Here is a 55,979-nt window from a genome sequence, read left to right as displayed (position 1 = left end):
CCGGGGCCACGACCGCCACCATGCCGACGCCCATGTTGAACGTCTGCTCCATCTCGGCCTGATCCACTCGGCCGCGCTGGGCGATCATCCGAAAGACCGGCGCCGGATTCCAGGTGCCTCGGTCGAGTTCGGCGACGAGCCCCTTGGGCATCACGCGTGCGAGATTGTTCGCCAATCCGCCCCCCGTGACGTGCGCGAACGTCCGCACATCGGTCTCGGCGATGAGCGCCAGGCAGTCTTTGGCATAGATCCGCGTGGGCTCGAGCAGTTCCTCGCCGAGGCTGCGGCCGAATTCCTCGATGTGCGCGCGCAGCGACATCCGGTCGATCTCCAGCAGCACCTTGCGGGCCAGGCTGTAGCCGTTGGAGTGCAAGCCCGAAGATCCCATGGCGATCACCACATCGCCAGGACGCACGCGGTCGGGGCCGAGCACGGCATCGGCTTCGACCACGCCGACGCCAGTGGCCGACAGGTCGTAGTCACCGTCGGCCATCAGGCCGGGGTGCTCAGCGGTTTCGCCGCCGAGCAACGCACAGCCGGCACGCACGCAGCCGTCCGCGATGCCCTTCACCAACTCCGCGACCCGCTCCGGCACCACCTTGCCGACGGCGATGTAGTCCTGCAGAAACAACGGCTCCGCCCCGCACACCACGAGATCGTCGACCACCATGGCCACCAGGTCCAGACCGACTGTGTCGTGCTTGTCCATTGCCTGGGCCACCGCAATTTTGGTGCCGACACCGTCCGTACTGGCCGCCAGCAGCGGCTCGCGATAACCACCCTTGAGTGCGAACAAACCGGCGAAGCCGCCAAGGCCGCCTTGAACTTCCGGTCTGCTAGCCCGTTTTGCCAACGGCGCGAAGAGTTCCACCGCCCGATCGCCGGCAGCTATATCCACCCCAGCTGCTGCATACGAGGCACCGGGGCGGGTCTTGTCGTTCATCGGATTCGGCGCTCCACACGTTCGGTCGCGGACAAGATGCGAACTCACGTTACCGGAGTCGCGAACGGTCTTGTCTCATGGCCGCGGCCGCAATAACATACGTACCGTATGTATGTTTCTATCGTCTGACAGGAGAACCGACATGGGGCACGCCACAGCGCTGGGACCGGCGCGCGAAGTCGAAGTATCCGGAGCACGCATCGCCTACCACGACGTCGGCGATGGACCTGTTGTCGTGTTCATCCACGGCCTGCTCGTCAACGCCGATCTGTGGCGCAAGGTGGTGCCGGAAATTGTTGCGGCCGGCTATCGCTGCATCGTGCCGGACCTGCCGCTCGGCGCGCACTCGACTCCCGTACCCGGGGCCGATCTGACACCACCCGGCGTGGCACGCCTCATCGCCGGCTTCCTCGAACGCCTCGACCTCGACGACGTCACCCTCGTCGCCAACGACACCGGTGGTGCGCTCACCCAGATCATGCTGGCGGAGAATCCAAGCCGAGTCGGACGCGTCATTCTCACGCCATGCGACGCCTACGAGAAGTTCTTCCCACCAGCGTTCGCCGGGCTGACCTTGCTGGCCAAGTTGCCGGGCTCCATCCGACCGATCACCGAGCTGATGCGGATTCGGGCGCTGCACCGGTTGCCGATTGCCTTCGGCTGGGTGGCCAAGCGCCCGATCGAGGCGCAGACCGTTGACTCCTACCTGCTGCCGAGCCGCAACAGTGCAGCCATTCGCAAGGACCTCCGCCGGTTCCTCAAGTCGGTCAACCGCCGCTACACCCTCGCCGCCGCCGAGAAGTTTTCCCAGCTCACCATGCCTGTGCTGGTCATCTGGAGCCGGGAAGAGAAGCTTTTCCCGGTCGAGTTGGGCGAGCGACTTGTTGCCGCGCTACCGAACGCCCGGATGGAACTCATCGATGATTCCTACACGTTCATCCCTGAGGACCAGCCGGATTTGCTCGCCGCGATGATCGTGGGCTTCACTCGCGAGCATGGTTCGGCGTAGTCAGGAAGACCGTTCCCGGGCAACCACCACACGGCTCATGCAGACTGGCCGCCGACTCTTCGGCGAACGCGGCTACCACGCCGTCTCGGCCGAAGAGATCGGTGCGGCCGCTGGGGTGACGCGCGGGGCACTGCATCACCACTTCGGCGACAAACGTGGCCTGTTCCAGCAGGTCCTCGAGGAACTGGAGATCGAAAACACGGCCGAGGTCCGGGCGGCGGTCGCGGCTGCGCCCGATGTGCTCTCCGGGTTGACGGCCGGGCTCGGCTCCTTCCTGGACATCTGCCAGCGGCCCGAGGTGGTGCAGATTGCCCTGACCGACGCACCCGCCGTGCTCGGCTGGCCCGCCTGGCGCGAGATGGAGGCCCGACATGGACTGGGCCTGATTACCGAAGCGCTGACTCAGGCGCGCGAGCAGGGATTGGTAGCCGAGGCCGCGATACCGGTTCTCGCCCAACTGTTCCTCAGCGCGATCACCGAGGCGGGGCTGATCATCGCCAACGCCGACGATCCAGCAGCCAAGCGCGGCGAGGTCGAACAGTCGTTACTGCTGATGATCAACGGCGTACTGATCACCGGGCAGTGACTCGTGACCGGTTGGCGCCGGTGTCAGCGGCACCACGAACGCCAGCGCGCCGGCGAGCAACACCGCGCCCGTGGGAATCCAGCGGTCCACCTGCGGCAGCGCGACCGCACCGAGCCACACCGACACTGCGGCCATCGCGGCCATCGCGGCGGCGATCACCAGCAGCGGCACCCACGCTGAGTCGTGACCCCAGTCGGTCAACGCGCGGACGGTGAAAACCACGGCGGCACCACCCGTACCGGCGATGAGTGCCGCGCCGACAAGCGGGCGCATCAGGCAGGCGAGAAGCGACACGACGGTGGCGGCGACGAGCACGGTTCCGGCCCCGGTTCCGAGCACCTGCCAACCGGAGTGCGACGACTGTCCCGAATACCACGGAATCCACAGCGCCGCACAAACAACGACCAGTGCAACAAGGCCGCCCGCCAGCAGCAAAGCGTCGCGGCGGGCGCGGACAAATTCGATACTCACGGGCTATGGCCGACTCAACGCACTGACGTTGTCACTCGCCGAGGCATCCAGCAGACCCTCGAGCAGGTTCTTGCCGATGGCTTCCTCGGCCGGTAGCGCGATCGGGTACGTCCCGTCGAAGCAAGCACGGCACAGTCGCGAGGCTGGCTGTTCGGTGGCGGCGACCATTCCATCGATGGAGATGTAGCCCAGCGAGTCGGCGCCGATCGAGCGGCGCACGCCCTCCACCATCTCGTCCATGCTGTCGGCCGCACCGCCGCTGGCACCGTTGGCGATGAGTTCCGCGCGGGAGGCAAAGTCGATGCCGTAGAAGCACGGCCACCGCACCGGGGGCGAGGCGATCCGCACATGGATCTCGAGAGCGCCCGCCTCGCGCAGCATGCGGATCAACGCGCGCTGAGTGTTGCCGCGCACGATCGAGTCGTCCACGACGATCAGCCGCTTGCCGCGGATGACTTCCTTGAGCGGATTGAGCTTCAGGCGAATACCGAGCTGACGAATCGTTTGCGACGGCTGAATGAAGGTCCGGCCGACGTAGGCGTTCTTCATCAAGCCCTGCCCGTAGGGGATGCCCGAGCCCTGGGCATAACCCACCGCTGCCGGCGTGCCCGACTCCGGCACGGGAATGACCAGATCGCCGTCCGCGGGATGCTCCTTGGCCAGCCGACGCCCGATTTCCACCCGGGTGGCGTGCACGGAACGGCCAGCGATCACACTGTCCGGGCGGGCGAGATACACGTACTCGAAGACGCAGCCCTTGGGTTCGGGTGCCGCAAACCGGCTCGACCGCACTCCGTCGGCGTCGATGGCCAGCAGCTCGCCCGGCTCGATGTCACGGACGAACGATGCGCCGACAATGTCGAGGGCGGCCGTCTCACTCGCGACGACCCACCCCCTTTCGAGACGACCCAGACACAGCGGACGAATGCCGTACGGGTCGCGGGCGGCATACAGGGTGTGCTCGTCCATGAACGTCAGGCAGAACGCGCCGCGCAGCGTCGGCAGCAGCGTCATTGCGGCCTGCTCGAGGGTGCTGTCCGCGGCGGCATGCGCGAGCAGGGCGGTCATGACGTCAGAGTCGGAAGTGGCCGCCCCTAGACGCCGATCATTGATGAGCCCGGCCTCCCGTGCCCGATAGGCCAGCTCTGCCGTGTTGACCAGGTTGCCGTTGTGACCGAGCGCCAATCCGGTGCCGACTGCGGTGGTCCGGAAAACCGGCTGCGCATTTTCCCAGGTGGTGGAGCCAGTGGTCGAGTACCGACAGTGCCCGATCGCGACATGTCCGGGCATGGCCGCAAGTGTTTGCTCGTCGAAAACCTGACTGACCAGGCCCAAATCCTTGAAAACCAGCACCTGCGAGCCGTCCGCCACCGCGATTCCCGCAGCTTCCTGACCGCGGTGCTGCAGCGCGTACAAGCCGTAATACGTCAGCTTCGCGACATCTTCTTCAGGCGCCCAGACTCCGAATACGCCGCATTCCTCGCGCGGAGCGTTCTCGAGCGGCTCGTCGACCCCTCCGGTGCCGGGTGCGAGTAGGTTCGGACTGCTTACCGACAAATCGGCACCGGCCACAGTTGCTCCCTTGGCTGCGGGGTCGGGGGGCATTCTTATTCTACGGACCGTCGCGCAGACCGCCGCACCTCACGTGGATCGATGTGGGCAATATCTCTTGTTGATCCCGCTCGCGGATCCGCCCGCCGACTCGGATACTGCCGACCCACGAAGCGGTCGACACTGCTAGCGTTTGTGCACCATGAGCGATGCATCAGCGACCGGCAACGCGGTACAGCGTGTGCTGCGCCAACCCCGGTTCTGGTTCGGTCCGGCTGTGGTGGTGACCGTACTCATGGGCCTACTTGCCGCCCTGTATCTCGGCAGCATCCTCAAGCCCCAGGAAAACCTGCACCACTTCCCGATTGCACTCGTGAACCAGGACGAGGGCGACACGGTTCCCGGCAACGGCAACGCCAAGACACAGCAGAACTTCGGCCAGCAGATCGAGACGGCGCTCAGTCAGGGCATCGACCCGAACAAGATCGACCTGCAACACGTCGGCATCGCGGAGGCGCAGGCCCGCCTGGCCAACGGCAAGGTCTACGGCGCGATCCTCATCCCCAGCGATTTCACGAAGCGGATGGTGATTCTGGCGCAGGCCAGTGTCGTGCCGGGCACCGTGGACAAGCCCGTCATCACTGTCCTGACCAATCCCCGGGCCGGCACGTTCGCGTCCGCCATCGTGACGACGATCGGTCAGCAGGCCGCTGAGAAGGTCAACGCCTCCGTCGGCGCGAAACTGACCGCGCAGGTCGAGGACGTGCTCAAGGCCGGACCGGCACCCACCCAGCTTTCCGGGGCCAGTCGCTTGACGCTGGCCCAGCCGGTGAACGTGATCGTCACCGCCTACAATCCACTCCCCGACGGCACCGGCAACGGACTGTCCGCTTTCTATTACACGATTCTGCTGTTGTTGGCCGGCTTCACCGGCGCGATGATCATCCACACCATGGTGGATTCCTACCTGGGCTTCGTACCCACGGAATACGGCCCGTTGTACGTGCACCAGCCGGCGGTCGGCATCTCGCGGTTCAATACCCTGCTGCTCAAGTGGGGCATCATGTTCGTGGTCGCGAACATAGTTTCGGGTGTCTACGTCGGCATCGGGCATTTGCTGGGCATGCCCATCACCAAGGGTCTGGCGCTGTTCATCTACGGCGCCTTCGCCGTCACGGCGGTCGGGATCACCGCGATGTCGGTGCTTGCGCTGCTCGGTTCCGCGGGCCTGCTGGTCAACCTGGTCGTGTTCATCGTTCTCGGGTTGCCGTCGTCGGGCGGCACGGTTCCGGTCGAAGCGACGCCACCGTTCTTCGGTTGGCTGGCCCGGTTCGAACCGATGCACCAGGTCTACCTCGGGGTCCGCGCGATTCTGTACTTCGACGCACGCGGCAACGCCGGCTTGATCGCGTCGAGTTGGGCGACATTGTGCGGGCTGTTGATCGGCGTCGTGCTCGGCATCCTCGCCACCAAGTTCTATGACCGCAGGGGTTTCGAGCGGCGGCCGGGCGGTTTTGTCCACGACCACCCCACCGAGGTGGAGATCTCAGCCGGCCAGCCGTAGCAGCGGCAATTGGCCAGCCACATCGCTCGCGCGTGATCCCGATGCGCTGACCGTCCCGTCGGCCACGGCCGCTGCGAAGTCGAGGTCACCGATGACAAGCAGCAGCCAGGTGCGCGGATCGGTTTCCACCACGTTCGGTGGCGTGCCGCGCGTATGGCGCGGACCGGCGATACATTGCACGGCCGCAAACGGCGGCACCCGCAGCTCGACGGACGATCCCGGTGCTTGCTGCGCCAACAACCGCGCGCTCAGCTTGACCGCGTCGCCGAGCGCGCGCCGAGCCGGCTCGGGTTGCGCTGGGTCGCGCAACCATCCTTCGATCGCCGCGACCGCGTTGCGCGCGGACAGCGGGTCCACCGTCCGGCTCAAGCCGTCGCAGCCCCGAACAGCCGCGGCAGCGTGGCCTCGAAGGTCTCGCGCAGTTCGGTCATCGGAATGGCGAACTGACCCTGAACTTCCACGGAGTCCGAGCCCTGGTCCACCACGCCGATGCGCACCCACGGCAGTTTTCGTGCCGTGCACATGTTGGTGAACCGGGTCTCTTCCGTGCGTGGAACAGCGACGAGAACCCGGCCGGCCGACTCGGAGAACAGCATCACGAACGGGTCGGCATTGTCTGGCAACAGAATCCGGCAACCGGTCTCCCCGGCCAACGCCGCCTCCACGACGGCCTGCGCCAAGCCGCCCTCGGACAGGTCGTGGGCCGCACTGATCAGACCGTCGCGCGACCCCGCCACGAGGATCTCGGCCAGTAACCGTTCCCGGGCGAAGTCCACCTTGGGCGGCACACCGCCGAGGTGACCGTGGGCCACCTGTGCCCATGCCGACCCACCGAATTCGTCGCGGGTTTCGCCCAACAGAATCAGCGTTTCGCCCGGTTCCAGGCCGATCCCGGTCGGAATGCGCCGGTCGACATCATCGATGACGCCGAGCACCCCGACGACCGGTGTAGGCAGGATCGCACTCTGGCCGGTCTGGTTGTAGAAGCTGACGTTGCCACCAGTGACCGGTACGCCCAGCGTCGCGCAACCGTCGGCCAACCCGCGCACGGCCTGCTGGAACTGCCACATCACCGCAGGGTCCTCGGGTGAGCCGAAGTTCAGGCAGTTCGTGACGGCCTTCGGGGTGGCGCCGGTGGTGGCGACGTTGCGGTACGCCTCGGCCAGCGCCAGCTGCGCGCCGGCGTACGGGTCGAGCTTGGTGTAGCGGCCCGACGCGTCGGTGGCCAGCGCGATGCCCCGGCCGGTCTCCTCGTCGATGCGAACGACGCCGGCATCAGCCTGCTCGGCCAGCACGGTGTTGCCGCGCACGTAGCGGTCGTACTGCTCGGTGATCCAGCGCCGACTGCACAGCTGCGGACTGGCGATCATCTGCAGCAGAGTTGCGCGCAGCTCGTCAGGGGTCTGCGGTCGCGCGAGTTTGTCCGGGCTGTCGGCGATGATGTCGTCCTGCTCGTCGGGCCGCTGCACCGGGCGGTGATACACCGGCCCCTCGTGCGCGACGGTCCTCGGCGGCACGTCGACCACCGTCTCGCCGTGCCAGGTGACCACGAGCCGATCGCCGTCGGTGACCTCACCGATCACGGTGGCGAGCACATCCCACTTACGGCACACGGCCATGAAGGCGTCGACGTTCTCCGGCGTGACGACGGCGCACATCCGCTCCTGCGACTCGCTGGAGAGCACTTCGGCCGGTGTCATCCCAGTGGCGCGCAGCGGCACCTTGTCCAACTCGATGCGCATCCCGCCATCGCCAGCGGCGGCGAGTTCGCTTGTGGCGCAGGAGAGTCCGGCCCCGCCGAGATCCTGGATACCGACCACGAGCTTGGCCGCATACAGCTCGAGGCAGCACTCGATGAGGACCTTCTCGGTGAACGGGTCGCCGACTTGCACGCTGGGCAGCTTCTTGCGGCCCGCACCGGATTCGTCCCCGTCGAAGGTTTCGCTGGCCAGCACGGAGACGCCACCGATGCCGTCCAGCCCGGTGCGCGCGCCGAACAAGATGATCTTGTTGCCGGCACCCGACGCGAACGCCAGATGCAGATCCTCGACCCGCATGGCCCCTGCACACAACGCATTCACCAGCGGATTGCCCTGATAGCTGGCGTCGAAGACGGTTTCACCACCGACGTTGGGCAGTCCCAAGCAGTTGCCGTAACCGCCCACACCGCGCACGACGCCATCGACCACGCGGCGGGTATCGGGATGATCGGCTGCGCCGAAGCGAAGCTGGTCCATGACCGCGATCGGGCGGGCGCCCATGGCCATAATGTCGCGCACAATGCCGCCCACGCCGGTGGCCGCGCCCTGATACGGCTCGACGTAGGACGGGTGGTTGTGGCTTTCCACCTTGAAGGTGACCGCCCATCCGTCACCAATGTCGACCACACCGGCGTTCTCGCCGATGCCGGCCAGCATGGAGGCCCGCATTTCGTCCGTGGTGGTCTCCCCGAAGTACCGCAGATGCACCTTGGAGGACTTGTACGAGCAGTGCTCGCTCCACATGACCGAATACATCGCCAGTTCGGCGTCGGTCGGGCGCCGCCCCAGGATCTCGCGGATCCGGGCGTACTCGTCATCCTTGAGTCCGAGCTCCTTGTACGGCTGCGCGGTATCGGGAGTGGCTGCGGCGTCGCTGACGGTGTCGACATGGCCGATCACGGGAGAGCCGGTCACAGGAGATCGGGGTCCTTTCAGTACGGCGAACTGGCGAATTCGCTGCGTCGAGTCTAGTCGGCGGCGATATCAGCGTTCGGTGAGCAAGTCGAGGGCAAGGTCGACGGGGTGCCCTGCGACCGACATGCGAGATGTATTGCGATCTGCCTCGTACCGCCCGTCGACCGAAGTGAACGCCCGCAAGGACGTCGGTGGGGAGAGTTCGATCATCCAGTACTGCGGTATCCCGGCCTCGGCGTATTCGGCGAACTTCATTACCCGATCGACCCGGCGAGTGCCGTCGGACAGGATCTCGACGGCCAGGCGCACATCGGCAGCCTCGAAGCGGGCCGGATTGGTCTGCGCTAGCTCGGAGTCGACAACGACCACGTCCGGCACCCGCACGCTCAGCGGTGTGCGGGTGAGAACGACGTCCACCTCGCCCAGCGCACACAATTGGCGCGGCAACACCGAGTCCAATTGGCTCGCAAGTTTCAATATTGCGCGCTGATGCAGCGCATGCCCCCGCGGCGACACGTTCAAGACCCCCTCGACCACTTCGACCTTGAATCGCTCGTACGCGGGCAGCGCGGTCCACTCGTCAAAGGTGAACAAATGGTCGGTCAATGCTGGCGCGGTCACGATCCCCTCCCCTCACGGCGTGGTTCGAAGTGTCACACGGGGCACCGACAATTATCCGCCTGCGGGCGCCAGGAAGGCAGTCAAAGCCGCCGCATAGTCGCCAACATCTTTGGCGCCCATGAGTTCTCGCGCAGAATGCATGGCCAGCTGCGGTGCCCCGACGTCCACGGTAGATAGGCCGGTCCGCGCCGCGGTCAGCGGTCCGATCGTCGAACCGCAGGGCAGATCGGCACGATGGACGTAGCGCTGCAATGCAACGCCGGCCAGCTCGCAGGCAAGCGCGAAAGCTCCGGCACCCGCCGCGTCGGTGGCGTAGCGCAGGTTCTGGTTCACCTTCAGCACCGGGCCACCGTTCACCCGAATCCGGTGGGCGGGTTCGTGCCGCTCGGGGTAGTTCGGATGCGTCGCATGAGCCATGTCTCCCGACGCACAGACCGACCCGGCCATGCGCCGTAGAAAGTCGTCGCGGCCACCGTCGGAGGCCAGCGTGATCCGCTCCAGCACCGTCAGCAGGAACTCCGACTGGGCGCCACGATCCGAGGTACTACCAACCTCCTCGTGGTCGAACAGCGCCAAAACCGGAACCGCCGTCTCGGATTCCAGCGCACCGAGCAAGGCCTGCACGCCGGCGTAGCAGGTGGCCTGGTTGTCCAGCCGGGGCGCGCTGACCAAGTCGCCGTCCGCGCCGGCGATCCCGGACGGCACGACATCGTGCGTCATCAACTCCCAACCGAGCACTGCCGCCGGATCGATGCCCGACTCGTCGGCGAGGAACTCGATGAAGGAGCGCGGCCGCTCCCCCACGCCCCACACCGCATTCAGGTGACGCTGTGGGTCGAGCTGTACCCCTTTGCGGTCCTCGGACAGATGAATTGCCAACTGCGGCACCCGCAGGATCGGCCGGTTGATGCGGACAAGCCGCTGCTCCGCCACGTTTCCGGCGCGCACGCTCACCCGACCGGAGATACCGAGGTCGCGGTCGAGCCAGGAATTCAGCCACGCACCGCCGTACGGCTCCAGACCGACCAGTTGCCATCCGGCGCTGGTGAGATCGGGATGCTGCTTGACCCGCAGATTCGGACTGTCGGTATGACCGCCGACGATCCGAAAGGCTGCGTCGGGATTGGCTTCATTCGACCACGCCACGACCGAACCGCCACGGACCACGAAGTAGCGACCCGGCGCACTCGGCCAGGTGCCGGTTTCAGCCAGACGGCGGAAGCCCGCCGCGCCCAGTTCTCCGGCGACGGTCGCGCACACGTGGAACGGCGACGGCGAGGCATCGATGAATGCGCAGAGCCCTTCCGCGGTGGCCGGCACGGCGGCTATCCGGCGTTGACCAGGCTGTCGAGCACCGACAGGAACATGCCGAGGCCGTCGTCGCTGGGTCCGGTCAGCGGCTCGGTGGCGTGTTCGGGGTGCGGCATGAGTCCGACCACGCGCCCGTTGGCCGACGAGACGCCCGCTATTGCGCGCTTGGAGCCGTTCGGGTTGTCCCCGGCATAGCGGAACACCACCCGCCCCTCGCCCTCGAGCTCGTCAAGCACCCGCTCGGAGGCTTGGTAGCGGCCCTCCCCCGACTTCAGCGGAATAAGGATTTCGGCTCCCGGTTCGTAACGGGTGGTCCAGGCGGTGTCGGTCGCCTCGACGCGCAGCCACTGGTCTCGACAGATGAAGTGCAGGCCCTCGTTGCGGGTCAGCGCACCGGGAAGGAGACCGGCCTCGCAGAGCACCTGGAAGCCGTTGCAAATACCCAAGACGGGCAGGCCCTTGCCGGCCGCGTCGATCACTTCACCCATCACGGGCGCGAATCGCGCGATGGCACCGCAGCGCAGGTAGTCGCCGTAGGAGAATCCGCCGGGCACGATCACCGCGTCGACGCCCTTCAGGTCGGCGTCACCGTGCCACAGGCTCACCGCCTCGGCACCGGCGATCTTGACCGCGCGGGCCGCGTCGATGTCGTCGAGCGTGCCGGGGAAGGTGATGACTCCAATTCGCGCAGCGCTCACAACCGGGTGACCTTCCACTCCTCGATCACCGTGTTGGCGAGCAGCGATTCGGCGATCTTGGCAAGCTCGGCGTCATCGACGCTGTCGTCGACTTCGAGCTCGAACCGCTTGCCCTGCCGCACGTCCGACACTCCGTGAAAGCCGAGCCTCGGCAGCGCACCCGCAATCGCCTGGCCCTGCGGATCGAGGATCTCGGCCTTGGGCATGACATCGACCACGACTCGGGCCACTGGATGTGCTCCTTGCTGAAGGCTGGTTTGCTGCGACGACCCCGAAGTTTACCGGCCGGCGCACCCCGCGCCGAAACCATGGATAGGTAGCGGGCTACTCGACGAACAGATCCGTAGCCATGGTCTCGGCGGCCGCATAGTGTTGCCCTATGTTGCGCGTCGCACACTTTCGCCACTCGTGCCTGCTCGTAGAGCTCAACGACACCAAGATCCTGTTCGATCCGGGCAACTTCTCCCACGGCTTCGAGGGCCTCACGGACCTGGACGCGATAGTCATCACGCACCAGCATCCCGACCACGCCGACACCCAGCGCCTGCCCGCACTGGTGGAGGCAAATCCCGGCGCGACGCTGCTTGCCGACCCGCAGACCAGCGCGCAACTCGGCGAGCAGTGGACCGCCGTGTATGCCGGCAACATCATGCAGGTCGGTGGCATTCAGCTGACCGGCGCCGGGGGCCGGCACGCCGTCATCCATCCCGATATTCCGGTCATCGACAACACGGTTTATCTCGTCGGCACTCCGGACCAGCCCGCGCAGCTGATGCACCCGGGTGATTCGCTGTTCGTGCCGTCGGTGCCGGTGGACATTCTCGCGCTGCCCGCGGCCGCGCCGTGGATGAAGATCAGCGAGACGGTCGATTATCTGCGGGCAGTGCAGCCACGCTTTGCTTTTCCGATTCATCAGGAAGTGATTTCCGACGCTGGGCGCGGGATCTACTACAGCCGCCTGGCCGAGATGGCCGCCGAGGGAACCGAGTTCAGGGTGCTGCCGGAGGAAGAATCGCTGCAGCTGCGGTAGGCAACTGCGCCAATGCTTCCCGGTTCAGGCCGCGTGCGGCAGGCCCGAAGCGTCCCACCGATAAACGCTCGGCACCGCACCGTGCAACAGCGCGAGGTCGATTGCGTCGAGCATCGCCTGCCGCGGACCGGACTTGCCGAGTTGCGCGGCCGAGATCGACAGCCGCACCAGGCCCCCGCGCCGCGCGGTGCGCTCGGCGGCCATGATCAGCGCCATGCACCACCACGGTTCTGCACGGAATCCTTCACCCAGCCCCAGCACACGTCCCCGCACAGTCGTCGAACGCTGCAGATCATGCACGCCAGTCAGTCCCGCGACGACGCGAAACCCGACGCTCGGCAGCGCGGCCATCGCGCCTTCGGAGACGGTCCACCGGGGTGCGGCGAAGATTCTCGTCCGCAGTCCGCACTCCTCGAGGACGCGGTCCGCGGCGGTGAGCCGCAGCCGCGCCTCGTGCTCAGGCAGGGTGGCGAACTCGGCCCGACGCTTCTTCGTTGCTGCTTGGTCATAGCCGTGCAAGACGATCGCGTCACCGTGTTCACGGCGCTCACGCAGCCATGCTCGGGTGGCACTGTCACGCAGCAGCCGATAGTCCTTCAGCCGCGGCGCCACCAGCAATGACATCGGCGTCCCACGCTCATCCAGTTCCCGCGCGAATGCCGCGGCGTGCGCACGGGTTTCCGTTCGGATGCCGGAGACGGAGACGATGAGTTCACTGCCCATGCCTGAAAGTGTCGCCGCACCGGATGGCTGGCAGGGGCAATCCAGGTGACGCGACAGCGAATTCTTAACTCGGCAGCACCCGCTCGATCGCCTCGATAACCTCGGGCGCATCCGGTTCGGTCCGCGGCCGGAAGCGGTTGACGACGGTGCCGTCGGGTGCGATCAGAAACTTCTCGAAGTTCCACTGCACGTCCCCGGCATTGCCAGAGCTGTCAGCCGTTTTGGTGAGTTCGGCGTAGAGCGGATGCCGGCCCTGACCGTTGACCTCGAGCTTTTCGAGCAACGGAAACGTCACCCCGTACGTGGCCGAGCAGAACGTCTGGATTTCCTCCGGCGTGCCCGGCTCCTGGCCCATGAACTGGTTGCACGGCGCACCGATGACGGTCAGGCCCCGCGCCGCGTACTCGGTCGCTAACTTTTCCAGCGCCGCATACTGCGGGGTGAGACCGCATTTCGAGGCCACGTTCACCAACAGGACTGCACGGCCGCCGTACTCGCCGAGCGAGGTCGGAACCCCGCTGAGGGTATTCAGCTGAATGTTCTGTAGGTCGGTCATAGCATTCGACGGTAGGCGGTGCCTCTTCCGCGCCATCAACCGCGTCGGCCGAGAAGACCCCTTCAGTCGAGCGGGGTCGCGCTGGCGCCGGCCGTGGCCAGTAGCCAGGCATACTCGAAGGCCACTTCCTCCCACCGTGCATACCGGCCACTCACGCCACCGTGGCCGGCGCTCATCTCGGTCTTCAACAGCAACTCCGCATCACCGGTCTTGGTGGCGCGCAGCTTGGCCACCCACTTGGCCGGCTCCACGTACAGCACCCTGGTGTCGTTGAGACTGGTGATAGCGAGGATTGCTGGGTAGTCCTGCGCCGCCACGTTCTCGTACGGCGAGTAGGACTTCATGTAGTCGTAAACATCCTTGTCCGCCAACGGATTGCCCCACTCGTCCCATTCGATGACGGTGAGCGGCAAGGATGGGTCGAGGATCGAAGTCAGCGGGTCGACGAACGGCACATTGGCCAGAATTCCGGCGAACAGCTCGGGTGCCATGTTCGCGACGGCGCCCACCAGCAGTCCGCCGGCGCTCCCTCCGTCGGCCACCATCTGACCCGCGGTGGTGCGCCCGGTATCGATGAGATGCCTTGCGCAGTCGATGAAGTCGGTGAAGGTGTTCTTCTTGGTGAGCGTCTTGCCGTGCTCGTACCACAACCGCCCCATCTCGCCGCCGCCGCGCACATGCGCCACCGCGAAAACCATGCCCCGATCGAGCAAGGAAAGTCGCGCGACCGAGAACGACGGATCGATACTCGATTCGTAGGAGCCGTAGCCATACAGCAGCAGCGGCGCGGGACTGCGCACCCCTTTGCGCGAGACCAGCGAGATGGGAATCTTCGTTCCATCGGCTGCTGTTGCCCAATCACGATGCTGCTCATACCGTTCTGGGTCGAAGTCGCCCAACACCGGTTGTTGCTTGCGCAGCAGCATTTCGCCGGTCGCGACGTCATAGTCGAAGACCTGCGACGGGGTGATGAACGAGCTGACACCGATCCGCAGCGTCGGCTGCTGCCACTCCGGGTTGCCGCCCAGACCTATCGAGCACAGTTCCAGGCCGACCTCAAGCTCGTGACGTTGCCCGTAACCGTCTTCGGTGAGCGGCCAGATCGCCAAGCGGGGCAACGCCTCTCGCCGGTAACTCAGCACGAGATGACCGGCGAAGGCGTCGACCTCTTCGAGCCGGATGTCGTCGTGGTGGCCGATCAGTAACGTCTGCTCGGCCGGGTTGTCCACCGGAGCGTCGGCCAGCACAAAGTTCTCCGCCTTCACGCCGTCCACCACATCGTTGTGCACGATGAGCAACCGGTCTTGGCCGCCGACCACCGCGTGCTCGACGGAATATTCCACGCCGTCGCGCCGGGGCAGGATCACCCGAAATTCGCCTTCCGGATTTGCGGATTCGAGCATCCAGCCTTCAGAGGTGATCTTCGACGCGACGAAGATCATCAGATACTTTTCGCTGCGGGTGGAGCCGATGCCCACCCAGTACCGATCGTCAGGTTCGTGAAAAACCTTGACGTCCTGATCTTTTGTGGTACCGAGTCGGTGCCGCCAAACGGTGTCGGGCCGCCATGCCTCGTCAACGGTCAGATAGAAGACGTGCTTGTGGTCCAGTGCCCACGTTGCACCGGGCGCTGCGCCCTCGATCACGTCCGGCAACACCGCACCCGTGCGAAGGTCCTTGAACTGCAAGGTGTATCGCTCGTCGCCGACCACGTCGGTGGAGTAGGCAAGCAGCGCTCCGTCATGACTGATCGAGAAGGCACCGAGGGAGAAGAAGTCGTGTCCGGCAGCAAGTTCATTGCTGTCCAGGAGGATCTGCTCGCCCGCCACCTCGGTGTCGACGTCGAGCGCCGGCGGCGTCCAGTCGTCGGGACCCGACACCGGGCACCGGCAGTGCACGCCGTACTGCTTGCCCTCGAAACTGCGCGAGTAGTACCAGAACTCACCCATCCGGGTCGGCACCGAGAGGTCGGTCTCCTTGGTGCGCGACTTGATCTCGGCGAAGATCGCCTCACGCAACGGCTTCAAATGCGCCGTTTGCTGATCGGTGTAGGCGTTCTCGGCGTTGAGATAGTCGATGACCTCGCCGGCCTCTTTGTCACGCAGCCATTCGTATTCGTCGATGAACGTGTCGCCATGGTGGGTGCGCTCCTGCGGCACCTTCTTGGCGACGGGCGGGCTGACGACTTCGGGCTCGGGCATGGCGTCCACCGTATCGGCGGGGCCTTATTTGACCCAATCGGCGAAAGACATCCCGGAAATCCGCTCGTAGGCCTCGATGTAGCGCGCCCGGGTGGCCGCCACGATGTCGTCGGGCAGTGGTGGTGGCGGCTCGTCGGAGTTGCGGTCCCAGCCGGATTCCGGGCCGGTCAACCAGTCCCGCACGAACTGCTTGTCGAAGCTCGGCTGCGGCCGACCTGGTTCGTACGTATCCACCGGCCAGTAGCGCGACGAGTCGGGGGTCAGCACCTCGTCTGCCAGAACCAGGTTGCCGTTGTTGTCCACGCCGAACTCGAATTTGGTGTCGGCCAGGATGATGCCGCGATCCTCGGCAAAGTTCGCGGCCCGGAAATAGGTGTCGAGCGTGTCTTCGCGCAGCCGCAGCGCAACCTCGGTGCCCACCAGATCGACCACGGCCGCAAAGTCGATGTTCTCATCGTGTTCGCCGATTTCCGCCTTGGTGGCCGGGGTGAAGATCGGCTCCGGCAGCCGACTGCCCTCGACGAGGCCCTCGGGCAACGCGATTCCGCACACCGCGCCCGTGCGCTGGTAATCGAGCAGGCCGGACCCGCTGAGGTAACCGCGGGCCACACATTCCACCGGGACCATATTCAGTCGCCGCACCACCATCGCGCGGCCGAGCACTTCAGTGGGGATGCGCTTGTCTTCAGGGTCGCCGGCCAAGTGGTTCGCCGTGGTGCGCAGCTTCTCGAAAAAGAAGAAGCTCATCGCCGTGAGAATGCGGCCCTTGTCCGGGATTTGCGTCTGCAAGACGTGGTCGTACGCCGAGATCTTGTCGCTGGCTACCAGCAGCATGTGGTCGTCATCGATCGCGTAGAGGTCGCGGATCTTGCCGCCGGCGATGTGAGGGTAGGAAGACAGGGAGGGGCGCACCCGACTCACCCTAGTGTTTTGCCCGCTGTGATGAACAAAAGCCCAGGTATATACCGACTCACCCGTGATTCAGCGCGGCTCGAATGGAATTGGCGAGGTAGTCGAGGTCCGCGCGCGGTGGGCTCGTCGGCCGCCCGCGCAGGCCGAAACCGTCGCCCGCGGTGCGCGGGATGACGTGCAGGTGCACATGGAACACCTCTTGTCCCGCCGCTATCCCGTCGGCGAGGAAGAGGTTGACGCCGTCGCAGGCCACCTCACTGTCCCGCAGTGCCGCCGCAAGCCGCTGGCCCACCGTGAAGAGCTTTGCGCCCAGCGCCGGGTCCAGTTCCGCCAGGCTTCGGGCCGGAATTTTGGGAATCACCAGCAGATGTCCGGGCGTGAAGGGTCGGATGTCCATGAATGCGAGCACGTCGTCGTCCTCGTAGACCCGGCTGGCCGGCGCCCGACCGGCGACGATGTCCGCAAAGATCGTGTACGGGTTCATACCCCTGTGCGCGCCTTTCCACCGCCCGACGTGAACATTCACGCACGGGTGGGAATCAGAGAATCGGCGCCGGCTGGTACCGCGCCGCCTCCGGATACCCGTCGACCAGCTTCTGCACCTCGGCGACCACCGCGGCAACTTGTGCGTCGGCGGCGCCGATGAACGCCGACTTGTCGGCCAACGCTGCATCGAGCGCGGCGCGGTCCAGCGGCAATCTCGAGTCGGCCGCCAGCCGATCCAACAGATCTGGGTCCCGGCCCTGCTCGCGCATGGCCAAGGCCACCGCCACCGCATGCTCCTTGATCACTTCGTGCGCAGTCTCGCGGCCGACACCGGCCCGCACCGCCGCCATCAGGATTCTGGTAGTCGCCAGGAACGGCAGATAGCGGTCGAGCTCGCGAGAGATCACCGCCGGGTAGGCCCCGAACTCGTCGAGCACGGTCAGGAAGGTCTCCATCAAGCCGTCGATCGCGAAGAAAGCATCGGGCAACGCGACCCGGCGCACCACCGAACAGAAGACGTCACCCTCGTTCCATTGCGCACCGGCAAGTTCGGCGGCCATCGACGCGTATCCGCGCAACACCACCTGCAGGCCGTTGACGCGTTCACACGAGCGGGTGTTCATCTTGTGCGGCATCGCCGAGGAGCCAACCTGACCAGGCTGGAAGCCCTCGGTGACCAACTCGTGGCCGGCCATCAGCCGGATCGTGTGCGCCAGCGACGACGGCCCCGCGCCGATCTGCACCAACGCGGACACGACGTCGTAGTCCAGCGAACGCGGATACACCTGCCCCACACTCGTGAACACCCGGCGAAAGCCCAGGTGCGCAGCGACCTTGGCCTCCAGCGCCGCCAGCTTCTCCGAATCCCCGCCGAGGAGGTCGAGCATGTCCTGTGCGGTGCCCATCGGACCCTTGATCCCACGCAGCGGGTACCGATCGATCAACTCGCGAAGCCGGCGCAGCGCCACCAGCAGCTCGTCGGCCGCGGAAGCGAACCGCTTGCCCAACGTCGTGGCCTGCGCGGCAACATTGTGCGAACGCCCGGCCATCACCAGTTCCGCATACTCGCCGGCCCGCTCGGCCAGCCGCGCAGCGACCGCCACCCCGTGTGCGTGCACATGTTCGAGGGACAGCCGGATCTGCAACTGCTCGACGTTCTCAGTGAGATCGCGGCTGGTCATGCCCTTATGCACATGCTGATGTCCAGGCTGTGCCTGATGGCCGCCGGCTCCACTCGCTCCGCTCCTCGCTCCTTCGGAGCTGCGATGCTCACTCGCGGCCCGAGCGGCAGCCCCATTAAACTCCTCGATCCGCGCCTTGACGTCATGCCGCGTGACCCGCTCACGCTCGGCGATGGACGCGAGATCGACATCCTCGAGAACCCGCTCGTAGTCCGCGATCACGCCGTCCGGCACCGGCACGCCCAACTCGGACTGTGCGCGCAGAACCTCGAGCCACAGCCGGCGCTCGAGCACGACTTTGTTTTCCGGCGACCACAAGCGCACGAGATCGGGGCTCGCATAGCGGCTGGCAAGGACATTGGGAACGGCACTCACGTCTGGCAAGTCTACGGAGGTGCTAGTTGATGCTCGGCGGCGCGACGATGTCGATCACCTCGAGCAACGCGTCACGCACCGCCCGGCGCGGGTCGGGATGCGCCTCGCTCAGCTCACCGACGACGGCACCGTCGACCACGGCGGTCAGTTTGCGCAACTGATCTTGGCGGGCGATCCGGCCGCACCGCCGCAAAACGTCGGCCAGCAAATCATCGAGCTGGACGCGCAACCGCAGCTGAACCTCCCGCAACTCCGGGTGGCGGGCACACGCGATGAAGCGCTCATAGCGAGCGACCAACTGTTCGTACGACGACGGATCAGTTCCGTCAGGACCCGCGATCAGATCCGCAACCAGATCGACGGTCGACTCGGCTCCGCGTCGCCGATGCGAAAGGCTCGCAACCCGTGCACGCATCACGTCGAGTTCGCCGTTTCCGCTGTACTCGACAGCCCGCGCAATGAGGTCGTCGAGGGAGTCGAAGTAGTAGGTCGTGGATGCCAGCGGCAGATCGGCGCGAGTGGCCACCGCGCGGTGCCGCACAGCCTCGAACCCGCCTTCGCGCAGCAGTTCGGCAGCAGCACAGACCAACGCTTGTCGACGACGTTCGCCTTTAGGCGTGGTCGCGGTGGTCACCCGTGCCATCGTGCCAGTCCCGTCGCCGCCGTCCATACGAAATGCGCAGGAAAGGCGAGCGAACGACCGCACGTTCATCTTCGATTCGCTTAGAGCTGACCGCGCTCGTGCAATCCGCGTAACCGTCCAAGCGCCTCTTCGACATCGGCGGTGGCGCCCGCGACGGAAAAGCGAACTGTCGCATTACCCCGAACGGTGTCGAAGTCGATTCCGGGAGCAAGCGCAACACCCGTCTCGGCAAGAACATTGGCGCACCAGGCCGCCGAATCGTCGGTGAGATGCCCGATATCGGCATAGACGTAGAACGCGCCGTCTGCCGGGGCGAGCTTCGTGATCCCGATCTGCGGCAGGCCGTCGAGTAGAACTTGCCTATTCGTCGCGTACCTGCGCACGTGCGCGTCCAGTTCACATTTGGCCTCGTCGCTGAACGCGGCCACGGCGGCAAACTGCGAAATCGACGGCGGGCACACCGTCATGTTCGACGCCAGCCGCTGCAACGCCCGCCGCAGACGCTCCGGAACGAGCATCCAGCCGAGTCGCCAACCGGTCATCGAGAAGTACTTCGACACCGAACCGACGACCACCGCTTCCCGCGAGGTTTCCCAGGCGCACGATGTCTGCGGCGCGCCAGCGAACGTGATGCCGTGGTAGATCTCGTCCGAAATCAGCAGTGCGCCATGGTCTTCGCACCAGCGCGCGATAGCGGCCAGCTCGTCGCGCTCGATGATGGTTCCGGTCGGGTTGGCCGGACTGGCCACCACCACACCGGCGGGCGGTTCCGGCAGCGCCTCGAGCATCGCGACCGTGGGCTGATATCGGGTCTCGGGCCCGCAATCGAGCTCTACGACGGTGCAACCGAGCGCCGCGAGCGTGTTGCGATAGGCCGGATAACCCGGCCGACCGACCACGACCGTATCGCCGGCGTCGAAGGCGGCAAGGAAAAGCAGGGTGAAAGCGCCCGACGATCCGGTGGTCACAACGACGTCGTCCGCGTTGACCGCGATGCCCGATTCGGCGCGATGATGCTGCGCGATCGCTTCGCGCAGCGCTTCGATGCCGAAAGTCTCTGTGTAGCCGAGGAGTTCGCCATCGAGTGCCGCCTGGGTCGCGCGCAGGACCGGGGCCGGTGCGGGCGTCGACGGCTGCCCGGCCGCCAACGAGAGCACGTCACCGTGTGTCTGAGCGCGCCGCACGGCCGCCTTCCACACGTCCATGACGTAGAACGGTTCGACCTGGGACCGCACTGATTCTCCGCGCACGCCCTAGACGTTATCGCCAGTTGTTCAATCGCCTGTGGCCGCACCGACGCGCTGTTATCGTCGGAAGCTGTGTGCCCGCAACGACATGTCGCGGGCGAAGTTGAACCGAAGGACCGCTGGCCTTGCTGCCCCGACATCGTGCGCTGCTCATAGTGATTGCCGTCGCCGCGCTTCTCGTTGCCGCCGACGCCACGCACTCGAAGATGGCCGCGCCCATCGCGTCAGCGCACGGCGTGGCACCGGCCGTGTACGAGAACGCGGCGAACGTGCAGACACTGAAGGTCGATCACCAGCTGCAGGTGCTGATTTCGCCGCGTGCGGACTCGTCGGCGTATCTGCAGGCGATTGCCAAGGGTGAACGCATCCGCGAGCAGCATGTCGTCGAGGATGCCGCCAAGGCGACGCTGGCTCGCGCCAAGGCCGAGGCGGCCGCGGCGGTTGCGGGTCAGTGGCAACCGTGGATGTCCGCTTCGGGTCCGAATCAGGCTGCCGCCATACTCCCGGGCGTCCCTAACATCGGCGGCTACTTCCTGCCGGCACGCGGCGTTTTCACCTCCGGGTTCGGCGCGCGCTGGGGCACGATGCACGAGGGCATCGACATCGCCGGCCCGATCGGCACGCCGATCTACGCGGTCTCGAGCGGCACGGTCATCAATGCCGGGCCGGCGAGCGGATTCGGCCTGTGGGTGCGAATTAAGCACGATGATGGAACGATTTCCGTCTACGGCCACCTCTACGACTTTTTCGTCTCCGTGGGCGAGCGCGTTCCGGGCGGCATGCAGATCGCCCGCATGGGTAACCGCGGCGACTCGACCGGACCGCACCTGCACTTCGAAATCATCATCAACGGCCAGCACGTCGACCCGCAGCGCTGGCTCGCGCTGCACGGAATCAAGGTGGGCTAGACCGAGATCCGGCCCCGCTCAGCGGCCAGCGCGATATCGGTCCGGTAGTGCGAGCCCGGCAGTTTGATGCCGGCCAAGCGTTCGTACGCCTGGGCGCGAGCGGCCGCCAGGTCCGGGCCGGTGCCGACGATGCTGAGCACCCGGCCGCCAGCAGAAACGATTGCGCCGTCATCGCGCCGGGCCGTCCCCGCGTGCAGGACACCCTCGCCGTCGGCGCCCGTGATCACGTCTCCCACCCGCGGTGTGCCAGGGTAATTTTCGGCGGCGAGCACGACGGTCACGGCCGACTCGGGCCGCCAGCGCGGCGGCTCGGCCGAGGCCAGGGCTCCGGTCGCCGTCGCGTTCAGAAGTTCACCGAGCGGGCTGTCCAGCAACGCAAGCACCGCTTGGGTTTCCGGATCGCCGAAGCGGCAGTTGAATTCGACCACGGCCGGACCGTCTGTGCCGATCGCCAGACCGGCATAGAGCAGTCCCGAGAACGGGCATCCGCGCTTGTCCATCTCTACCGCGACCGGGCGGACGACTGTCTCGACGATCTCGTCCACCAGGTCCGCGGACAGCCACGGCAATGGTGTGTAGGCACCCATTCCACCGGTGTTCGGCCCGGTGTCGTTGTCGCCGACGCGTTTGTGGTCTTGGGCGGGCAGCAGCGGTACCACCGTAGTGCCGTCGACCAGCGAAAACAGCGAGACTTCCGGACCGTCCAAGAAACTTTCGAGCAGCACCGGATGGCCCTTGTCGAGCAGTTCGGCCGCGTGCCGGCGCGCCTGCTGCCGATCCTGCGTGACCACCACGCCCTTGCCGGCAGCCAGACCGTCGTCCTTGACCACCCAGGTCGGTCCGAAGCGGTCGAGCGCCGCATCCAAGGCTGCCGGGTTGTCCACAACTTCGCTGTGCGCGGTCCGGACGCCGGCCGCGGCCATCACGTCCTTGGCGAACGCCTTCGAGCCCTCGATGCGGGCAGCCGCGGCGGATGGCCCGAAGCAGGCGATTCCGGCAGCCCGAAGCGCATCGGCCACACCCAGCACCAGCGGCACCTCGGGACCAATCACGACCAGGTCGACCTGGTGCTCTTTCGCCAAGGCGACCACGGCGTCGGCTGACGACACATCGACCTGATGCACCGTCGCGGCGGTCGCGATGCCAGCGTTGCCCGGCGCACACAACACTTCGCTGACGCCGGGGTCGCGGGCGAGCGCCAGGACGAGGGCGTGTTCACGGGCTCCGGATCCGATGACGAGTACGCGCACGGACCTCAGCGTACGGTCTTAGGACTGGTCAGGTCGTACAGCGTCACCCCGTCGACCACCGTCGAATCGAAATGGTCGGCCACCCAGGATCGGATCGCACTCGACTCACCGCCCTGAGCCATCATCGGACCCGCACCGGCGCCGATGAAGTAGTGAATCCGACCGGCGGCCACGTCCCGTTGGAATTGCGCAAGTGTGGGCGACGGGTCGGTGCCGTTGAATCCGCCGATGGGCATGACCGGCTGTTGGGTCGCGAGTTGGTAACCCGACGCCACGTTCGCGCCGACGGTCGCGGCGACCCAGGTGTAGTGGTCGGCGTCGTGCGAGAGCAACGCCACCAGCGCCGGGCCAGGGGTGCTCCCGTCGAGCAAGCCGCCGCCAGGGCCGCCGAACTTACCCGGTCCGCGGAACTCCCCGCCACCGGGCATGCCGGTCATCCACGGCGGCCGGTGCCGCTGGCCGGCGATCCCTGGCCCACCGCCTGGCCCGAAGCCGTGCTCGACGTTCGGGCCGGCCGAAACGATCGAACCGTGGTGCGGGGTGGCCACCGTTTCCAGCGCGTAGGCCGTCGGTCCGGCGAGGCCCACGAGCAGGGTCAGGGCCCCGGCCACCACCGCAACCCGACGCCCTGCGGCGACGAGCGCCAGGACGCCCGCCACCCCGCCGACCACCACAACCCAGCGCAGCCACGGCACAAAAGACGGGCTGCGGGCCAACAGAATCCACGCCATTTCCGCCGTCATCGCCAGCGTGACCGCCAGCCAAAGCCGGACCCACAACCGGTCCCGATGTCGCCAGGCAAGCACCGTTCCGGCACCGACCGATGCGGCGACAGCTGGCGCGAGCGCGACGGTGTAATAGGCGTGGAAGATGCCCGCCATGTAGCTGAACACCAGCCCGGTGACCACCAGCCAAAGTCCCCACACCAGCAGTGCGGCGCGGGCGAGGTCGGTCCGGGGGGCGCGCCGGCGCAGCAGGAGGCCGAGTAGCAACAGCAGCAGCGCAGCGGGGATCAGCCAGGCGATCTGTCCGCCCTGTTCCGGCTCGAACAGCCGACCTATGCCGGGCGTGCCCCACATGGATCCCCCGCCGAACGCGCCGAATCCGCCCGGTACGACGCTGCCCACCTCGTTGCCACTGAGCCTGCCCAAACCGTTGTAGCCGAGCGTCAGTTCGAGGATCGAGTTGTTCTGCGAGCCACCGATCCACGGCCGCGAGCCCGCCGGCCACACTTCGACGACGAGCAACCACCAACCCGCGCTGACAATCATCGCGACCAGCGCGGCGAGCAGTTGCCACATCCGCGCCAGCAGCCGCCGCGGCCCGGCCAGCAGATACGTCGAAGCCAGTGCCGGAACCACGAGCATGACCTGCAACTGTTTGGTCAGGAAGCCCAGTCCCACCAGCGCGCCGGCCGCCACCAGCCAGCCGGTTCGTCCGCTTTCGGTGCCGCGCAACACCGCCCACACTGCCGCGATCATCAGGAAAACCAGCAGCGCATCGGGGTTGTTGAACCGGAACATCAGCACCGCGACGGGGGTCAGCGCCAGCACCAGACCCGCAAGTAATCCGGCGACGGCACCGAAGTAGCGGCGCACAACCGCCCACAGCATGGCCACCGACGCCACGCCGAGCAGCGCTTGTGGAACCAAAAGTGCCCAGCTGTTCAGTCCGAACATCCGCACAGACAGGCCCATCAGCCACAACGATGCGGGCGGCTTGTCCACCGTTATCGAGTTGGCAGCGTCCGAAGAACCGAAGAAGAACGCCTTCCACGACACCGAACCGGCCTGCGCTGCAGCAGAATAGAACGAGTTGGCCCAGCCGGACGCGGACAGATCCCACAGGTACAGCCCGGCGGCGAGTACCAGTAAGGTCGCCAGACCGATACGGTCCCAACGTCTTTCGCGCCCGGATGCTGCCGCTGCGGGCGCCTGCCCGGCGGCCGTCAGCACGGCGGTCATCGCTGCGATCCGGCTACTGGCCGAAAAACCCACCGCAATCCGACGAAACGCATCAGCGTCGCAACGAGATTCGCGAGCACAAGCACTACCAACTCGACATGTTTGTCCGTATGCGGCCACCACTGATGCAGCGCAAACAGCGAGCCGCTGGTTACCAGCAACCCGAACGCGAAAATCACCAAACCTTGCACGTAGTGCCGGCCCGCGTGGTGGCGGCCGCGCACGCCGAACGTGAAGGCCCGGTTGGCTGCCGTGTTGAGCACCGCGGTGATGAGCAGCGCCAGGAAGTTGGCCGCCTGGGCGCCGGTGGCCGGGTGCAGCAGCAGATACAGCACCGCGTAGGCGATGGTGCTGATCACGCCGATGATGCCGAAGCGCACCAACTGCCCGACCATGCCGCGTGGAACCCCTGGGACAAGCGGTTCTCGGCCGAGGCTGTGCCGCAGTTCGTCGAGCGGCAAGGTGCCCAGCAGCAACGCACGGCCCAACCGTCCGATGCCGAGCAGGTCCTTACGGATGGTGTCGAGGATGTCGACCCGGCTGTCGGGATCGTCGACCCAGTCCACCGGAACTTCGTGAATCCGCAGGCCGATCCGCTCGGCCAGCACCAGCAGTTCGGTGTCGAAGAACCATTCACCGTCCTGCACCAGTGGTAACAGCTCGCGGGCGACCTCGGCGCGCACGGCCTTGAACCCGCATTGTGCGTCGGAAAAGCGGGTCCGCAAGGACGCATGCAGGATCAGGTTGTAACCGCGCGAGATCACCTCTCGCTTGCGGCCCCGCACGACGCGCGAGTCTCGGGTCAGCCGTGATCCGATGGCAACGTCGGAGTGGCCGGAGATCAGCGGCGCCACCAGCGGCATCAATGCATTGAGGTCGGTGGACAGGTCCACGTCGAGGTACGCGACGATTTGCGCGTCGGACGTCGACCAGGCCGCCCGTAGTGCCCGGCCACGACCCTTCTGGTCGAGGTGAATCACCCGAATGCCGTCGAGTTCGCTCGCCAGGCGGCGCGCGATGGCGAGGGTGTCGTCTCGGCTGGCGTTGTCGGCAATCGTGATGCGCGCGGTGTAGGGCACGTGGACCGCCAAAAAGTCGTGCAGTCGCCGCACACACCGCTCGAGGTCGGCCTCTTCGTTGTAGACGGGGACGGCAATGTCGAGAACCGGTCCGACGAGGCGCAGATTTCGGCTCGTCGGACCAGATGCCGATTGGGCTTCGGGGTCACGAATCACGGTCAGCTCGCTCACGCATTCCACTGTGCGCCGTGACGCTAGGTCGAGGCTTTGCCGTAGCTGGTAGTTCCCTGTGACTCGCCCGGTCCGACGGTATCTTCTCGGCGCGCCTATTCTCGGCTGCATGCCTTCCGTCTTCAGCGCGATCATCAATGGCGACCTGCCCGGCCGATTCGTATGGAGCGACGATGAGGTCGTCGCCTTCCTGACCATCGCCCCGATTGCTCAGGGGCACACGCTCGTGGTGCCGCGCAAGGAAATCGACCAATGGCAAGACCTCGAACCCGAGACCTTCGCGCGGATCACGGCGGTCGCCCAGAAGATCGGCCAAGCCGTCCGAAAGGCGTTCGACGCGCCGCGTGCCGGCCTGCTCATCGCCGGCATCGAGGTGCCACATCTGCACCTGCATGTCTTCCCGGCCTGGGACCTGGACGGCTTCAACATTTCCCGGGCCGATCCGAACCCCTCGGCGGAATCGCTGGACGAGGCAGCGGACAAGATCAGGGCGGCATTGCGCGAGCTCGGTTACGGCGACACCGTCCCCGCTTGAACCACGCGGTCGCGGTTTCGGATGCGCGGTAGCCGGACCGTGAACGTCGTGCCCTCGCCCGGCGTGCTTTTCGCGCTCACGCTGCCCTCGTGGGCCCGAACCAGGGCGGCCACGATCGACAAACCGAGTCCGGTGCCGCCGCTCTCCCGGGTGCGCGACGTGTCGGTCCGATAGAAACGCTCGAAAATTCGCTGCTCCTCGCCCTCGGCGAGCCCTGGGCCGGTGTCGCGCACCTCGAGCACCGCCTGGTCCTTGGTGGTCGAGACGCGCAGCGTCACGGCCGCGGTCGGCGGGGTATGGGTGATGGCGTTGCTCATCAGATTGGCCAGGACTTGGCGCAGGCGGGCGTCGTCACCCATGACCTCGGGCGTACCGGGGCCGCCGCCGACTTCGAGCTTGATGGTTCGCTGCGGCGCCGTGGCGCGGGCGTCGTGCACCGCGTCGCTGGCCAGCGCCAACAGGTCGACGGGCTTGCGGTCCAGCGGACGCTGCTCGTCGAGTCGGGCCAGCAGCAACAGGTCCTCGACCAACAGACCCATCCGCGCCGACTCACCTTCGATGCGGCTCATCAGCAGTCCGGTGTCCTTCGCGGCACCTTGGCGGAACAATTCGGCGAACCCGCGAATGGTCGTCAACGGGGTGCGCAATTCGTGGCTGGCGTCGGCGACGAAGCGGCGCATCTTGTCTTCGGAGCGGCGGGCGGCCTCCTCCGACGCGGCGGTGGCGGCGAATGCCCGCTGAATCTGGGCGAGCATGCCGTTGAGCGCCACTGAAAGCCTGTCCACTTCGGTGTTGTTGCCGCGCACGGGTACTCGTCTGTGCAGGTCGCCCGCGGCGATGGCCGCGGCGGTCCGTTCCACCTCGGCCAGCGGCCGCAGGCTACGCCGGATCACGAAGTACGCGGCTACACCGAGTACCGACAGCACGATCGCGCCGATGATCAACTGCAGCAGGATGAGTCGGTCAACCGTCTCCTGGTTGTCGGTGAGCCGCAGCGCCACGGTCGTGGTTCCCGCTGGACTGTGCGCGGTCAATGCCCGCCACTGCACGTTCTCGCCGTGTACGGAGCCGACGGTTATCGGATGATCGGGCGGATCGGACGGAATGTCGGGCAGCACGTCGCCGTCGTTGATGATCAGCTGCGAGGGATCGCCGTTCTTTTTCACCCGTACGTAGAACTTTGTCGGCGGCCTGCCGGGGCCGGCTTCGTTCGGCGCCGGCGGCAACGGGTGACCCGGGCGGGGCTTGGCCCAGGTGTCGGCGGCGTCGTGTAACTGCTGGTCGGTCCGGTGCAACAGCGACCGTTCAATGGCGGATGTCACCGCCACTCCGGACGCGAGCAGTCCTAACGCGGCCATCACAACGAGCGCCGCGACCAGCGTGAACCGCAGCGGAACTCCGAACCGAGCCCATCGTTCGTGCACGATTACCGCGGTTCGCGCATGACGTAGCCGACCCCGCGCAGGGTGTGAATGAGCCGGCGGTCGCCGGTGTCGACCTTGCGGCGCAGATAGGAGACGTAAGACTCGACGACGCCCACCTCGCCACCGAAGTCGTAGCGCCACACGTGATCCAGAATGCGCGGCTTGCTCAGCACGGTGCCCGCATTGACCATGAAGTACCGCAGCAGGGTGAACTCCGTCGGCGAGAGCGAAACCGGCTCGCCAGCCTTCCAGACCTCGTGGGTGTCGTCGTCGAGTTCGATGTCGGCGAAGGTGATCCGGGATGTCCGCGGAGCATCGTCGGCGCCGTGGCCGACCCGCCGCAGGATCACCCGCAGCCGGGCCACCACCTCCTCGAGACTGAACGGCTTTGTCACATAGTCGTCGGCACCCAGCGTCAAGCCGGTGATCTTGTCATTTACGTCGTCACGTGCTGTGAGAAACAGCACAGGGGCATCGATGCCGTCAGCGCGCAGCCGACGCAGCAGCCCGAATCCATCCATGCCCGGCATCATCACGTCGACGATCAGAGCATCGGGCCGGAAACTGCGTGCCCGGTCGAGTCCCTGGGCGCCGTCACTGGCCGTCTCGACCTCGAATCCTTGGAAACGCAAACTGACCGAAAGCAATTCGACGATCATCGGCTCGTCGTCGACGACGAGCACACGAGCTTCAGCAGTTGCGGCGGTCATACTCCTACCCTTTACGATCCGGCTTTGCCGAGCCTGCATACTTCCTGTGAATTTACTGGGAGAGTCGCCACAGCCGCTCGAGTTTGTGTCGCCGAACACCTCGCCGGGCCGGAAGACGCGCGGCCGCAAGCACTTAGGCTGGCGTCATGGATCTAGGCGGGATGGCGGCAACGTCCGCGAAGGCGGCATTCATGGCCGCCGATTCTGCTCTGGTGATCGCCGAGACCTCGCTCGCGGTGGCCAGGATGACGATCAATACCTCGGCCCGCACCCTCAACCTGGGCACGCCGCCCATGGGTGCGCCGCTGGATTTGATGGGCCGGGTGGCTCAGCTGATGAACGAGGACCGCGCGCTCGGGCACGCGCTGCGACCGGGCGGGCAACTCGATCGGTTGCTGCAGCCGGAGGGCATCGCCGACAAGCTCGTGGCGCCCAACGGCCCGATCGAGCGAATACTCGCCAACGACGGTCCGATCCAGCGCATTCTCGAGGACGACGGTCTGATCGAGCGACTGCTCGCGCCGGGCGGCATCGTGGATCGACTGACGCTGCCGGGCGGTCCGCTCGAGCGATTGATGCGCGAAGACGGCGCGCTGGACCGGCTCACCGCACCCGGCGGCGTGCTCGATCGAGCGCTGCAGCCCGGTGGCGTGGTGGATCGACTGCTCGCGCCGGGCGGACCCGTCGAACGCCTCATGGCCCCGGGTGGGGTTGTGGACCGGATCCTCGAAGAGGGTGGAATCCTGGAGACGCTGCTCGCCGAAGAGGGCGCGATCAGCCGGTTGGTGGCTGTTGGCGGTCCGCTCGACCAATTGGTGAGCGTCTCCTCTGCGGTCGCGTCGATCACGCCGAACCTGGATCAACTCGGGCGCAGCGTCGACAGACTTCAGGAAACGACAGTGCGGCTCGGCCACACCGTCGCTCCGATCACCGAGGTGGCCGCCAGACTGCCGCGCCGGTGGCGACGTGGACGGACACGCTCGTCCCTGGATGCGGGCGAACTGGAGGCGACGGTGGACCTCGACGGCGAAATGCTTGAAGGTTAGAAATCGCAATCCGGCGCTGAACGACCGAATGCGCCCGAACGGGGAATCGGGCGCATCGGTTGAGAGTCAGGCTTGTAAACCGTCGAGAAGCCTTCAGCGCACTGGCTGAACCGGGGCTCCACCGCTTTGCGGTACTCGCGTTTGGCCTTACGCGATCTGCGACTTACAAGTCGTATCGGCTCTTCAGTTGTTTGCGAATATCAAGAATCTCTTCTTCATATCCGTGTTTTCAACCGAATTCCGGGTGTGTGGTCCAGTCCCCCGGGGTCATCTCTTCCGGAGTTGATGGCCGGGCTATACGAACCATGTGAGCGCCACTGCAGATGGTCACTCACCGCATCTGGAGTTTGGTCTCGTCAGTTTACCGCTGACGGATAGAAGTGAAAAGGCCTACCGGCGAGAAGGTTTGGCCGCCACCATGCCAGCACGCTCACGAGAAATCGACCGCGACGACGACCCGATCGGTCTCGGGCGCGCTGAAGAACTCCCTTGCCTCAAAACCGAGGGCGCCGGCCACAATGTTCGACGGCAGGGTCTGCACCGCGCCGTTGAAACTGAGCACCGCGTCGTTGTAATACTGCCGCGCGTAAGCGATGCGGTTCTCGGTGTCGGACAACTCGCTCTGCAACTCGGAAAAGTTGCGGCTCGCCTGCAGTCGCGGGTAGGCCTCAGCCACCGCGAAGACCGATCGCAGCGCCTTGGTGAGCGCGTCCTCTGCCCGCGCTTGTGCGGCCGGGCCGTGCGCTGCGATCGCCATCGCCCGCGCGTCGGCCACGGCCTCGAACGTTCGCCGCTCGTGTGCTGCGTATCCCTTCACTGCCTGGACGAGGTTGGGGATCAGCTCGTGGCGGCGCTCGAGCTGCACGCGGATGTGCGCCCACGCGTTGTCGACCGAATTACGTTTGCGCACAAGGCTGTTGTACAACCCGATGATCAGCACGCACACCATCAACGCGATCACCACAAAAATCATCATGCCGATCACTACGCCCATTTCTACCTTTGCCGTTTTCAGGTTTGCGCCCCCAGAGATGGGAGCAAACCAATAGTGCGAGGTGGACAGATCGGCCAATAGGCACCGAAGGGTGCAGAAATCACACCCCGATAGCGCAGACCGCAGGTTTGCGGAGTTTCTTGGAGCCCGGGTGCACGGCCGGCAGAGCAATGTCTTTGAAGCGGTAGCCGATGCGCGCGAGGATGAAGCGGGCGATTCGGTCGCGCATCGGTTGTCGCCTCTCCGGTTGTGGTCCGGGTTTCTGGTTCGGTATCGGGCCAGCGCTATCAGCAGTGGTATCATATGCGATATCATTCTTGTGTGGCCACGGAGCAGAGGATCGAGAAGCTGGTTCGCCAGATGGCAGCCAATCCGGCGAACGTCAAGTTCTCCGAACTACGCACCGTTTGCGAACACAACTTCGGCAGCCCACGCCAACACGGCAGCCACCTGGTGTTCTCCATGCAGTGGCCCGGTGACCCTCGCGTCAACATTCAGGCCGCAGGCGCGAAGGCCAAGCCCTACCAGGTCAAGCAAGTTCTCGCGGCCATTGAGAAGAAGGAGGGAATGCGGTGAGCCTGCACTACTCGTATCGCGTCTTCTGGTCGCCCGAGGATGACGAATTCGTCGGCACGTGCCTGGAATTCCCGTCCTTGTCACACCTGGACGCCGACCCCGGCGAGGCGCTGCGCGGGATTGTGGATCTCGTCGAGTTCACGGTGAAAGACCTGCAGGATAGCGGTGAACCGGTGCCGACACCGTTGGCGGACCGGACTTTCAGCGGGAACTTCATGATCCGCACCTCGCCGGATCTGCATCGCCGGTTGACGATCGAAGCATCCGAGCAGGGCGTGAGCTTGAACAAGTTCGTGAACGAGAAGCTGGCGAACGCCTGAGCTGCTCACACGTGAAACTGGAGCCGAAGGGGCCCTCGCACTCGGGGCCGGTTTCGTTCTCGATCGCCTTACCGGTAGCTGACTCTTCCTCGTACGCGCTGCGAATTTCGTCGGCAACGATGTCCTGAACCTTCTGAAGCACCGGACACCGCCAGCGCATGTTCTTCGCCGAACTCGGCCCGCGGTAGCCCGCGAACCCGGCCTGCGACGCGACCGAGTGCCTCTGCCCTCATGACTGCCGCCACGTCAGGTGTGCGTCGAATCCGGGGGCGAAATCAGGACACTTGAATCGAATTCCGGTGCGCGGGGGAGCTTCGCGACCCGCAGCTGGTCGGTGCGCGGGTTGAACTAGGTTGGGCTTCCCAGACGCTTGACGATGCCTTCGGCGTGCCATTCGAATGGCTGAAGACTGGTGATGCACCTCGCCCTCAGCCGGGCGGGGGGTGATGGAGCCCCCTGTCAGGATTGAACTGACGACCGCTCGCTTACAAGGCGAGTGCTCTACCACTGAGCTAAGGAGGCAAGGCGCCGATCTTCCGGCATGTTTTGTCGAGCAGCATTGTATCCGGCTGCGCATCGGCCCCACAGACGACTACGTTTTGACCTATGACCACTTCCGAGATCGCCACCGTCCTCGCCTGGCACGACGCGGTGAACGATTCCGACATCGACACGCTGCTCGAACTCTCCAGTGACGACATCGAGCTGGCGAGCCCCACGGGCGCATCGCAGGGCCTGGCCGCGCTGCGGGAGTGGGCGAGCACCGCCGGCATTCGGCTCACCCCCGGCAGGATGTTCGTCCACCACGGAATCGTCGTCGTCGAAGAAAAGATGAGTCAGCAGTCGGACCCAGCGGGGGTTTCGACCGTCGCGTCCGCGTTTCGGGTAGTCGAGGACCAGGTGACGGCTGTGTACCGGCACCCCGACCTGGCGTCTGCACTCGCGGCAACAGATCTCAGCGAGGACGACCTCGTTGAGATCTGATCCGCAGCTGCTTGTTTAGCCCTCCACCGCCTTCGCGCGTGCGGCCTCGTCGGCCTCCATCGCTTCACGCAAGCTCTTCGGCCGCATGTCCGTCCAGTTCTGCTCGACATACTCGACGCACGCCGCCCGGCTCTCCTCACCGAAGACAACCCGCCACCCGGCCGGCACGTCGGCGAATGTCGGCCACAGGGAGTGCTGGTCCTCGTCGTTCACCAGCACGTAGAAGCGGCCGTCTTCGTCGTCGAATGGGTTGGTGCTCATCTCACCTCACTGGGTACACAGCTTCGTCAAGCGAGGCGTGACGCCTCACGGTCTCGACCCTAGCAAGAGTTCGATATAGCCCGCGGCTGACTGGCAGCACCGGAGTACGAATCCGGCAAAATGACCGCAAACCGAGCCGGAAACCGTCGTCAGCCAGCGCGTGAGTCCAGCGCTAAGCCCCGAAAAACTCGATCATCGCCTGGTTTACCGCGTCGGGACGTTCCAGGTACCCGAAATGACCGGCGTCGGCAATCTCCAAGTAGCGCGCACCCGGGATCACATCGGCCACTTCCTTCGACAGATAGGGCGGGATCATACGGTCGTCGGCAAAACCGATGGACAGACACGGGACTGTGATCGCCCGGTATGCCTGCAAGCGGTCAAAATCGTGGTCCATCTTTCGTTGCGCCCGAACGCCTGGCGGAACCGGTCCGCCCGTGAACTCGAACATGTCGAGCCAGTCGCGCGCGGCCGCCGGATCGGCCATCGTGGCCGGCGAGAGGTTCATCACTGCGGTGATGGCCGCCTCGTACTTTGCCGGGAGGGTCACTCCACTCGCGTCCAGTTCGTGTTCCCCTTCGGAAAGGGTTTTCTGGAACTGGTCGAGCCGACCATGGCCCGCCATGAAGACCGCCTTGCGCACCAAGTCGGGACGCCGCAGCGCGAGTTCCTGCACCACGCGCGCCCCCATCGAGGTTCCGGCCACAAATGCCGGCGCGCCCAGCAACTCGATCAGCCCGGCAGTATCGGCGACGAGGTCGTCGATCGTCATTCCGCCGACCGCCTCGAAGGAAGGTGCGATGCCTCGATTGTCGAAGGTGCACACCTGAAAGCCCGCAGCGACCAGCGCAGGCACTTGGTGCAAGCCCCACACGCGACCCGGGCTGCCCGTTCCCATCACGAGGACCACCAGGTCTCCGCTGCCCTTGGTTTCGTAGTTCAGCGAAATGCCATTGACCGTCGCAAGCGGCATGTGTTAACCCTCACCAGCTTCCCATCGTGCTTCGTCGCAGCCACGCTAGTGCAACGCGTTTTCAGTAAGTGGCGTCGGGGCAATCGATTCTCATAGAGTCGTAGCCAACAACGACCTGCTCAGGCTGGCCAGCTTTACCGGGAGGACACCATGGCGACCAAGACAACGGCTACCAAACCCGCCGAGGAAATTGGCGACGAAGAACTCGAGCCTTTGGCCGACGAGACGGCACGCCAAGCCCAGCGCGTCGTCGCCGCGTATGCGGCCGACGCCGATGAGTGCCGAATGCTGCTGTCGATGCTCGGAATTGGCCCGAACATCCGCGCCGAATAGCACAGATCGGTTTTACTGCGACGAATAGAAGGAAACCACCCAAGGCAACCCAAGCGAGACCTCCGATCACAACCCACAGGGGAAATACGTGTCGAGTAGCGCCGCCGAATCTGGCAGCACCGGATCAGATTTTGTTGTAGTCGCCAACCGGCTGCCGGTCGATCTGGAGAAGCTGCCGGACGGTGGAACTCGCTGGAAGCGCAGCCCCGGGGGCCTGGTCACCGCCTTGGAGCCGATTCTGCGCGGCAACAAGGGCGCCTGGATCGGCTGGCCCGGCGTGCCCGATCTGGAAGTGGACGCGATCGTCGAAGACGGTCTCGAGCTACATCCTGTTCCGCTCTCGTCGCGTGAGGTGGCCGAGTATTACGAGGGTTTCTCGAACGCGACATTGTGGCCGCTCTACCACGACGTCATCGTCAAGCCGGTGTACGACCGCGACTGGTGGACCACGTACGTCGAGGTGAACCGGCGGTTCGCGGAAGTGACCGCGAAGGTGGCCGCCGACGGTGCGACCGTGTGGATTCAGGACTACCAGCTGCAGTTGGTGCCCAAGATGCTGCGCATGCTGCGGCCCGACCTCACCATCGGCTTCTTCCTGCACATTCCGTTCCCGCCGGTCGAGCTGTTCATGCAATTACCGTGGCGGACGGAAATCGTCGAGGGACTGCTGGGCGCTGACCTCATCGGCTTCCATCTGCCCGGCGGCGCGCAGAACTTCCTCTACCTCGCTCGGCGGTTGGCCGGCCAGCCCACCTCCCGCGGCGCGGTCGGGGTGCGGTCGAAACTGGGCGTGGTGCAGGTCGGTTTCCGGACCGTCCGCGTGGGCGCGTTTCCCATCTCCATCGACTCGGGTCACCTCGATGAAATGGCGAGCAGCAGAGCCGTCCGCGATCGCGCCCGCGAGATCCGCAAGGAGCTCGGCGAGCCGAAGCGGATCATGCTTGGCGTGGATCGGCTCGACTACACCAAGGGCATCGACGTGCGGCTCAACGCGCTGCTCGAGTTGCTCGAAGAGGGCAGGGTCGACCCGCACGACACGATGATGGTCCAGCTGGCCACGCCGAGCCGGGAGCGCGTGGACAGTTACGTGCAGATGCGCAGCTCGATCGAGCGCCAGGTCGGCCGGATCAACGGCGAATACGGCCGGGTCGGCCGTCCTGTGGTGCACTACTTTCACCGGCCGGTCCCGCGTGACGAGCTCATCGCCTTCTTCGTCGCCGCCGACGTCATGCTGGTCACGCCGCTGCGCGACGGCATGAATCTGGTGGCCAAGGAATACGTAGCCTGTCACCACGACCTCAGCGGCGCCCTCGTCCTGAGCGAATTCACCGGCGCCGCAGCAGAATTGCGCCAGGCCTACCTGTGCAATCCGCATGATCTGGACAGCGTCAAGGACGCGATGGTGAAGGCGCTGACCCAGGATGAGGAATCCGGTCGGCGGCACATGCGCGCGCTGCGCCGCCAAGTGCTCTCGCACGACGTCGACCGCTGGGCAAAATCGTTCCTCGACGCGTTGACACGCGGCGGAGTCGCAGGATCGGCTCTGGTCGGCGTGGGTGAGCCGATCGCCAGCGACGCGGACGCCTAGATCCGGTTACCCGACTAGATCGGCGTCAGATTCGACACGAGCCAGCGACCGTCGACCTTGCTCATCTGCACCCGCACGCGACTTCCCGTGGTTGCGGCTTTGGGCGAATCCTTGCTGGTGGTCACCTGATTGAGAAACAGCAGCACAGTCGCGTCGCTCGGCCTGGCGTCCACCACCGCAGCGCCCTGGACCGACACCTTGACCGTCAACTGCTTCTCCTTGGCTCCCGGGATGATCGTCCCGTTCACCAGGTTCATGTACTGACCGCGGAAATCGCCCGTCAACCCATCCGCCGCCTTGGGCAGCGACTTGTCGACCGTGTTGAAGTCGTAGCCGAGCATCGCCTCGGCCTCGCTGCTCGCTGCCGCCACCGCGTCGGTGCGCGCCTGTTCGCTCTGCCGGTCGTGCATATATGCCAGGCCGAGAAGCACATTCGCCACGATCAACGCGACAACGACGATGCCACCGAGCCCGACGGCCAACTGGCGGGTGAGATTTCCCTTTTTCACAGCAATTTTCACGCGACGAATTCCACGTTCGAGGTGGCCATGTGGCCGTTTTCTTCGGTGACGGTGATACGCAGCCGGAAATCGCGTGGCTGCGGTTCCTTGGTGCCGGCGTTGGTCACCATGGACTTGGCCGCGACGAGCACGTCGGCGCTGTCACCGTATTCCTTTTCGATGCCCGCCTCGAGGATCTGACCGTTGGTTGCCACCTTCGCCTCCTCGACAACGCTGACGAACGGGTCGACCCGACCGGTGAATTCGTCCTTGAACTGCCCGGTGGCGTTGTCGAGGATGCGTTGCACGTCTTGCTTGGCGGTCTCGGGATGGATGGTGGTGAGGTTGAGCACCGTCTGGCGCGCGGCCTGAATGAACTCTTGTCGCTTGGCATCTCGTTGATCAGCCCGGTACTTCGCCCAGCCGAAGAAGGCCACGCCGCCGACCAGGGCGACCAGGACGATCGCCGCCGCCACGGACGCGATGATGCGGACCGCGCGACTCGGTGCCCGATGCTCGGTTGCTTCGGGGCTAGCCTCGGCTGCAGCGGACGTCTCGCCCGATTCCGCCACCGCGACTGCGGTCGTCGGCGCGGTGACGATCGCCGGTTCGGTAACGCCTTCGGGGGGCCCGGCGCGGCGCACCGCCCGGCGCCGCTTTCGAGTGGGGTCGAACTGATTGTGGGGGTTGGTCTCGTCCGTCATATGCCTTGCTGTTCCGTCATCATCGTCTGCCAGGTCGGCGCCGGCTTCGGCGCGCCGCCGGGTGCCAGCCCAGGCTGGCGGTAGATCTTGCCGTCCGGTCCCGCGAAGGTACCGGTCGCCGGGTCGTACGGCACGGTAGCCGGCGGGGCCGGTCCAGACTGGTCGCCATGGTAGGCGCTGGGGGCGGTCGTCCTGGCGGGCCGCGGCCATTGCTGCGGGCCGAACGGCGGATTGCTCCCCGTGGGCACATATCCCTCGGGGCTCTTGCACTGCTCCACGGTGGCCGCTCGCTTGCCCGGCGCCTCCATGCACGGCGTGTTTCGGGCGCCGCGAACGACCTCCGGCGCGTTCTGCGGAACCTGGCAGTACAGGTTCGGCGGCGTCTTGACCGGAGTCATGTCCGACGGTGACCGCCACTGGTTCCACGGAGTGAACCCGGTGGTGCAGCCGGGCGGATCATTGAGCTGCAGCATGAAGTCGACGATCGCGCCTTCGTCGAGCGGCCCGCGAACGGCTGTGAGCAGCGCGGCAACCAGCGGCGGATAGATCACGAGGATCTGTTCGATGCCGGGATTGTAGATCTCCGCCACCTGACCGACGCTGACCAGATTGCGCAGCAGGATCGGCAATGTAGGCCGCAGGTCCTGGAACAACTTGGTTGCTTCGGTGGTCGCGCCCGGGCCCTTTTCGATGATCGAGCGCAATTGCGGATCGCTCGTGCGCAGCTGGTCGGTGAACTTGGCCAGATCGGCGGTCCACTGCCGGACCGCGTCCGCGCTCTCGTTCTGGGTGTCCAGCAGCGGGCCGATCTGTTCGATCAGCTGCTTGGTCTGGTCCGAATTCTTGTTGGCCTCCTGCAATAGCAGGCGCGCCGAGTCCAGCAGCTTCTGCAGATCCGGCCCGGCGCCGTTGAACGCCTTGAACGCGGCGTCGACGAGAGTTCGCAGCCGAGTATCGGCGATTCCGGCGACCAGCTGATCGGCCCGGTCGAGCATCTGCCCGACATCTTGCGGCAGCCGGGTGTTCTGGACCGGAACAACGTCGCCGTCTGCCAGATCCGGCCCATTGCCGGAGTTCGGCACGAAGTCGACGTACTGCTCGCCCACCGCCGAGACCGATTTGACGTACGCGATGGAATCCATCGGAATCTTGTAGCCGCTGTCGATCGACAACTTGGCCTGCACGCCATCGGGCGTCAGCCGCACTTCGGTGACGCGGCCGACGTTGGTGCCTCGGTACGCCACATTCGCGTGCGGGTACAGCCCGCCGGTGGCATCGAGATCGACCGTCACGTCATACCGGCCGATCCCGAACATCGCCGGCAACTGCACATACACCGTCGCCATGACGACGACGCCGATGACTGTCAGGATCGAGAAGATGATCAGCTGCGCCCGGACGAACTTGGTAAGCATCATCGCGGGGGACCTCCCGGCGCCGGCGCGGTCAGTCCGGGAATCGCCGGCAAGCCGGGAATCTGCGGCAGGCCCGGGATAGCCGGCGCACCTGCAGGAGCGGGCGGCGGCGGCTGCAACGGCGCGGTCATGGGATTCTTCGCCTCACCTGCCACACCAGCGCTGCGGCCGAGTAAGCCCTCGACCCCGCCGAAGACGCCGCCGAGTCCCGTACCGGTAAGGAAGTTGGAATCCAGCCGCGGCCCGGTGAGGTCGACGGTCATCATCAAGTTCGCGTAGTCACCCTTGAGCCAGTGGTCGAGGTTGGTCATCGAGAACGGGAACGTGATCAGCAGCGGCAGCACGTCGGTCAGGTGGTTGCCGGTATCGGCCAGGGATTTGAGCACCGGCACAAGGTTTTTGAGGTTCGCCTTGAGGTTGTCACCACCGTTGTCGACAATCCGATTGGTCACGTCACTGAGCTTGCCCAGTGCGACAAGCGCACTGGTGATGTTCTGCCGCTCATCCACGAGGACCTTCAGCGCCGGCGGAATTCCGTCCAACGCGTTGGTGAGCACATCCTTGCGGCGCGCGAACGTGTCGGCCAACCGGTTGAGGCCATCGAGCGCAGCAACGATGTCGCCGCGCTGGTGGTCGAGTTGGGTGGTCAGATCGTTCAATTGCGGCAGCAGGTCCCGAACGGCGTCGGTGCGACCATCCAGCGCGGTGTTGAGCTCGCGTGTGATGTCCTGCAGCTGTGCGAGCCCGCCGCCGTTGAGCACCACCGAAAGCGAGGACAGCACCTGCTCGGTGGTCGGATAGGCGCCGGCCCGATCGAGCGGGATGAAGCGGACGTCGCGCAGGTTGCCTGTCGGGTCCTTCGGCTGCAGAAGTTCCACGTGGTTGGAACCAAGCAAGCTGGTCTGGCCGATCTTGGCGATCGCATTACCGGGCAGATTCACGTCGTTTTTGATGGAAACCGTTACCAGCGCGTGCCAGCCCTGCACCTCGATGTCGGTCACGGTGCCGACAGTCACGTCGTTGACCATTACCGGCGAATTCTGCGACAGCGTAGTCACATTGGGCATTTGGATCTGCACTGTGTAAGAGTCAGCCCCGACACCTTGCGCACCCGGCAGCGGCAGCGAATTCAGCCCCTTCCATTCGCAGCCCGTCACACCCAGCGCGGTGCACGCTACGATCGCCAGCACCCCGAAACCACGCCGCCAGCGCCTTTTCGGTACCGAACCGGTCATCGCCCACCCCCTGGAAGCAACAGCGCACCAAGATCTTTCGGCATCGGCGGCGCGGCCGGTGGAGCAGGAACCGGAGTGGCCCCGACGGGCGCCCGAGACGACAGCGACGGCGGACTGTATTCGATCTGGTTGGGGAAGGCCGCGACACCCGATGCCGGGTTGGTCAGCAGCGGTGGGTAATTCATGATCAGCGAGTTCAAAATGGGCGCAAGGTACTGCACGCACAGATTCGCCGACTTGTCCGAATCGTTGGCCTGCAATCCCTCGATGGAACCGCACAGGAAGTTCACCGGGTTGGCGAAGTTGCTCATCGAGATCGCGCCCGTCAGAGTGCCCTGTGCGGGCTTGTAAATCTGGTAGAAGTTGGCCAGCGCGGTCGGGGCAATGTGTAGCACCTGCTCGAGTTCCGGGCGCTTATCGACGAGCACCTGGGTGGCATCACCGAGTCTGGACACCGCCTCGCCGAGCTTCGCGCGGTTGTCGGCGACGAAGCGCTGCACGTTGCCGAGCGCGACATCGAGATCATCGAGGGCACGGCCGAGTTCGTCGGAACTGGATGCCAACACCTCTGAGACGGAGGCGAGCCGGCCCCCGAACTGCACGATCTGCTCATTGCTGTTGGACAGCGCCGAAACGAACTCCTCTAGGTTTCGGATCGTGCCGAAGAGGTCGGTCCTGCCGTCGGAAAGAATTGTCAGCGTGTGCGATAACTCGTGCAGCGTCGCGCGCAGCCGTTCCCCGTTGCCGTCGAGGTTTGCCGCGGCGGTATTGACGAAACGGCCGAATGAGCCTTGCTCCTCGCTACCTTGCGGTCCCAACGCGGTGGACAGCTTGGTCAGTTCTTTCTTGATGTCATCCCATTCGACGGGAACGGCAGTGCGCTGCAACGGGATTACGGCGCCGTCGGCCATGGTGGGGCCGCCGGTGTACACCGGCGCCAGCTGTACAAAGCGGGCCGATACCAGCGACTGCGCGATGATGACCGCCTTCGCATCAGCGGGAATCTTGTAGCTCGAATCCACCGACATCGTCACCTTGGACGATTCCGGTTGCGGCTCGATCGAATCCACATTGCCGATCTTGACGCCCAAGATTCGGACGTCGTCGCCGCCGTAGAGGCCGGTCGTCGACGAGAAGTATGCCGTGATCTTGGTGGTGGTGGCGCGTGCGACAACGAGGTAGACAACGGTGGCAATAATCGCGAGCACCACCACGATCGCTCCGAGGATCACCCACTTGCGGCGGGGCTTGGCCAGCAACGCGGTCATCGCTGATGATCCTTGAACTCAATGGAGGGCGGCGGGTTCAGGAAGATGTTCTGCAAGTCGGGCGGCAGGTGTTGCGGATCGATCAGGGCGTCCACCAAGCCCTGGAAGTACTTGCTCGAACCGAAGTTCTGCACGAACGCCTGGAAGTACGGGCCGCTACCCACCGCCTCGCCGAGCGCCGTCGCATATGGCCCCAAGCCGTCGAGCGCCTTGCCGATATTGTCCTTGTTCCGCTGCAGTACGGCCACAACACGATTCAGCTCGTCCAGCGTCGGGCCGAGTTGCTGGGAGTTGTCATGCACCAGTCCGGTGAGTTGCTGGGAAATGTAGGAAATGTTGGTAATCAACTGACTGATGGCGGCGCGCCGCCGGTCCAGCTCACCGAGCAAATCGTTGCCGTCGAGAAGCAGCGCATTGATCTGTCCCCCACGATCGGCCAAAACCTTTGTCACGCTTTGGGCTTTGTCGAGCAATTGGCGTAGGCTCTCGTCGCGGTCGTTGAGGCTCTTCGACAGCCGGGCCACTCCATCGAGGGCCGCCCGCAGGGGTGCGGGGGTGTTGGTCAACGCGTCGGACATCGTGTTCAGCGCCCGGTTGAGCTGGTCGGTGTTGAGGTCCTTCACCGTGTTGCTGAGGTCACCGAGAGCATCGTTGAGTGAATAGGGCGATGTGGTGCGGTCCAACGGAATTGTGTCGCCCGGTGTCAACGCTCCCGGCCCCTCCGGAGTCACCGACAGCGATTTACGCCCGAGCACCGTATTCGTCTTGATCGCCGCCCGGGTGTCCTGACCGAGCTGGATGCCGTTCGACATCGTGAAGGTAACGAGCACTTGTGGCCCCTCGAGTTTGATCGTGTCGACTCCGCCCACCTTCACCCCGGCAACCTCGACCGGGTCACCGGTCATCAGCCCACCAGCGTCGGCGAACTCCGCGCCGTAGCCGACACCCGAATGCAGGAACGGCAACCGGTCGTACTGCAGCGTCGCCAGCACGATCGCGATAGCGATCACGACGCCGACGATGCCCATCCGCACCAAATTGCTCTGCCTGTGCTCGTTCACGACGGCGCACACCTCCCCGACGTCTGCGCTGCGGGGAGTTTGATCAGGATGTCCTTCCCGTCCGGACCGCTGAACTTGAACTGCGTTGAGCAGACATAGAACTGGAAGAACGACCCGTACGCGCCGACGCGGATCAGCCGCTGAAATGCAGACGGCAGGCCGGCCAAAACCTTCTCGAAAGTGTCGGTGCCGGCATTGAGGTTGGTCGCGAGCCGATCAGCCTGGTTGATAGTGCCGGCCAAATCAGGACGAGAGCCTTCCAGCAGGTTCGCCAATTTGCCAGTGGCATCAGCGATTCGCGGAATCGCGTCGCCGATCGGGTCGCGGTCTGCGGACAGCCCGCTGATGAGTTGCTGCAGTCGGTCGAGCGTGGTCGAGAACTGATCGCCACGCGCGTCGATCGTCTTCAGCACGGTGTTCAAGTTGTTGATCACGTCACCGATCAGCTGGTCGCGGTCGGCGAGGGTCTTGGTGAACGAACCGGTGGTGCTCAGCAGCGACACCAGCGTGTCACCCTGGCCCTGAAAGACCTGCACCAGTGCGGATGTCAGCTGATTCACCTGTTGTGGATCCAGCGCACGCAGCAGCGGCTTGAATCCGCCGAGCAGCACGTCCAAGTCGAGCGCAGGGGCCGTCTGGGCGGTGCCTATGGTGCCGCCGTCTGGCAGGGTGTCCATCGAACCCGGACCCTCCATCAACTCCATGTAGCGGTCGCCAACGAGGTTCTCGTATCGGATCTGAGCCCGGGTGCTACGCAGCAGCGGATACTTGGATTCGACGTTGAAGTCGACGTGTGCGAGATCGTCCTTGCCGACCTTCACGGAGGTAACCGCACCGACGGGGACACCGGCAATGCGCACCTTCGATCCGGACTTCATTCCTGACGCGCTGGTGAACACCGCGTGATAGCTCTTGGTGCTCGCAAAACGTGCCTGGCTGAACACCACGCCGAGGAAGATCAGGATCAACACCATCACAAGGGCGAAGACCGAGAACTTCACAATGGTTGCGGTGTTTCTCATGGCCCCACCCCCGGGTACACGCCCGCGAACAGGATCTGGAAGACCTTCGGCGCGTTGAGCATCAGCTTGGTATTCGGCACATACGGGACGTTGGCCGTATCGGTCACCACGAACGGCGGCGCCGGATCGCTGGGCACCCGGCCGGGCAAACCTTCGCAGTGCGGGCCGCCGGTGGCGTTCACCTTCGGCAGGCTGTCGGGATACGTGTAGGGCTTTTGCCCGTACATGAACCCGGCATCGAGCGCGATGCCCTCCTGGTTACCGCCCTCGACCGCGTTGGCGATCGGCAGTGCCTTGTCCAACCCGATGATCAGGCAATTCAGCGCGGGCGAGTACTCGTTGAGCAGCCCTGTTGTCGGGCGCAACTCGTCGAGAGCGGTCACGAGGTTGTGTTCGTTCTCGTTGAGTACGCCGCCCGCGGTGTCGGACAGGCCGATCACGTCGAGCAGCAAGGTATCGAGGTTCTGTTGCTCATCGACGATGGTGCCGCTGGTCGCCGTAAAGTTCGAAATGATCTTCAGGAAGTCGTCAGAGGTGTCTGCGTACAGGTTGGTGACGCCGGCGGCGGAGGCGAAGTCCCGCTGCAGTTCCGGGAGCGAGGGATTCATCTTCTTCAGGTAGGTGTCGCCCGTGCTGAGCAGTTCGCCGATCTGCTGACCGCGGTTGCGGAATGCGGTCGACAACGCGCCGAGCGTCGCGTTGATCTTTTCCGGCTCCAGCTTCTGCAGAACATCGGAAAGATGTTGAAACAGCGTGTTGAACTCGACGGTGACCGAGGTCGCCGGAATGGTGGTGCCCGCCGCCAGATGATCCGGCGAGGCATGGGTCGGCGGCACCAAATTGACATACTTGGCGCCAAAGACGGTGGTGGACTTGATGTCTACCGTCGAGTTGGCGGGTATCAACTTCAGCATGTCCGGATACATGTTGAGCTTGAGCAGCGCCCCGCCGTTGGGGGTGTTCTCGATTGCGCCCACGCGACCGACCTCGACCCCGCGCATCTTCACCTTGGCGTCGGGGTCCATGACCAGACCGGCCCGCTTCGCGGTGATGTTGACGGGCACGGTTGCGACGAATCCGCCGGCAAACATGGTGAACGCGATCGCCGTGATACCGGCCAGCGTCGCGACAAGCGCGAGCGCCGCGAGGCGGCGAACCCATTTCTTTTCAGCCATATTCGCCACCTATCCCGACAGATGGAAGTTGCCGGAGGTGCCGTAGATGGCGAGGGAGATGAGCAGGGTCACCGTCACCACGGCGATCAGTGATGTCCGCACGGCGTTGCCCACGGCCACGCCGACACCGACCGGGCCACCGGAAGCGTTGAACCCGTAGTAGGTGTGGATCATCATGATCGCGACCGCCATGACGATCGCCTGCGCGAACGACCACAGGATGTCGGTGGGGATCAGGAATGTCGAGAAGTAGTGGTCGTAGACGCCGGGTGATTGACCATAGATATAGACAGTCGCGAACCGGCTGGCCAGGAACGAGGCAATAACAGCAAGCGAATACAGCGGAATGATCGCGATCATGCCGGCCATGACACGGGTGCTCACCAGATACGGAATCGATGGGATGGCCATCACTTCGAGCGCGTCGATCTCCTCGGAGACCCGCATCGCGCCGAGTTGCGCGGTCGAGCCGGCGCCGATTGTGGCGGCAAGTCCGATTCCCGCAATGACCGGCGCCGCGATCCGGACGTTGATGAACGCCGCGAAAAACCCGGTCAGCGCCTCGACCCCGATGTTGCCGAGCGAGCTGTAACCCTGCACAGCGATGGTGCCGCCTGCGAAGAGAGTGAGGAATCCGACGATCACCACCGTGCCGCCGATGACCGCGAGCGCGCCGGTGCCCATGCTGATTTCGGCGATCAGCCGGATGGTTTCCCGACGGTAGTGAATCAATGCCTTGGGTGCGTGGCCGATTGCGCGCGCATAAAAGATGGCGTGGTCGCCGATGGAGTCAACGTGGCCGACCGTGCGCTGATAGCGAGCCCGGGCCCGCGGGAAGCGTTGTGAGAGAACAGCCGTCGCCATACCGGTCACCGCGCCGTCAGCTTGATGCCGATGGCCGTGAGGACAACGTTCACCACGAACAACGCCATGAAGGAGAACACCACCGTCTGATTCACCGCATCGCCCACGCTCTTCGGACCACCCTTGACGTTGAGGCCAAGGTAACAAGCCATCAGACCGGCAATGAGGCCGAATGCCCCGGCTTTCGCCTGAGAGATCATCAACTCACCGAACCCGGTCAGCAACGTAATTCCGTTGACGAACGCGCCCGGGTTCACATCCTGCAAAAAGACGGAAAACAGGAATCCGCCGAGAATGCCGATGGTGCAGACCAACCCGTTGAGAAGCAGCGCCACCACCGTGGATGCGAGGACCCGGGGAACCACCAGTCGCTGAATGGGATTGATACCCAGCACCCGCATGGCGTCGATCTCTTCACGGATCGTGCGCGCGGCGAGGTCGGCACAGATCGCCGTCGCGCCGGCCCCGGCAACGATGAGCACGGTGACGATCGGCCCGACCTGAGTCACCGAACCGAGCGCAGCGCCGGCACCGCTCAAGTCGGCGGCACCGATCTCGCGGAGCAGGATGTTGATGGTGAAGCTCACCAGCACGGTGAACGGAACGGCGACCAACACCGTTGGAACTATCGAAACTCGGGCGACGAACCATGCCTGGTCGATGAATTCACGCCACTGGAACGGCCGACGCAGCGAGGAACGAGCCGTGTCGGCGATGAGTTCGAAGAACCCACCGACGGCCCGGAGAGGGACCGCAACGAGATCGTTCATCGCTCCTACTCGCGTCGACCGGGCATCATGGCACCTAGAGAGTGATCCGGGTCATACTAAACTGGAACACGTTCAGCCGTCAAAGGGCAGCCGAGCAACCGCTTGGTTTGCGAGCGGGCGGCGACCGCCCGTTGCCCCGACATACCCCCTGCCCTGGTGACCGAGCTAACCGTAGCCGATCGGTGTGACAGGTTCGCCGGGGGGTGAATATTCGTCGGCTACCTGCATAGATGCGTGGCGGTCGGATGGGCGGGAGATCTTTGCGGGGCCTCGATGACCCATCGCCGCGGCGTCCGCACGAGGCGCAATTTAAGGGGAATTCGGCACGGAAAGACCGCGGTGTCGGTAGCGAGACGAGCGCGCGGAGCCCAGCAAAACTAGAACCTGTGCTAAATTGACGCGCAGTAGCCGGAGTGCCATGACGTGCGCGCACGAGCGCGACGTCCCTCCCGACGAGCACGTCGGCACTCCACATATTTCAACATCTTGTTACCAATTCGCCTAGCTCGAGGCGAAATCGGGTATCAGTTTGCGCCGAGGCGGTTCAGAGCCTGACCGGCCGAGAACGTCTTGGCCGGGTCACGTTCGGCGAAATAGCCGGAAATCTCGGCAGCCAAGGTGTCCGCTGACCACGCGGCCCCGGCCGCGTCGAAGCGCGCCTCCACTTCCGGCGCCGCCATCAGGGCCACCATCGGGCCGTAAACAACGAACAGTTGACCGCTGACGTTTTCCGCGGCCGGCGAGGCCAGGAAGGCGACAAGCGTGGCGACATGGTCAGGCGAGAGCGGATCTATCTGCTCCTCGGCGTCGGCGGCCCCGAATACCGCCTCGGTCATCGACGTGCGGGCGCGCGGGCAAATCGCATTGGCGCGGACGCCGTAACGACCCAACGCCCGGGCCGCCGAGAGCGTCAGCGCGGTGATGCCCGCTTTCGCGGCACCGTAGTTGGGCTGACCCTCCGGGCCCAACAACCCCGCCTCCGACGAGGTATTGATCAGTCGTCCGTAAATCGGTTCACCCGCCGCCTTGGACTGCGACCGCCAATACGCGGCGGCGTTGCGGCAGAGCAGAAAATGCCCGCGCAGGTGGACCTTCACCACGAGGTCGAAGTCCTCGTCGGACATGTTGAAGAGCATCCGGTCGCGGACCACGCCGGCGTTGTTGACGACGACGTCGACTCCGCCGAACTTTTCTTGCGCGGCTTGCATCAACGCGTCGGCGGTTGACCGCTCGCCGACATCGCCGGCAACGAACTCGCACTTGGCGTGGGTCCGGATCTCGGCGAGCGTTTCCTCCACTGCGTCACCGGCATGCAGGTCGTTGATGACTACACTTGCCCCCGCCCGCGCCAAGGCAATCGCCTCTGCGCGACCGAGTCCGGCGCCCGCGCCGGTCACGATCGCTACTTTGCCGTCGAGCGTTCGAGTGTCGTTCATTGCGCCGACTTTAGAACGTGTTCTCGTTCAGGGCAACCACGGTCATTGCTGCAGACGCAGCGCCGCTTTGGGACATTGCGCCACCGCATCCTTCGCGTCGTCGAGGCGATCTTCCGGAAGCGGTCCCGGCGCGATGTGTAATTCGTCGTTGTCATCGAGTTCAAAGATGTCCGGGGCGATTCCCACGCAGACGCCGTTGGCCTCGCACTGCTCGCGATCGACCTTGATCTCCACTTGAAGCACTCCCCTTTCGCGCACCCACGCCACCATCGGCGCACCGTCACCTGCACGCCGCTGCTACTCAAGACTAGAACCTGTTCCACTTTTTGTGCAATGATTCAAGACAGGAGTTGTTCGAGAAGGGGCGCGCATGCAACTGACTTATACGCCGCAGCAGCAAGAACTTCGCGAGGAACTGCGCGCGTACTTCGCCAGGCTGATCACTCCCGAGCGCCGGGAGGCGCTGAGTGCGCAGACCGGGGAGGTCGGCTCGGGGACGGTGTACCGCGACATCGTGCGGGAGATGGGCCGCGACGGCTGGCTCACCCTGGGGTGGCCGAAAAAGTATGGCGGGCAGGAACGCCCGATGCTGGACCAATTGATCTTCACCGACGAGGCCGCGATCACGGGAGCACCGGTCCCGTTCCTCACCATCAACTCGGTGGCGCCGACGATCATGCATTACGGCAGCGAGGAGCAGAAGCGGTTCTTTCTGCCCAGGATTTCCGCCGGCGAGTTGCATTTCTCGATCGGCTATTCCGAACCCGGTGCCGGAACCGACTTGGCGAGTCTGCGCACCACAGCGGTACGCGATGGGTCGGACTGGATCATCAACGGCCAGAAGATGTGGACGAGCCTGATCGCGTATGCGGACTACGTGTGGCTGGCGTGCCGAACCGATCCGAGCGCCAAGAAGCACAAGGGCATCACGATGTTCATAGTGCCCACGACGGCCGAGGGCTTTTCGTGGACGCCGGTGCACACCATGGCCGGCCCGGACACCAGCGCCACCTACTACCAGGACGTCCGCGTGCCCGAAACAGCTGTGGTCGGCGACGTCAATGGCGGCTGGCCCCTGATGACCAATCAGCTCAACCATGAGCGGGTGGCGCTGACGTCGGCCGCTCCACTGCAGGTAGCGCTGCGGGAAGTCACCGAATGGGCCCAGCACACCAAGGCGGCCGACGGTTCCCGCGTCATCGATCGCGAGTGGGTGCAGATTGCGCTCGCCCGTGTCCACGCGAAGGTCGAGTACCTCAAGCTGATGAACTGGGAGATTGCCTGGCGCGCCAGCTCTGGTGACGCCGCGCCCCAGAAGTTCGACGCCTCGGCCTGCAAGGTCTACGGCACCGAGCTGGCCACCGAGGCGTACCGGACGCTGATGGAGGTCCTGGGCCCGCTCGCGACCTTGCGCCCCGATTCCCCGGGCGTGGCGCTGCGGGGCCGCATCGAACGGATGCACCGAGCGGCGCTGATCCTCACCTTCGGGGGCGGAACCAACGAAGTGCAGCGCGACATCATCGCCATGACCGCCCTCGGGCTCCCCCCGGCGCGGCGCTGAACGGAGACAGCAATGGATTTCACCCCCACCGAGGCGCAGCGCGACCTGGCACAGCTCACCAGAACCATCGCCGGGAAACTGCTGACGCCCCCGCGGCTCGCCGAACTCGACTCTGCGGCAAGTCGTTTCGACACCACGCTGTGGCATGCACTGGCCGATGCCGGCGTGCTGTCGGCAGCCTTGCCGGAATCGGTCGGCGGCAACGACTTAGGCGTTTTGGAACAGTGCAGCGTTCTGGTCGAACTCGGTCGCGCCGTCGCGCCGGTGCCGTATCTATGGTCGATTGCACTGGCCGGCAATGCCCTTGCCGAGTTCGGCACCGAAGCACAGCGCGACCTTGCCCGACGCGCCGCCGACGGTGACGTGGTTCTTACCGTCGCGCTCGACGAGGAGTGCAACGACGAACCGGCGCGCCCGGTCAGCACCGCGCAACCCGCTGCCGACGGCTGGACATTGCACGGGTCGAAGACGTTGGTGCCCTTTGGGGCCGTGGCACAGCTCCTGCTCGTACCGGCCGCGACACCGTCCGGCGTCGGCGTCTTCATCGTAGATATGTCCGCCCCCGGAGTCACCGTCACCGAGCAGCGGGTCACCGACCACAGCCCCGCCGCGATGATCGAGTTCAACGGTGTCCGCGTCGACGGCTCGGCGATGCTCGGGCGTCCCGATGAGGGCGGCGACATACTTCGTTGGTTGCAGGAACGCGCCATCGTGGGCGTCTGTGCGCAACAACTTGGCACCATCGAGCGCGCGCTCGAGCTGGTCAGCGAATACGCTCGCGAACGGGTCCAATTCGACCGCCCGATAGGCAGTTTCCAGGCTGTCGCGCAACGGTTGGCCGATGCCTACATCGATGTGCAGGGCGCCCGGCTGACCATGTGGCAGGCGGCATGGTCGCTCGCCGAGGGACTGCCGAGCGACGCAGAGGTGTTTACCGCCAAGTTCTGGGCCGCCGAGGCCGGCCACCGGGTGGCCCATACCGTGATCCACGTCCACGGCGGCGTCGGACTGGATACTGACCATCCTGTGCATCGATACTTCCTGGCCGCCAAGCAAAATGAGTTCGCACTCGGCGGTGCGACCGAGCAACTACGCCGGCTCGGTGCGACGCTGGCCAGCGTCCCGGCATGACCGAGACCGTCGCCGCCCTGCTGACGCGGTTGCGCACCGATACGGTGCACGGCCTGCACTTCGAAGACGAGAAGTACTCCTGGGCATCCCATTACGAGCAGAGTGCGCGGCGGGTAGCCGTGTTAGGTGAGTTGCTCGCGCCGGATCGGCCGCCGCACTTCGGCGTCTTGCTCGACAACGTCCCCGAGTTCTCGTTCCTGCTCGGCGCGGCGGCCCTGTCGGGATCCGTTCTGGTCGGCCTGAATTCGACGCGTCGTGGAAGCGCGCTGGCCCGCGACATTTGCCTTTCGGATTGCCAGGTGGTGCTGACCGAGCAACGTCATCGAGAATTGCTGAACGGTTTGGACCTCGACGGAATTCAGATTATCGAGGTAGACGGGCCCGACTGGTCGGAAGTAGTGGAACGCAATCGCGACGCCGACCCGGCGCCCATCGTCGCAACCCCGGACGACCTGCTCATGCTGGTGTTCACCTCGGGCACGAGCGGCGAACCAAAAGCCGTGCGCTGCACCCACCGAAAGGTGTGCTGGCCGGGGATCATGCTGACGGACCGGTTCGGACTGACCGAGCACGACACGGTCTACGTGTCGATGCCGATGTTTCACTCCAACGCGATCATGGCTGGCTGGTCCGTCGCGTTGGCCGCGGGATCGAACCTCGTATTGCGCCGCAGGTTTTCGGCATCACAGTTCTTCGACGACGTACGCCGGTACGGCGTCACCTACGCCAACTACGTCGGCAAGCCGCTGGCGTACATCTTGCAGACACCGCCCCGTCCGGACGACGCCGACAATCCGCTTCGCCTCATGTACGGCAATGAAGGATCGACGCGACTCGTTCGCGAGTTCGCCCGCCGTTTCGACGTGACGGTGCTCGACGCGTTCGGGTCGAGCGAAGGCGGGATCGCGATCTCGCCCGATCCTGCGGCACCACCGGGCGCGCTGGGACGCCTGCCCGAGGGCATCGCTGTCGTTTCACCTGATACGGATGAGCCCTGTCCGCCTGCTCGATTCGATGCGGCGGGCAATCTACTTAATGCGGATGAGGCCATCGGCGAACTGGTCAATATGGCCGGACCCGGAGCGTTCGCCGGCTACTACAACGACCCCGCCGCAACCGCCGAGCGTATGCGCGGCGGGAAGTACCGCAGCGGCGATCTGGCGTACTGCGATGCAGCGGGATACGTCTACTTCGCGGGCCGCACCAGCGGTTGGATGCGTGTCGACGGCGAAAATATCGCCGTCGCCCCGATCGAACGAATCCTGTTGCGTCATCCAGCGATCTCGGTGGCCACCGTTTACGGCATTCCGGATTCCGATGGCGGAGACAAGGTAATGGCGGCAGTTATGGCCGACCGACACATCGACGCGGACGAATTGGTCGAGTTTCTAGCCGGTCAGACTGATCTAGGGCCAAAGCAGGTGCCCTCCTACGTTCGGGTGTGTCGAGACCTGCCGCGGACCGCGTCGTTCAAGACACTCACCCGAATGTTGCAGGCAGAAGGCCTGAACTGCGACGACCAAGTCCTGTGCGTGAATTTTCACCGCGCGCGGTGAAAATTCACGCACAGGGGGGTCGGGCTGAACGGTTACGCCTCGCGCGCCTGACCGATTCGGTCTGCCGCCGCCTCGAACTCGTCGAGCAATTGCCGCATTACGTCGGCCACCGGGCGAATCTCATTCATGCGCCCCACTATTTGGCCGACCGGCATGGCCACCACTTCCGGGTCGGACGACGCGGCGATGCGCTGATGTGCCTCGCTCACCAGGATGTTCTGCAACGGCATGGGAAGCGGCTCCGGCGCATCGGGTTTCGACCACGCGTCGGTCCATTTCGTCTTCAGTAGTCGGGCGGGCTTTCCGGAAAAAATGCGAGTCCGCACGGTATCGGATGAGCTGGCACCCAGCAGGGCTTTCTGGACCACCGAGGGGCCCTCGCTCGCGGCCGCGCTGCCGAGCTTGTACTCGGAGCAGGTGAGCCAGTACGAACCCATCCACACGCCCTCGGCACCCAACGCGAGCGCCGCCGCCACCTGACGGCCACTGCCGATTCCACCGGCTGCCAACACGTGCGCGCCGGCGCCGACGGCGTCCACGATCTCGGGCACCAACACCATCGACGCAATCTCGCCGGTATGGCCCCCGGCCTCGTAGCCCTGCGCAATGACGATATCGACGCCGTTGGCTACGTGGCTCTTCGCGTGCGCGACAGCACCCGCCAAGGCCGCGACCGGCACGTTGTGCGCATGTGCTTGCTCGATGACATCCGGCGGCGGGGAGCCGAGTGCGTTGGCGATCAGCTTGATTGGGTGCTTGAGCGCCACGTCGACATGTGAACGGGCTACCGAGTGCAGCCATCCGAGAACGCCGACCGCGTGGTCGTGGCCCGTGTCCAGGGGCGGCACGTTCAGATCGGCGAGCGTGCGTTCCACAAACGCCCGGTGTTCCGGCGGAATCATCGATTCCAGATCGACCGCCGACCCCTCGGTGGGAATCTTCGCCGGCATGACGATGTCCACGCCGTAGGGCCTGCCGTCGGTGTTGGCATCCATCCAGTCGAGCACCGCGTCGAGCTCATCGGCGTCGTTGAACCGAACGCAGCCAAGTACTCCCAGCCCGCCGGCCCGACTGATTGCCGCGGCGACGTGCTCGGAGGGGGTGAACCCGAAGATCGGGTAGTCGATGCCGAAGGTGTCGCAAATAGGGGTACGCATCAGCCGACCGCCGCGGAATCCGTCGCGCCCACTCCGGAATCCGGGGGTCGCTGCTCGGTTTGCTCGGTGGCCCAGCGGTAGTTCGGCTTGCCCGCGGGCGAGCGCTTGATCTCCTCGACGTACCAGATGCTGCGCGGCAACTTGTAGGACGCGATCTCCTTGAGCAGCGCCGGTCGCAGTTCTTCGCAGCTCGGTCGGGTACCTGGCCGGGGCTGCACGACGGCCGAAACCCGTTGGCCGAAGCGCTCATCCGGCACGCCGACGACGAGCGCATCGAACACGTCGGGATGTGACTTGAGTGCGCCCTCGACCTCTTCCGGATAAATCTTCTCCCCGCCGCTGTTGATGCTCACCGACCCGCGACCCAGCATTGTCACCGTGCCGTCGGCTTCGACCCTGGCGAAATCGCCGGGTATCGAGTAACGAACGCCGTTGAACTCCTTGAACGTTGCCTTGCTCTTCACTTCATCCTTGTAGTAGCCGATCGGGATGTTCCCGCTGCGCGCGAGCAACCCGACCTCGCCCGAACCCGGCTCGACGGGAGTACCGTCGTCACGCAAAACTTGTGTCGACGCATCGATTTTCACCCGCGGGCCACCGGCGTGCTCCGCGCCCTTGGTCACCAGGCTCAGGCCACCGAAGCCGGTTTCCGACGAACCGATCGAGTCGCTGATCATCCGGTTCGGCAGCAGTTCTACGTACTTGTCCTTGATCGCCGGCGAGAACAGCGCGGCACTGCTCGCGATGACGTAGAGCGTTGACAGGTCGTACTTTTCGCCGGTTTCCGGGTGTCCCTCTACCAGGGCATCGAGCATCGGGCGGGCCATCGCGTCACCGGTGATGAAGATGAGGTTGACTCCGTGGCGGTCGATGGCCTGCCACACACCGTGGCCGCTGAACTCCGGCAGCATCACCGTCTTACCGCCGCCGAAAAGGCTTTGGAAGGTTGCCCACTGAGCGCCGCCATGAATCATCGGCGGGATCGGATACCGGGTCATCGGTGGGTTCTGCGCGCCGACCTTCGCCAGTTCCCACTCGTCGTTGACATATTCGCCGGTCATGAAGTTGATACCGCCGCCGAGCACCCGCCAGACGTCCTCGTGGCGCCACATCACGCCCTTGGGGTTGCCGGTGGTACCGCCCGTGTAGAGCATGTACAGGTCGTCACCGGAGCGTTCGCCGAAGTCGCGCTCTGGGCTTGCCGCCGTCAACGCCTGCTCGTACTCGACTCCTTCGAACGGCAGGTCGGTGCCGTCTTCGACGACCACCGTGCACGTGAGTAGCGGTGTCTTCGCCCGAACGTTCGCGACCTTGTCGGAGTATCGGCGCTCATGGATCAACGCCACCATGTCGGAGTTGTCGAAGATGTATTGCAACTCGTTCTCGACGTAGCGGTAGTTGACGTTGACCATCACGGCGCGGAGTTTGAAGATGGCCACCATCGCCTCGACGGCCTCGATGGTGTTGCGTGAGTAGATGCCCACCTTGTCGCCCTGCTTGACGCCCTGTTTCTGCAGGTGATGGGCGAGCCGGTTGGTGCGCTCCTCCATCTGCGCGTAAGTCACTTCGCGCCGGTCGTCCAACAGTGCGACACGCTCGCGCATCAGGTCGACGGCGTGCTCGACAAGGTCTGCAATGTTATAGGCCACGACACCTAAATTAGAACGTGTTACTGTTTTCTGCAAGACCCGAATGAGACCGAGCCCACAGGCGATCGAGGTGCAACAACAGTGTCTATCAACTCCGATTCCGCCGAGCCCCATTGCCTCATCGAGCAGCGCGGACACATTCTCATCGTCACCATGAACCGGCCCGCGGCGCGTAACGCGTTGTCTGCCGAGATGATGGCGATCATGCGCGACGCGTGGGATCGCGTCGATTCCGACCCGGAGATCCGGGTGGCGATTCTGACTGGCGCAGGTGGCGCTTTCTGCGCTGGAGCCGACCTGAAGGCCATGACGTCGACGCATCCGGGAGACAGCTTTTCCGGTGGCGGATGGGACCTGTCCCGGATCGACGCGCTACTCAAAGGGCGTCGCCTGACCAAGCCGCTCATCGCGGCGGTCGAGGGCGCGGCAATCGCCGGCGGCACCGAAATTCTGCAGGGAACCGACATTCGGGTGGCCGGTGAAAGCGCGAGGTTCGGGGTCTCCGAGGCACGCTGGGGCCTGTTCCCGCTCGGCGGGTCCGCGGTTCGACTGGTGCGCCAGATTCCCTACACGGTCGCCGCCGACATCCTGTTGACCGGACGGCACATCCGCGCGGCGGAAGCCAAGGAGATTGGACTCATCGGTCATGTGGTGCCGGACGGCCAGGCGCTGAGCAAGGCGCTGGAGTTGGCGGAGCTGATCTGCGCCAACGGTCCACTGGCGGTGCAAGCGATCTTGAAGACCATCCGAGATACCGAAGGCATGCACGAGGAAGAAGCGTTCAAGATCGACGCTCAACTCGGCACCAAGGTCTTCATGTCCGCCGATGCCAAGGAGGGGCCACGGGCATTCGCGGACAAACGGACACCGGTCTTTCGCGGCGAGTAGCCCTCAGGCAACCTCACTCTCCAGAGCCGCAACAAAGTTGAGTTAGTCGAATTGCTCGCCCATCGAGCCAAACCGCGTGGAAATCGACTAACTCGATGGGTGCCGATTCCGGTCCGTCCCGACACAAAACTCGCGGCGGCACAATTTCGCGCGCGGCGCGACAACGGTGCGCGCATAAGAGGCAATCGAGGCGGTGACGCAGTTAGCGTCCGGCCATGCCGACCAACTCAGACTTCCTTTTCGTAGATGCCGACGCGCTCGAGGCGTTCGGCATCCAGCTCCGCGCGATCGGCGATCGCGTCGCCGTCCCGCACATTCCCACCACACCTGTCATGCCTGGATCGCCGATCAGCGCTTCTGCCTTGGCCGCGCAGACGGCTGTCGCTGCGGAGTAGTGCCCCATAGAGTGGTGTAACTCGGTGGCCGAGATCGTCTCCGACATCCGTGTCGTTGACGGATGTAGAGCGGCCACCGCGTGATCTTTCGAGTCAACCGTCTAAAGAATCCTCGAGGAGTCATCGCGATGACCGCACCCCATATTGTCGACCCTGCAGGCCTGCTTGGCCAAGCCCTATCTGACGCGTCGCCGGATCTGATGCGCGAGCTGCTGCAGACCATGATCAACGCACTGCTCTCCGCCGATGCCGACGCTGTGTGCGGCGCCGAGTGGAACGCCCGCTCGGCTGAG

General features: G+C 65.0%; 57 protein-coding genes, 1 tRNA gene and 1 pseudogene (1 of these 59 running past the window's edge). 18 read left to right on the top strand and 41 right to left on the bottom strand.

Features of this window, described 5'->3' with window-relative positions; translation table 11 throughout:
* Positions 1–943: the 5' portion of a phosphoribosylformylglycinamidine cyclo-ligase gene (gene purM / locus FOS14_RS15885; RefSeq protein WP_143771786.1), read on the bottom strand. Its footprint begins 137 nt before the window's first position; 943 of the gene's 1,080 nt are visible here — the first part of the coding sequence; its start codon is at positions 941–943; its stop codon lies beyond the left edge, outside the window.
* 142 nt (positions 944–1,085) lie between these two features.
* Here purM and FOS14_RS15880 point away from each other — a divergent pair, with 142 nt between their 5' ends.
* Both FOS14_RS15880 and FOS14_RS15875 read left to right on the top strand, forming a co-directional pair.
* Positions 1,086–1,952, top strand: a complete 867-nt coding sequence (locus FOS14_RS15880) for an alpha/beta fold hydrolase (protein ID WP_143771785.1) — start codon at positions 1,086–1,088, stop codon at positions 1,950–1,952.
* A 37-nt stretch (positions 1,953–1,989) separates the two neighbouring features.
* Complete coding sequence (locus FOS14_RS15875; protein ID WP_255450376.1) at positions 1,990–2,538, top strand: TetR/AcrR family transcriptional regulator; 549 nt, start codon at positions 1,990–1,992, stop codon at positions 2,536–2,538.
* Here the strand turns inward: FOS14_RS15875 and FOS14_RS15870 are convergent.
* Positions 2,497–3,009 carry a hypothetical protein gene (locus FOS14_RS15870; RefSeq protein ID WP_143771783.1) on the bottom strand — a complete coding sequence of 171 codons (513 nt, stop codon included), beginning with the start codon at positions 3,007–3,009 and terminating at the stop codon, positions 2,497–2,499. The two genes, FOS14_RS15875 and FOS14_RS15870, sit on opposite strands and share 42 nt — an antisense overlap.
* Positions 3,010–3,012: 3 nt before the next feature.
* Complete coding sequence (gene purF / locus FOS14_RS15865) at positions 3,013–4,581, bottom strand: amidophosphoribosyltransferase (protein WP_143771782.1); 1,569 nt, start codon at positions 4,579–4,581, stop codon at positions 3,013–3,015.
* Between the two features lie 181 nt (positions 4,582–4,762).
* Here purF and FOS14_RS15860 point away from each other — a divergent pair, with 181 nt between their 5' ends.
* Positions 4,763–6,124, top strand: coding sequence for a YhgE/Pip domain-containing protein (locus tag FOS14_RS15860; RefSeq protein ID WP_143771781.1), 1,362 nt, complete (start codon positions 4,763–4,765; stop codon positions 6,122–6,124).
* Here the strand turns inward: FOS14_RS15860 and FOS14_RS15855 are convergent.
* From FOS14_RS15855 to purS, 6 genes are all read right to left on the bottom strand, one after another.
* On the bottom strand, positions 6,107–6,493 hold the full coding sequence (locus FOS14_RS15855) for a sterol carrier family protein (protein ID WP_143771780.1): 387 nt from the start codon (positions 6,491–6,493) through the stop codon (positions 6,107–6,109). The two genes, FOS14_RS15860 and FOS14_RS15855, sit on opposite strands and share 18 nt — an antisense overlap.
* Positions 6,490–8,784, bottom strand: coding sequence for a phosphoribosylformylglycinamidine synthase subunit PurL (gene purL, locus FOS14_RS15850; protein WP_143771906.1), 2,295 nt, complete (start codon positions 8,782–8,784; stop codon positions 6,490–6,492). The genes FOS14_RS15855 and purL overlap by 4 nt, the downstream gene beginning before the upstream one ends.
* An 84-nt stretch (positions 8,785–8,868) precedes the next feature.
* Positions 8,869–9,420 carry a Uma2 family endonuclease gene (locus FOS14_RS15845; protein ID WP_255450375.1) on the bottom strand — a complete coding sequence of 184 codons (552 nt, stop codon included), beginning with the start codon at positions 9,418–9,420 and terminating at the stop codon, positions 8,869–8,871.
* Between the two features lie 51 nt (positions 9,421–9,471).
* Positions 9,472–10,740: a M18 family aminopeptidase gene (locus FOS14_RS15840; protein ID WP_143771779.1), complete on the bottom strand. Its 1,269-nt coding sequence runs from the start codon at positions 10,738–10,740 to the stop codon at positions 9,472–9,474.
* Positions 10,741–10,745: 5 nt separating this feature from the next.
* Complete coding sequence (gene purQ / locus FOS14_RS15835; RefSeq protein WP_143771778.1) at positions 10,746–11,429, bottom strand: phosphoribosylformylglycinamidine synthase subunit PurQ; 684 nt, start codon at positions 11,427–11,429, stop codon at positions 10,746–10,748.
* Complete coding sequence (purS, locus tag FOS14_RS15830; protein WP_143771777.1) at positions 11,426–11,659, bottom strand: phosphoribosylformylglycinamidine synthase subunit PurS; 234 nt, start codon at positions 11,657–11,659, stop codon at positions 11,426–11,428. Before purS ends, purQ begins: the two co-directional genes overlap by 4 nt.
* A gap of 152 nt (positions 11,660–11,811) precedes the next feature.
* Here purS and FOS14_RS15825 point away from each other — a divergent pair, with 152 nt between their 5' ends.
* On the top strand, positions 11,812–12,459 hold the full coding sequence (locus FOS14_RS15825) for an MBL fold metallo-hydrolase (RefSeq protein ID WP_143771905.1): 648 nt from the start codon (positions 11,812–11,814) through the stop codon (positions 12,457–12,459).
* 24 nt (positions 12,460–12,483) lie between these two features.
* Here the strand turns inward: FOS14_RS15825 and FOS14_RS15820 are convergent, their stop codons facing one another.
* The 8 genes from FOS14_RS15820 to FOS14_RS15785 all read right to left on the bottom strand — a co-directional run bounded on the left by FOS14_RS15820 (position 12,484) and on the right by FOS14_RS15785 (position 20,786).
* Positions 12,484–13,182, bottom strand: coding sequence for a DUF2334 domain-containing protein (locus FOS14_RS15820; protein ID WP_143771776.1), 699 nt, complete (start codon positions 13,180–13,182; stop codon positions 12,484–12,486).
* A 64-nt stretch (positions 13,183–13,246) separates the two neighbouring features.
* The gene (locus FOS14_RS15815) at positions 13,247–13,738 is read right to left on the bottom strand and encodes a glutathione peroxidase (protein WP_143771775.1); all 492 of its coding nucleotides are present in this window, start codon (positions 13,736–13,738) and stop codon (positions 13,247–13,249) included.
* Positions 13,739–13,800: 62 nt separating this feature from the next.
* A complete protein-coding gene (locus FOS14_RS15810; protein ID WP_143771774.1) occupies positions 13,801–15,939 on the bottom strand; it encodes a S9 family peptidase in 2,139 nt (712 codons plus the stop codon).
* A 24-nt stretch (positions 15,940–15,963) separates the two neighbouring features.
* Positions 15,964–16,851: a phosphoribosylaminoimidazolesuccinocarboxamide synthase gene (locus tag FOS14_RS15805; RefSeq protein ID WP_143771773.1), complete on the bottom strand. Its 888-nt coding sequence runs from the start codon at positions 16,849–16,851 to the stop codon at positions 15,964–15,966.
* A gap of 58 nt (positions 16,852–16,909) precedes the next feature.
* A complete protein-coding gene (locus tag FOS14_RS15800; protein ID WP_143771772.1) occupies positions 16,910–17,335 on the bottom strand; it encodes an HIT family protein in 426 nt (141 codons plus the stop codon).
* A 55-nt stretch (positions 17,336–17,390) separates the two neighbouring features.
* Positions 17,391–18,893: an adenylosuccinate lyase gene (gene purB / locus FOS14_RS15795; RefSeq protein WP_143771771.1), complete on the bottom strand. Its 1,503-nt coding sequence runs from the start codon at positions 18,891–18,893 to the stop codon at positions 17,391–17,393.
* Between the two features lie 22 nt (positions 18,894–18,915).
* A complete protein-coding gene (locus tag FOS14_RS15790) occupies positions 18,916–19,527 on the bottom strand; it encodes a TetR/AcrR family transcriptional regulator (RefSeq protein ID WP_143771770.1) in 612 nt (203 codons plus the stop codon).
* Positions 19,528–19,616: 89 nt separating this feature from the next.
* Positions 19,617–20,786: a pyridoxal phosphate-dependent aminotransferase gene (locus FOS14_RS15785; protein ID WP_185981795.1), complete on the bottom strand. Its 1,170-nt coding sequence runs from the start codon at positions 20,784–20,786 to the stop codon at positions 19,617–19,619.
* Between the two features lie 122 nt (positions 20,787–20,908).
* Between FOS14_RS15785 and FOS14_RS15780 the strand changes: the two genes are divergently transcribed.
* The gene (locus FOS14_RS15780) at positions 20,909–21,691 is read left to right on the top strand and encodes a M23 family metallopeptidase (protein ID WP_370512241.1); all 783 of its coding nucleotides are present in this window, start codon (positions 20,909–20,911) and stop codon (positions 21,689–21,691) included.
* Here the strand turns inward: FOS14_RS15780 and purD are convergent.
* Genes purD through FOS14_RS15765 form a run of 3 tightly spaced genes read right to left on the bottom strand, consistent with a single transcriptional unit; the run spans position 21,688 to position 26,089 of the window.
* Positions 21,688–22,941, bottom strand: a complete 1,254-nt coding sequence (gene purD, locus FOS14_RS15775; RefSeq protein ID WP_143771769.1) for a phosphoribosylamine--glycine ligase — start codon at positions 22,939–22,941, stop codon at positions 21,688–21,690. The genes FOS14_RS15780 and purD overlap by 4 nt on opposite strands.
* A gap of 5 nt (positions 22,942–22,946) precedes the next feature.
* Positions 22,947–24,905: a glycosyltransferase family 39 protein gene (locus FOS14_RS15770; RefSeq protein WP_143771768.1), complete on the bottom strand. Its 1,959-nt coding sequence runs from the start codon at positions 24,903–24,905 to the stop codon at positions 22,947–22,949.
* Positions 24,902–26,089, bottom strand: coding sequence for a bifunctional glycosyltransferase family 2/GtrA family protein (locus FOS14_RS15765; protein ID WP_255450394.1), 1,188 nt, complete (start codon positions 26,087–26,089; stop codon positions 24,902–24,904). The genes FOS14_RS15770 and FOS14_RS15765 overlap by 4 nt, the downstream gene beginning before the upstream one ends.
* A gap of 175 nt (positions 26,090–26,264) precedes the next feature.
* Here FOS14_RS15765 and FOS14_RS15760 point away from each other — a divergent pair, with 175 nt between their 5' ends.
* Positions 26,265–26,690: an HIT family protein gene (locus tag FOS14_RS15760; protein ID WP_143771766.1), complete on the top strand. Its 426-nt coding sequence runs from the start codon at positions 26,265–26,267 to the stop codon at positions 26,688–26,690.
* Here FOS14_RS15760 and FOS14_RS15755 read toward each other — a convergent pair.
* Together FOS14_RS15755 and FOS14_RS15750 are read right to left on the bottom strand one after the other, a co-directional pair.
* Positions 26,666–28,048 carry a cell wall metabolism sensor histidine kinase WalK gene (locus FOS14_RS15755; protein WP_143771902.1) on the bottom strand — a complete coding sequence of 461 codons (1,383 nt, stop codon included), beginning with the start codon at positions 28,046–28,048 and terminating at the stop codon, positions 26,666–26,668. The two genes, FOS14_RS15760 and FOS14_RS15755, sit on opposite strands and share 25 nt — an antisense overlap.
* Before the next feature lie 68 nt (positions 28,049–28,116).
* Positions 28,117–28,824 (bottom strand): response regulator transcription factor, encoded by a 708-nt coding sequence (locus tag FOS14_RS15750; protein ID WP_143771765.1) that lies wholly within the window; start codon positions 28,822–28,824, stop codon positions 28,117–28,119.
* Positions 28,825–28,970: 146 nt separating this feature from the next.
* On the opposite strand from FOS14_RS15750, the gene FOS14_RS15745 reads away from it, so the two are divergent.
* Positions 28,971–29,870 (top strand): ABC transporter, encoded by a 900-nt coding sequence (locus tag FOS14_RS15745; RefSeq protein ID WP_143771764.1) that lies wholly within the window; start codon positions 28,971–28,973, stop codon positions 29,868–29,870.
* A gap of 430 nt (positions 29,871–30,300) precedes the next feature.
* On the opposite strand, the gene FOS14_RS15740 is transcribed toward FOS14_RS15745, so the two are convergent.
* Positions 30,301–30,864 (bottom strand): LemA family protein, encoded by a 564-nt coding sequence (locus FOS14_RS15740; protein WP_221936722.1) that lies wholly within the window; start codon positions 30,862–30,864, stop codon positions 30,301–30,303.
* A gap of 100 nt (positions 30,865–30,964) precedes the next feature.
* Entirely contained in the window at positions 30,965–31,093 is a 129-nt protein-coding gene (locus FOS14_RS25255; RefSeq protein ID WP_255450374.1) for a hypothetical protein, read from the bottom strand.
* A gap of 92 nt (positions 31,094–31,185) precedes the next feature.
* On the opposite strand from FOS14_RS25255, the gene FOS14_RS15735 reads away from it, so the two are divergent.
* Together FOS14_RS15735 and FOS14_RS15730 are read left to right on the top strand one after the other, a co-directional pair.
* On the top strand, positions 31,186–31,440 hold the full coding sequence (locus FOS14_RS15735) for a toxin HicA (protein ID WP_255450373.1): 255 nt from the start codon (positions 31,186–31,188) through the stop codon (positions 31,438–31,440).
* Entirely contained in the window at positions 31,437–31,760 is a 324-nt protein-coding gene (locus FOS14_RS15730) for a type II toxin-antitoxin system HicB family antitoxin (RefSeq protein ID WP_143771762.1), read from the top strand. The genes FOS14_RS15735 and FOS14_RS15730 overlap by 4 nt, the downstream gene beginning before the upstream one ends.
* 447 nt (positions 31,761–32,207) lie before the next feature.
* Here the strand turns inward: FOS14_RS15730 and FOS14_RS15725 are convergent.
* A tRNA-Thr gene (locus tag FOS14_RS15725) sits at positions 32,208–32,282 on the bottom strand.
* Between the two features lie 84 nt (positions 32,283–32,366).
* On the opposite strand from FOS14_RS15725, the gene FOS14_RS15720 reads away from it, so the two are divergent.
* Positions 32,367–32,744, top strand: coding sequence for a nuclear transport factor 2 family protein (locus FOS14_RS15720; protein WP_143771761.1), 378 nt, complete (start codon positions 32,367–32,369; stop codon positions 32,742–32,744).
* 15 nt (positions 32,745–32,759) lie between these two features.
* Here the strand turns inward: FOS14_RS15720 and FOS14_RS15715 are convergent, their stop codons facing one another.
* Entirely contained in the window at positions 32,760–33,005 is a 246-nt protein-coding gene (locus FOS14_RS15715) for an MbtH family protein (RefSeq protein ID WP_143771760.1), read from the bottom strand.
* A gap of 172 nt (positions 33,006–33,177) precedes the next feature.
* Entirely contained in the window at positions 33,178–33,978 is an 801-nt protein-coding gene (locus FOS14_RS15710) for an alpha/beta fold hydrolase (protein WP_143771759.1), read from the bottom strand.
* A 150-nt stretch (positions 33,979–34,128) separates the two neighbouring features.
* On the opposite strand from FOS14_RS15710, the gene FOS14_RS15705 reads away from it, so the two are divergent.
* Positions 34,129–34,311, top strand: coding sequence for a hypothetical protein (locus FOS14_RS15705; RefSeq protein ID WP_143771758.1), 183 nt, complete (start codon positions 34,129–34,131; stop codon positions 34,309–34,311).
* 88 nt (positions 34,312–34,399) lie between these two features.
* Positions 34,400–35,899 (top strand): trehalose-6-phosphate synthase, encoded by a 1,500-nt coding sequence (locus FOS14_RS15700; protein ID WP_143771757.1) that lies wholly within the window; start codon positions 34,400–34,402, stop codon positions 35,897–35,899.
* Between the two features lie 14 nt (positions 35,900–35,913).
* Here the strand turns inward: FOS14_RS15700 and FOS14_RS15695 are convergent, their stop codons facing one another.
* From FOS14_RS15695 to FOS14_RS15640, 12 genes are all read right to left on the bottom strand, one after another.
* A complete protein-coding gene (locus tag FOS14_RS15695) occupies positions 35,914–36,420 on the bottom strand; it encodes a h domain protein (RefSeq protein ID WP_255450371.1) in 507 nt (168 codons plus the stop codon).
* Entirely contained in the window at positions 36,417–37,103 is a 687-nt protein-coding gene (locus FOS14_RS15690) for a hypothetical protein (RefSeq protein ID WP_255450370.1), read from the bottom strand. The genes FOS14_RS15695 and FOS14_RS15690 overlap by 4 nt, the downstream gene beginning before the upstream one ends.
* Positions 37,100–38,521 (bottom strand): MCE family protein, encoded by a 1,422-nt coding sequence (locus FOS14_RS15685; protein WP_143771755.1) that lies wholly within the window; start codon positions 38,519–38,521, stop codon positions 37,100–37,102. Before FOS14_RS15685 ends, FOS14_RS15690 begins: the two co-directional genes overlap by 4 nt.
* Positions 38,518–39,753: an MCE family protein gene (locus FOS14_RS15680; protein ID WP_143771754.1), complete on the bottom strand. Its 1,236-nt coding sequence runs from the start codon at positions 39,751–39,753 to the stop codon at positions 38,518–38,520. Before FOS14_RS15680 ends, FOS14_RS15685 begins: the two co-directional genes overlap by 4 nt.
* Positions 39,750–41,021, bottom strand: a complete 1,272-nt coding sequence (locus FOS14_RS15675) for an MCE family protein (protein WP_143771753.1) — start codon at positions 41,019–41,021, stop codon at positions 39,750–39,752. The genes FOS14_RS15680 and FOS14_RS15675 overlap by 4 nt, the downstream gene beginning before the upstream one ends.
* Positions 41,018–42,049: an MCE family protein gene (locus FOS14_RS15670; RefSeq protein ID WP_143771899.1), complete on the bottom strand. Its 1,032-nt coding sequence runs from the start codon at positions 42,047–42,049 to the stop codon at positions 41,018–41,020. The genes FOS14_RS15675 and FOS14_RS15670 overlap by 4 nt, the downstream gene beginning before the upstream one ends.
* Positions 42,050–42,078: 29 nt before the next feature.
* Positions 42,079–43,104: an MCE family protein gene (locus tag FOS14_RS15665; protein ID WP_143771752.1), complete on the bottom strand. Its 1,026-nt coding sequence runs from the start codon at positions 43,102–43,104 to the stop codon at positions 42,079–42,081.
* The gene (locus tag FOS14_RS15660; protein WP_143771751.1) at positions 43,101–44,279 is read right to left on the bottom strand and encodes an MCE family protein; all 1,179 of its coding nucleotides are present in this window, start codon (positions 44,277–44,279) and stop codon (positions 43,101–43,103) included. Before FOS14_RS15660 ends, FOS14_RS15665 begins: the two co-directional genes overlap by 4 nt.
* A 9-nt stretch (positions 44,280–44,288) precedes the next feature.
* Positions 44,289–45,143 carry an ABC transporter permease gene (locus tag FOS14_RS15655; RefSeq protein ID WP_143771750.1) on the bottom strand — a complete coding sequence of 285 codons (855 nt, stop codon included), beginning with the start codon at positions 45,141–45,143 and terminating at the stop codon, positions 44,289–44,291.
* A 5-nt stretch (positions 45,144–45,148) separates the two neighbouring features.
* On the bottom strand, positions 45,149–45,913 hold the full coding sequence (locus FOS14_RS15650) for an ABC transporter permease (protein WP_143771749.1): 765 nt from the start codon (positions 45,911–45,913) through the stop codon (positions 45,149–45,151).
* Between the two features lie 524 nt (positions 45,914–46,437).
* Positions 46,438–47,349, bottom strand: coding sequence for a 3-oxoacyl-ACP reductase (locus FOS14_RS15645; protein WP_143771748.1), 912 nt, complete (start codon positions 47,347–47,349; stop codon positions 46,438–46,440).
* Between the two features lie 42 nt (positions 47,350–47,391).
* On the bottom strand, positions 47,392–47,583 hold the full coding sequence (locus FOS14_RS15640) for a ferredoxin (protein WP_143771747.1): 192 nt from the start codon (positions 47,581–47,583) through the stop codon (positions 47,392–47,394).
* 136 nt (positions 47,584–47,719) lie between these two features.
* Between FOS14_RS15640 and FOS14_RS15635 the strand changes: the two genes are divergently transcribed.
* From FOS14_RS15635 to FOS14_RS15625, 3 genes are read left to right on the top strand one after another with little or no spacing between them, the layout of a single operon-like run.
* Entirely contained in the window at positions 47,720–48,910 is a 1,191-nt protein-coding gene (locus tag FOS14_RS15635) for an acyl-CoA dehydrogenase family protein (RefSeq protein ID WP_143771746.1), read from the top strand.
* Between the two features lie 12 nt (positions 48,911–48,922).
* Positions 48,923–50,041, top strand: a complete 1,119-nt coding sequence (locus FOS14_RS15630) for an acyl-CoA dehydrogenase family protein (RefSeq protein ID WP_143771745.1) — start codon at positions 48,923–48,925, stop codon at positions 50,039–50,041.
* A complete protein-coding gene (locus FOS14_RS15625) occupies positions 50,038–51,597 on the top strand; it encodes a long-chain-fatty-acid--CoA ligase (protein ID WP_143771744.1) in 1,560 nt (519 codons plus the stop codon). The genes FOS14_RS15630 and FOS14_RS15625 overlap by 4 nt, the downstream gene beginning before the upstream one ends.
* Positions 51,598–51,629: 32 nt before the next feature.
* Here FOS14_RS15625 and FOS14_RS15620 read toward each other — a convergent pair whose 3' ends face one another.
* Both FOS14_RS15620 and FOS14_RS15615 read right to left on the bottom strand, forming a co-directional pair.
* Positions 51,630–52,754, bottom strand: a complete 1,125-nt coding sequence (locus tag FOS14_RS15620) for a nitronate monooxygenase family protein (protein WP_143771743.1) — start codon at positions 52,752–52,754, stop codon at positions 51,630–51,632.
* Positions 52,754–54,403, bottom strand: coding sequence for an acyl-CoA synthetase (locus FOS14_RS15615; RefSeq protein WP_143771742.1), 1,650 nt, complete (start codon positions 54,401–54,403; stop codon positions 52,754–52,756). The genes FOS14_RS15620 and FOS14_RS15615 overlap by 1 nt, the downstream gene beginning before the upstream one ends.
* A gap of 81 nt (positions 54,404–54,484) precedes the next feature.
* Here FOS14_RS15615 and FOS14_RS15610 point away from each other — a divergent pair, with 81 nt between their 5' ends.
* From FOS14_RS15610 to FOS14_RS15600, 3 genes and pseudogenes are all read left to right on the top strand, one after another.
* On the top strand, positions 54,485–55,291 hold the full coding sequence (locus FOS14_RS15610) for a crotonase/enoyl-CoA hydratase family protein (protein ID WP_143771741.1): 807 nt from the start codon (positions 54,485–54,487) through the stop codon (positions 55,289–55,291).
* Positions 55,292–55,506: 215 nt separating this feature from the next.
* Positions 55,507–55,686, top strand: a complete 180-nt coding sequence (locus FOS14_RS15605) for a hypothetical protein (protein ID WP_143771740.1) — start codon at positions 55,507–55,509, stop codon at positions 55,684–55,686.
* Between the two features lie 128 nt (positions 55,687–55,814).
* Positions 55,815–55,979, top strand: a pseudogene (locus FOS14_RS15600) (IS256 family transposase); the annotation flags it as partial.

This window comes from Skermania sp. ID1734, from assembly GCF_007489285.1.
GTDB lineage: Bacteria > Actinomycetota > Actinomycetes > Mycobacteriales > Mycobacteriaceae > ID1734.
Note: the sequence above shows the minus strand (reverse complement) of the source record. Positions and strands in the feature narration are given on the sequence as shown.

What these genes read in the sequence shown, in the direction of transcription:
- FOS14_RS15770 (WP_143771768.1), bottom strand. Translation starts at nt 24,905, where the DNA reads ATGACCGCCGTGCTGACGGCCGCCGGGCAGGCGCCCGCAGCGGCAGCA.
- FOS14_RS15760 (WP_143771766.1), top strand. Translation starts at nt 26,265, where the DNA reads ATGCCTTCCGTCTTCAGCGCGATCATCAATGGCGACCTGCCCGGCCGA.
- FOS14_RS15670 (WP_143771899.1), bottom strand. Translation starts at nt 42,049, where the DNA reads ATGGGCATCGTCGGCGTCGTGATCGCTATCGCGATCGTGCTGGCGACG.
- FOS14_RS15880 (WP_143771785.1), top strand. Translation starts at nt 1,086, where the DNA reads ATGGGGCACGCCACAGCGCTGGGACCGGCGCGCGAAGTCGAAGTATCC.
- FOS14_RS15815 (WP_143771775.1), bottom strand. Translation starts at nt 13,738, where the DNA reads ATGACCGACCTACAGAACATTCAGCTGAATACCCTCAGCGGGGTTCCG.
- FOS14_RS15680 (WP_143771754.1), bottom strand. Translation starts at nt 39,753, where the DNA reads ATGACCGGTTCGGTACCGAAAAGGCGCTGGCGGCGTGGTTTCGGGGTG.
- FOS14_RS15660 (WP_143771751.1), bottom strand. Translation starts at nt 44,279, where the DNA reads ATGGCTGAAAAGAAATGGGTTCGCCGCCTCGCGGCGCTCGCGCTTGTC.
- FOS14_RS15630 (WP_143771745.1), top strand. Translation starts at nt 48,923, where the DNA reads ATGGATTTCACCCCCACCGAGGCGCAGCGCGACCTGGCACAGCTCACC.
- FOS14_RS15605 (WP_143771740.1), top strand. Translation starts at nt 55,507, where the DNA reads ATGCCGACCAACTCAGACTTCCTTTTCGTAGATGCCGACGCGCTCGAG.
- FOS14_RS15685 (WP_143771755.1), bottom strand. Translation starts at nt 38,521, where the DNA reads ATGATGCTTACCAAGTTCGTCCGGGCGCAGCTGATCATCTTCTCGATC.
- FOS14_RS15620 (WP_143771743.1), bottom strand. Translation starts at nt 52,754, where the DNA reads ATGCGTACCCCTATTTGCGACACCTTCGGCATCGACTACCCGATCTTC.
- FOS14_RS15720 (WP_143771761.1), top strand. Translation starts at nt 32,367, where the DNA reads ATGACCACTTCCGAGATCGCCACCGTCCTCGCCTGGCACGACGCGGTG.
- FOS14_RS15860 (WP_143771781.1), top strand. Translation starts at nt 4,763, where the DNA reads ATGAGCGATGCATCAGCGACCGGCAACGCGGTACAGCGTGTGCTGCGC.
- FOS14_RS15650 (WP_143771749.1), bottom strand. Translation starts at nt 45,913, where the DNA reads ATGAACGATCTCGTTGCGGTCCCTCTCCGGGCCGTCGGTGGGTTCTTC.
- FOS14_RS15635 (WP_143771746.1), top strand. Translation starts at nt 47,720, where the DNA reads ATGCAACTGACTTATACGCCGCAGCAGCAAGAACTTCGCGAGGAACTG.
- FOS14_RS15625 (WP_143771744.1), top strand. Translation starts at nt 50,038, where the DNA reads ATGACCGAGACCGTCGCCGCCCTGCTGACGCGGTTGCGCACCGATACG.
- FOS14_RS15875 (WP_255450376.1), top strand. Translation starts at nt 1,990, where the DNA reads ATGCAGACTGGCCGCCGACTCTTCGGCGAACGCGGCTACCACGCCGTC.
- FOS14_RS15750 (WP_143771765.1), bottom strand. Translation starts at nt 28,824, where the DNA reads ATGACCGCCGCAACTGCTGAAGCTCGTGTGCTCGTCGTCGACGACGAG.
- FOS14_RS15665 (WP_143771752.1), bottom strand. Translation starts at nt 43,104, where the DNA reads ATGAGAAACACCGCAACCATTGTGAAGTTCTCGGTCTTCGCCCTTGTG.
- FOS14_RS15645 (WP_143771748.1), bottom strand. Translation starts at nt 47,349, where the DNA reads ATGAACGACACTCGAACGCTCGACGGCAAAGTAGCGATCGTGACCGGC.
- FOS14_RS15690 (WP_255450370.1), bottom strand. Translation starts at nt 37,103, where the DNA reads ATGACGGACGAGACCAACCCCCACAATCAGTTCGACCCCACTCGAAAG.
- FOS14_RS15755 (WP_143771902.1), bottom strand. Translation starts at nt 28,048, where the DNA reads ATGGCCGCGTTAGGACTGCTCGCGTCCGGAGTGGCGGTGACATCCGCC.
- FOS14_RS15740 (WP_221936722.1), bottom strand. Translation starts at nt 30,864, where the DNA reads ATGGGCGTAGTGATCGGCATGATGATTTTTGTGGTGATCGCGTTGATG.
- FOS14_RS15705 (WP_143771758.1), top strand. Translation starts at nt 34,129, where the DNA reads ATGGCGACCAAGACAACGGCTACCAAACCCGCCGAGGAAATTGGCGAC.
- FOS14_RS15655 (WP_143771750.1), bottom strand. Translation starts at nt 45,143, where the DNA reads ATGGCGACGGCTGTTCTCTCACAACGCTTCCCGCGGGCCCGGGCTCGC.
- FOS14_RS15820 (WP_143771776.1), bottom strand. Translation starts at nt 13,182, where the DNA reads ATGGGCAGTGAACTCATCGTCTCCGTCTCCGGCATCCGAACGGAAACC.
- FOS14_RS15810 (WP_143771774.1), bottom strand. Translation starts at nt 15,939, where the DNA reads ATGCCCGAGCCCGAAGTCGTCAGCCCGCCCGTCGCCAAGAAGGTGCCG.
- FOS14_RS15800 (WP_143771772.1), bottom strand. Translation starts at nt 17,335, where the DNA reads ATGAACCCGTACACGATCTTTGCGGACATCGTCGCCGGTCGGGCGCCG.
- FOS14_RS15675 (WP_143771753.1), bottom strand. Translation starts at nt 41,021, where the DNA reads ATGACCGCGTTGCTGGCCAAGCCCCGCCGCAAGTGGGTGATCCTCGGA.
- FOS14_RS25255 (WP_255450374.1), bottom strand. Translation starts at nt 31,093, where the DNA reads ATGCGCGACCGAATCGCCCGCTTCATCCTCGCGCGCATCGGCTACCGC.
- FOS14_RS15745 (WP_143771764.1), top strand. Translation starts at nt 28,971, where the DNA reads ATGGATCTAGGCGGGATGGCGGCAACGTCCGCGAAGGCGGCATTCATG.
- FOS14_RS15710 (WP_143771759.1), bottom strand. Translation starts at nt 33,978, where the DNA reads ATGCCGCTTGCGACGGTCAATGGCATTTCGCTGAACTACGAAACCAAG.
- FOS14_RS15715 (WP_143771760.1), bottom strand. Translation starts at nt 33,005, where the DNA reads ATGAGCACCAACCCATTCGACGACGAAGACGGCCGCTTCTACGTGCTG.